This window comes from Verrucosispora sp. WMMD703 (genome assembly GCF_049178935.1).
Taxonomy (GTDB): domain Bacteria; phylum Actinomycetota; class Actinomycetes; order Mycobacteriales; family Micromonosporaceae; genus Micromonospora; species Micromonospora sediminimaris.
Genome location: NZ_JBMHMM010000004.1, coordinates 3931511 through 3989181, shown reverse-complemented (window position 1 = coordinate 3989181; position 57671 = coordinate 3931511). Strand labels below are relative to the sequence as shown.

At 70.7% G+C, this 57671-nt stretch carries 44 protein-coding genes (2 of these 44 running past the window's edge); 27 read left to right on the top strand and 17 right to left on the bottom strand.

Annotated elements, in window-relative coordinates:
- The 7 genes from ACN26Z_RS18780 to ACN26Z_RS18750 form a co-directional block, all read left to right on the top strand.
- On the top strand, nucleotides 1–44 hold the 3' portion of the coding sequence (locus tag ACN26Z_RS18780) for a phosphopantetheine-binding protein (protein WP_093406854.1). 211 nt of this gene lie to the left of the window's left edge; 44 of the gene's 255 nt are visible here — the last part of the coding sequence; the start codon falls outside the window, past its left edge; its stop codon occupies nucleotides 42–44.
- 99 nt (nucleotides 45–143) lie between these two features.
- Complete coding sequence (locus tag ACN26Z_RS18775; protein ID WP_139233172.1) at nucleotides 144–614, top strand: 4'-phosphopantetheinyl transferase family protein; 471 nt, start codon at nucleotides 144–146, stop codon at nucleotides 612–614.
- Nucleotides 615–738: 124 nt separating this feature from the next.
- Entirely contained in the window at nucleotides 739–2436 is a 1698-nt protein-coding gene (locus ACN26Z_RS18770) for a fatty acyl-AMP ligase (protein WP_093406849.1), read from the top strand.
- A 119-nt stretch (nucleotides 2437–2555) separates the two neighbouring features.
- On the top strand, nucleotides 2556–2819 hold the full coding sequence (locus ACN26Z_RS18765) for an MbtH family protein (RefSeq protein ID WP_093406846.1): 264 nt from the start codon (nucleotides 2556–2558) through the stop codon (nucleotides 2817–2819).
- Nucleotides 2819–4225, top strand: a complete 1407-nt coding sequence (locus tag ACN26Z_RS18760) for a cation:proton antiporter (RefSeq protein WP_421464677.1) — start codon at nucleotides 2819–2821, stop codon at nucleotides 4223–4225. The genes ACN26Z_RS18765 and ACN26Z_RS18760 overlap by 1 nt, the downstream gene beginning before the upstream one ends.
- A 64-nt stretch (nucleotides 4226–4289) precedes the next feature.
- A complete protein-coding gene (locus ACN26Z_RS18755) occupies nucleotides 4290–4859 on the top strand; it encodes a helix-turn-helix domain-containing protein (RefSeq protein ID WP_170863493.1) in 570 nt (189 codons plus the stop codon).
- 144 nt (nucleotides 4860–5003) lie between these two features.
- A complete protein-coding gene (locus ACN26Z_RS18750) occupies nucleotides 5004–6806 on the top strand; it encodes a non-ribosomal peptide synthetase (RefSeq protein WP_421462600.1) in 1803 nt (600 codons plus the stop codon).
- A 59-nt stretch (nucleotides 6807–6865) separates the two neighbouring features.
- On the opposite strand, the gene ACN26Z_RS18745 is transcribed toward ACN26Z_RS18750, so the two are convergent.
- From ACN26Z_RS18745 to ACN26Z_RS18730, 4 genes are all read right to left on the bottom strand, one after another.
- On the bottom strand, nucleotides 6866–8443 hold the full coding sequence (locus ACN26Z_RS18745) for a flavin-containing monooxygenase (RefSeq protein ID WP_170863492.1): 1578 nt from the start codon (nucleotides 8441–8443) through the stop codon (nucleotides 6866–6868).
- Complete coding sequence (locus ACN26Z_RS18740) at nucleotides 8440–9654, bottom strand: cytochrome P450 (RefSeq protein WP_421462599.1); 1215 nt, start codon at nucleotides 9652–9654, stop codon at nucleotides 8440–8442. Before ACN26Z_RS18740 ends, ACN26Z_RS18745 begins: the two co-directional genes overlap by 4 nt.
- 76 nt (nucleotides 9655–9730) lie before the next feature.
- Entirely contained in the window at nucleotides 9731–10402 is a 672-nt protein-coding gene (locus ACN26Z_RS18735; protein ID WP_198413205.1) for a response regulator, read from the bottom strand.
- 5 nt (nucleotides 10403–10407) lie between these two features.
- Entirely contained in the window at nucleotides 10408–11643 is a 1236-nt protein-coding gene (locus ACN26Z_RS18730; RefSeq protein WP_421462598.1) for a sensor histidine kinase, read from the bottom strand.
- Between the two features lie 152 nt (nucleotides 11644–11795).
- On the opposite strand from ACN26Z_RS18730, the gene ACN26Z_RS18725 reads away from it, so the two are divergent.
- Both ACN26Z_RS18725 and ACN26Z_RS18720 read left to right on the top strand, forming a co-directional pair.
- Nucleotides 11796–12215, top strand: a complete 420-nt coding sequence (locus tag ACN26Z_RS18725) for a DUF6220 domain-containing protein (RefSeq protein WP_093407140.1) — start codon at nucleotides 11796–11798, stop codon at nucleotides 12213–12215.
- Nucleotides 12212–14176 carry a multicopper oxidase family protein gene (locus ACN26Z_RS18720; RefSeq protein ID WP_421462597.1) on the top strand — a complete coding sequence of 655 codons (1965 nt, stop codon included), beginning with the start codon at nucleotides 12212–12214 and terminating at the stop codon, nucleotides 14174–14176. Before ACN26Z_RS18725 ends, ACN26Z_RS18720 begins: the two co-directional genes overlap by 4 nt.
- 11 nt (nucleotides 14177–14187) lie before the next feature.
- Here the strand turns inward: ACN26Z_RS18720 and ACN26Z_RS18715 are convergent, their stop codons facing one another.
- From ACN26Z_RS18715 to ACN26Z_RS18695, 5 genes are all read right to left on the bottom strand, one after another.
- The gene (locus ACN26Z_RS18715) at nucleotides 14188–14721 is read right to left on the bottom strand and encodes a winged helix-turn-helix transcriptional regulator (protein ID WP_093406823.1); all 534 of its coding nucleotides are present in this window, start codon (nucleotides 14719–14721) and stop codon (nucleotides 14188–14190) included.
- A gap of 20 nt (nucleotides 14722–14741) precedes the next feature.
- Nucleotides 14742–15311, bottom strand: a complete 570-nt coding sequence (locus ACN26Z_RS18710) for a flavin reductase family protein (protein WP_093406821.1) — start codon at nucleotides 15309–15311, stop codon at nucleotides 14742–14744.
- A gap of 91 nt (nucleotides 15312–15402) precedes the next feature.
- Nucleotides 15403–16659 carry a pyridoxal phosphate-dependent aminotransferase gene (locus ACN26Z_RS18705; protein ID WP_232511315.1) on the bottom strand — a complete coding sequence of 419 codons (1257 nt, stop codon included), beginning with the start codon at nucleotides 16657–16659 and terminating at the stop codon, nucleotides 15403–15405.
- A 49-nt stretch (nucleotides 16660–16708) separates the two neighbouring features.
- Nucleotides 16709–17455, bottom strand: a complete 747-nt coding sequence (locus ACN26Z_RS18700) for an SDR family NAD(P)-dependent oxidoreductase (protein WP_093406816.1) — start codon at nucleotides 17453–17455, stop codon at nucleotides 16709–16711.
- Complete coding sequence (locus tag ACN26Z_RS18695) at nucleotides 17452–18219, bottom strand: thioesterase II family protein (protein WP_170863491.1); 768 nt, start codon at nucleotides 18217–18219, stop codon at nucleotides 17452–17454. Before ACN26Z_RS18695 ends, ACN26Z_RS18700 begins: the two co-directional genes overlap by 4 nt.
- A 123-nt stretch (nucleotides 18220–18342) precedes the next feature.
- Between ACN26Z_RS18695 and ACN26Z_RS18690 the strand changes: the two genes are divergently transcribed.
- The 11 genes from ACN26Z_RS18690 to asnB all read left to right on the top strand — a co-directional run bounded on the left by ACN26Z_RS18690 (nucleotide 18343) and on the right by asnB (nucleotide 39888).
- Nucleotides 18343–19968, top strand: coding sequence for a (2,3-dihydroxybenzoyl)adenylate synthase (locus tag ACN26Z_RS18690; RefSeq protein ID WP_421462596.1), 1626 nt, complete (start codon nucleotides 18343–18345; stop codon nucleotides 19966–19968).
- Nucleotides 19969–20009: 41 nt separating this feature from the next.
- Nucleotides 20010–20738 carry a tryptophan 2,3-dioxygenase family protein gene (locus tag ACN26Z_RS18685; protein WP_093406808.1) on the top strand — a complete coding sequence of 243 codons (729 nt, stop codon included), beginning with the start codon at nucleotides 20010–20012 and terminating at the stop codon, nucleotides 20736–20738.
- A 56-nt stretch (nucleotides 20739–20794) separates the two neighbouring features.
- A complete protein-coding gene (locus ACN26Z_RS18680) occupies nucleotides 20795–22402 on the top strand; it encodes a tryptophan halogenase family protein (RefSeq protein ID WP_421462595.1) in 1608 nt (535 codons plus the stop codon).
- A 106-nt stretch (nucleotides 22403–22508) separates the two neighbouring features.
- Complete coding sequence (locus ACN26Z_RS18675) at nucleotides 22509–23372, top strand: alpha/beta hydrolase (RefSeq protein ID WP_421462594.1); 864 nt, start codon at nucleotides 22509–22511, stop codon at nucleotides 23370–23372.
- Between the two features lie 220 nt (nucleotides 23373–23592).
- Entirely contained in the window at nucleotides 23593–28146 is a 4554-nt protein-coding gene (locus ACN26Z_RS18670; RefSeq protein ID WP_421462593.1) for an amino acid adenylation domain-containing protein, read from the top strand.
- Nucleotides 28143–32456 (top strand): amino acid adenylation domain-containing protein, encoded by a 4314-nt coding sequence (locus ACN26Z_RS18665; protein ID WP_421462592.1) that lies wholly within the window; start codon nucleotides 28143–28145, stop codon nucleotides 32454–32456. The genes ACN26Z_RS18670 and ACN26Z_RS18665 overlap by 4 nt, the downstream gene beginning before the upstream one ends.
- Nucleotides 32457–32476: 20 nt before the next feature.
- Nucleotides 32477–33580, top strand: coding sequence for a Gfo/Idh/MocA family oxidoreductase (locus ACN26Z_RS18660; RefSeq protein WP_421462591.1), 1104 nt, complete (start codon nucleotides 32477–32479; stop codon nucleotides 33578–33580).
- A gap of 142 nt (nucleotides 33581–33722) precedes the next feature.
- A complete protein-coding gene (locus ACN26Z_RS18655) occupies nucleotides 33723–35489 on the top strand; it encodes an ABC transporter ATP-binding protein (protein WP_282238182.1) in 1767 nt (588 codons plus the stop codon).
- Nucleotides 35486–37201, top strand: coding sequence for an ABC transporter ATP-binding protein (locus ACN26Z_RS18650; RefSeq protein ID WP_282238183.1), 1716 nt, complete (start codon nucleotides 35486–35488; stop codon nucleotides 37199–37201). Before ACN26Z_RS18655 ends, ACN26Z_RS18650 begins: the two co-directional genes overlap by 4 nt.
- 9 nt (nucleotides 37202–37210) lie before the next feature.
- The gene (locus ACN26Z_RS18645; protein ID WP_421462590.1) at nucleotides 37211–37999 is read left to right on the top strand and encodes a thioesterase II family protein; all 789 of its coding nucleotides are present in this window, start codon (nucleotides 37211–37213) and stop codon (nucleotides 37997–37999) included.
- A gap of 47 nt (nucleotides 38000–38046) precedes the next feature.
- Nucleotides 38047–39888, top strand: a complete 1842-nt coding sequence (gene asnB, locus ACN26Z_RS18640; RefSeq protein ID WP_093406786.1) for an asparagine synthase (glutamine-hydrolyzing) — start codon at nucleotides 38047–38049, stop codon at nucleotides 39886–39888.
- Between the two features lie 178 nt (nucleotides 39889–40066).
- On the opposite strand, the gene ACN26Z_RS18635 is transcribed toward asnB, so the two are convergent.
- Together ACN26Z_RS18635 and ACN26Z_RS18630 are read right to left on the bottom strand one after the other, a co-directional pair.
- Nucleotides 40067–40906, bottom strand: coding sequence for a TetR/AcrR family transcriptional regulator (locus ACN26Z_RS18635; protein WP_421462589.1), 840 nt, complete (start codon nucleotides 40904–40906; stop codon nucleotides 40067–40069).
- Nucleotides 40907–41129: 223 nt separating this feature from the next.
- Nucleotides 41130–42533, bottom strand: coding sequence for an MFS transporter (locus ACN26Z_RS18630; RefSeq protein ID WP_198413194.1), 1404 nt, complete (start codon nucleotides 42531–42533; stop codon nucleotides 41130–41132).
- 213 nt (nucleotides 42534–42746) lie between these two features.
- Here ACN26Z_RS18630 and ACN26Z_RS18625 point away from each other — a divergent pair, with 213 nt between their 5' ends.
- Nucleotides 42747–43433: a TetR/AcrR family transcriptional regulator gene (locus ACN26Z_RS18625; protein ID WP_093406783.1), complete on the top strand. Its 687-nt coding sequence runs from the start codon at nucleotides 42747–42749 to the stop codon at nucleotides 43431–43433.
- Nucleotides 43434–43521: 88 nt separating this feature from the next.
- On the opposite strand, the gene ACN26Z_RS18620 is transcribed toward ACN26Z_RS18625, so the two are convergent.
- Nucleotides 43522–44886, bottom strand: coding sequence for a PHB depolymerase family esterase (locus tag ACN26Z_RS18620; RefSeq protein ID WP_421462588.1), 1365 nt, complete (start codon nucleotides 44884–44886; stop codon nucleotides 43522–43524).
- Between the two features lie 283 nt (nucleotides 44887–45169).
- Between ACN26Z_RS18620 and ACN26Z_RS18615 the strand changes: the two genes are divergently transcribed.
- Nucleotides 45170–46258 carry a PaaX family transcriptional regulator C-terminal domain-containing protein gene (locus ACN26Z_RS18615; RefSeq protein WP_282238187.1) on the top strand — a complete coding sequence of 363 codons (1089 nt, stop codon included), beginning with the start codon at nucleotides 45170–45172 and terminating at the stop codon, nucleotides 46256–46258.
- A 54-nt stretch (nucleotides 46259–46312) separates the two neighbouring features.
- Here the strand turns inward: ACN26Z_RS18615 and ACN26Z_RS18610 are convergent, their stop codons facing one another.
- Nucleotides 46313–47446 carry a sensor histidine kinase gene (locus ACN26Z_RS18610; RefSeq protein WP_421462587.1) on the bottom strand — a complete coding sequence of 378 codons (1134 nt, stop codon included), beginning with the start codon at nucleotides 47444–47446 and terminating at the stop codon, nucleotides 46313–46315.
- 197 nt (nucleotides 47447–47643) lie between these two features.
- On the opposite strand from ACN26Z_RS18610, the gene ACN26Z_RS18605 reads away from it, so the two are divergent.
- The 3 genes from ACN26Z_RS18605 (at nucleotide 47644) to ACN26Z_RS18595 (ending at nucleotide 52734) form a co-directional block, all read left to right on the top strand.
- On the top strand, nucleotides 47644–48066 hold the full coding sequence (locus ACN26Z_RS18605) for an OsmC family protein (RefSeq protein ID WP_421462586.1): 423 nt from the start codon (nucleotides 47644–47646) through the stop codon (nucleotides 48064–48066).
- A 133-nt stretch (nucleotides 48067–48199) separates the two neighbouring features.
- Complete coding sequence (locus tag ACN26Z_RS18600) at nucleotides 48200–51037, top strand: helix-turn-helix transcriptional regulator (protein WP_421462585.1); 2838 nt, start codon at nucleotides 48200–48202, stop codon at nucleotides 51035–51037.
- Nucleotides 51038–51126: 89 nt separating this feature from the next.
- Nucleotides 51127–52734 (top strand): SGNH/GDSL hydrolase family protein, encoded by a 1608-nt coding sequence (locus tag ACN26Z_RS18595; RefSeq protein ID WP_421462584.1) that lies wholly within the window; start codon nucleotides 51127–51129, stop codon nucleotides 52732–52734.
- 66 nt (nucleotides 52735–52800) lie between these two features.
- Here the strand turns inward: ACN26Z_RS18595 and ACN26Z_RS18590 are convergent, their stop codons facing one another.
- Genes ACN26Z_RS18590 through ACN26Z_RS18575 form a run of 4 tightly spaced genes read right to left on the bottom strand, consistent with a single transcriptional unit; the run spans nucleotide 52801 to nucleotide 56327 of the window.
- Nucleotides 52801–54027: an ABC transporter permease gene (locus ACN26Z_RS18590; RefSeq protein ID WP_421462583.1), complete on the bottom strand. Its 1227-nt coding sequence runs from the start codon at nucleotides 54025–54027 to the stop codon at nucleotides 52801–52803.
- Between the two features lies 1 nt (nucleotide 54028).
- Nucleotides 54029–54724, bottom strand: a complete 696-nt coding sequence (locus ACN26Z_RS18585) for an ABC transporter ATP-binding protein (protein ID WP_421462582.1) — start codon at nucleotides 54722–54724, stop codon at nucleotides 54029–54031.
- The gene (locus ACN26Z_RS18580) at nucleotides 54721–55797 is read right to left on the bottom strand and encodes a peptidoglycan-binding protein (protein ID WP_421462581.1); all 1077 of its coding nucleotides are present in this window, start codon (nucleotides 55795–55797) and stop codon (nucleotides 54721–54723) included. The genes ACN26Z_RS18585 and ACN26Z_RS18580 overlap by 4 nt, the downstream gene beginning before the upstream one ends.
- Nucleotides 55794–56327: a hypothetical protein gene (locus ACN26Z_RS18575; RefSeq protein WP_282238195.1), complete on the bottom strand. Its 534-nt coding sequence runs from the start codon at nucleotides 56325–56327 to the stop codon at nucleotides 55794–55796. Before ACN26Z_RS18575 ends, ACN26Z_RS18580 begins: the two co-directional genes overlap by 4 nt.
- Before the next feature lie 129 nt (nucleotides 56328–56456).
- On the opposite strand from ACN26Z_RS18575, the gene ACN26Z_RS18570 reads away from it, so the two are divergent.
- Together ACN26Z_RS18570 and ACN26Z_RS18565 are read left to right on the top strand one after the other, a co-directional pair.
- Complete coding sequence (locus ACN26Z_RS18570) at nucleotides 56457–57113, top strand: response regulator transcription factor (RefSeq protein ID WP_282238196.1); 657 nt, start codon at nucleotides 56457–56459, stop codon at nucleotides 57111–57113.
- Nucleotides 57110–57671: the 5' portion of a sensor histidine kinase gene (locus tag ACN26Z_RS18565; RefSeq protein WP_093406757.1), read on the top strand. The gene runs 602 nt beyond the window's last position; 562 of the gene's 1164 nt are visible here — the first part of the coding sequence; it begins with the start codon at nucleotides 57110–57112; its stop codon lies beyond the right edge, outside the window. Before ACN26Z_RS18570 ends, ACN26Z_RS18565 begins: the two co-directional genes overlap by 4 nt.

Genomic DNA, 57671 nt, shown 5'->3' with positions numbered 1-57671 from the left:
CGATCAGCTCGCTGGCCGAGCACGTCGTGGCGCTGCGCGTCTGAGGTGACTCGGTGACCGCTGGACTCGGAGCCCTCGTCACACCGGGCACGTACCTCGAATGGTCTCCGGTAGCGCCGCCGAACGGGCCCGACGAACAGTTCGTGGCCGGCCGTCAGGCCGCCGCGGCGGCGCTGGCCGCGGCGGGCTCGGTCGTCCGGAGCGTGCCGCGCGTCGCCGGCGGCAGGCCGGCTTTTCCGCGCGGCTACCCCGGGTCCATCGCGCACACCGAGCGGGTGGCGGTCGCGGTGGTGGTCCCCGGCGCCGCCGGGGTAGGCGTCGACATCGAGGACGCGGCCGTCACCGAGCGCATGGTCGATTTTGTCCTGTACGAGGGGGAGCGGCGTACCTTGCTCGCGCCCGACGGCCGGTACCGCCCGGTCGAGTTGTTCTCCGCCAAGGAGGCGGCGTTCAAGGCGCTGGACGGGATGGCGGTCGGTGACGGCGTGCTGTTCTGGCGAATCAAGCTGCACCGGGCGGGTGATGGGCTGATTGCCTCCTTTGGTGGCCTGTCGGTACCGGTGTGGGCCCGCTATGCGGACGGCCTCGCGTTTGCCCTGGCGGTGCGGCGGTGAGGCGTTTCGGTGCCGGCGAACGCGGCGGTCCGCCGGGACGACGCGGCGCGCGGGGGAGCGCGATGTGCTGGATGTGGTTGAGGGCTGTCAGTGAGGCCGTCCCAGGTTGTGAGGAGCGGGGTCGATGAGTGAAGTTGTGCCGAGTTATCCGACGGTGATGCATGCCCTGGCGGCCCAGGCGGAGCGCGGCTCGGACGGGGCGGAAATGGCTGTGGTACCCGAGCCGGGGCGGGTGGAGTCGCGCCGCTACGACACGGTGTTCGACGACGCGCTGCGTTGTGCCGCGGTCCTCGCCGAGTACGGCGTGCGGCGTGGCGACCGGGTGCTGTTCTGCCTGCCGACGAGTTGGACGTTCGTGACGGCGTTCCTCGGGTGTCAGCTGCTCGGCGCTGCCCCGACGGCGATCGCGGTGCCGACGAGCTTCGGGCGGGCGGCGGGATTCGACGGCCAGGTGAAGGACCTGGTGGCCTACCTGCGGCCGGCGGCCGTCCTGGCCAGGGCTGCGGTGGTTCAGGCGTCGGAGGCCGTGACGGACACGGTGTTCATCGACGCGGACGTGCTGCAGGAGCGTGCCGCGTCCGCCGAGGCTTCGTTGCAGCGGTTCCGGCTGCCGTCCGAGAACGACCTGGCGTTCATCCAGTGCACGTCCGGATCGACCGGCCGGCCCAAGGGCGTCATGATCTCGCATGCGAACCTGGCCGCGAACCTGGCCCAGAGCGCTGCGGCGACGGGGTGGTCGGCCGAGGACACGTCGGTGAGCTGGCTTCCGCTCTACCACGACATGGGCCTGATCTCAGGGATCATGGTTCCCGTCTACACCGGGGGCAGCAGCGTCCTCATGCCGCCGACGCAGTTCCTGCGCTCACCGGTCGAGTGGCTACGCAACATCACGGCGATGCGGGGCACCCTCGCGGCGGCGCCCAACTTCGCCTACGGCTACACCGCCGACCGGGTTCGCGACAGCGATCTTGAGGGTGTCGACCTGTCGTCCTGGCGGATGGCATTCTGCGGAGCGGAACCCATCCACCCCGGCACCATCCAGCGTTTCGTCGATCGCTTCCGCCCGTGGGGTCTGCGGCAGGACGTCTTCATGCCCTGCTACGGCATGGCAGAGGCGACCCTGACCATCAGCATGTCGCCGCACAACGCGCCGGTCCGGGTCGACACCATCGACCGCACGGCCGCCGTCACCCACGGTCAGGTGATCGACGTCGACCCGGGGGAGGCGAGCGGGATGCAGGTCGTCGCCTGCGGCGCGCCCGTCGTGGGTACCGAGATCCGCGTCGTCGACGGTGACGGCGAGCCGTTGGGCGACAACCAGATCGGCGACATCCAGTTCCGCAGCCCGTCGCGCACGGTCGGATATTTCGACCTGCCGGCGGAGACCGCTGCGGCCATCGCCGAGCCGGACTGGTGGAAGACCGGCGACGTCGGCTACCTGCGAGACGGCGAGATCCGCATCACCGGACGTTCCAAAGATCTGATCATCATCCGCGGCGCCAACTACTTCCCGTCGGATTTCGAGCAGGCGGCCGAGGCGGTCCCGGGCGTCCGCCTCGGCACGGTCGTCGCCGTCGGCCATCGCCCCGAGGGCGGCGACTCGGAGGAGTTGCACCTCATCGTCGAGTCGTACGTGCCCGCAGATCAGCAGGAAGAACTACGCCAGGCGGTGCGCTCCGCGGTCAGCGCACGCAGCGGTGTGCCCGTGGCCCAGGTTCACCTCGTACCGAGACGCAGCCTCCCCAAGACCACAAGCGGGAAGCTGCAACGAGCGAAAGCGCGACAACTGTTCATCGAGAAGGCGGCACCCGCACCGGCCTGACAACCGGACACTCACCCACCTCGCCGGCCACCACCACACCAGCCACGAGGACCGGCGCCTGCCACAACCCTTACCCGTCGCCATCCGGAAACCATTCGAGATCCTGAGGGGTTGTCCGCGTGTCCAATCCGTTCGACGACGACAGTCAAGAATTCCTGGCCCTGTGCAACGACGAGGAGCAGTACTCGCTGTGGCCGACCGGCATCACCGTCCCCGCCGGTTGGCAGGTGGTGTACGGTCCGGCGCCCCGACGGGAGGTCGTGGACCACATCGATCGGTCCTGGACCGACATGCGGCCGAAGAGCCTGCGGGACGCCGTGCCCGAGTACGGCGCTGCCGGCGGTAGAGCGGACTCGGCCCCGTCGACCGGCTCGCGGGCGTGATGAACCTGTCCGCCCGGGCCCGGAACCTGCTCGGCGTGACCGTCGGCCTCGTCGTGCTGGTGAGCACGGTGCCGCTGTGGGACACGGCAGGCCCGCACGACGGGGGCTCGCTCACCCGATTCCTGCTCGCGGTCGCGGTGGTCCTGGTGACCTGCCAGGTGTGCGCCGGGCTGGCCCGCCGGTTCGGTCAGCCCTCCGTGGTCGGCGAGATGGTGGGCGGTCTGGTGCTCGGCCCGTCCCTGCTCGGTGTGGTCTGGCCGGCGGCTACCGGGTTCCTGTTCCCCCCGGCGGTGACGGAAGGGCTGGACAAGGTCGCGCAACTGGGCCTGGTCATCTTCGTCTTCCTGCTCGGCTGTGAACTGCGTACCGACCGGATCGAGCGCAAGGGCGTGGTCGGGGCGGTGGTGGTCGCCGGCATGGGTCTGCCGTGGCTGGCCGGCATGGGCATCGTCGCCGCTGCCGGCGGGCTGTTCGTCGGCTCGCAGGGCTCGCCGGCGGGCACGATGATGTTCGTCGGACTGGCCATGGCGGTGACCGCGTTGCCCGTGCTGGCACGCATCCTCGACGACCTGAAACTGCGGCACACCAGCGTCGGTGTGCTGTCCATCTCGGCAGCGGCCATCGGTGACGGCCTGCTCTGGCTGGTGCTGGCCTTCCTGCTGGCCGGGCAGAGCGCGGGCGGCGGGGGGCTGCGCGTCCTGTTGCTCGGGGCCGCGCTGGTTCTGGTGACCGTCCTGTGCGTCCGCCCGCTGCTGCTGGCGCTGGTCCGACGGCTGGGCTCTGGTCAGTCGCTGACGGTGGTGCTGGTGGCCGGAGCGATCGGCTACTCGGTGCTCACTGAGTCCATCCAGCTTCATCCGGTGGTCGGCGCCTTCCTGTTCGGCGTCGCTGTACCGCGCGATTCGCTGGTCGTCGAACGGATCTGTCAGCAGTTGGAGGGCTTCACCCTGCTCATCCTGTTACCGCTGTTCTTCGCCGGTGTCGGCCTGACGACCTCGGTCGGGCTGATCGGCACTGCGCCGATCACCTGGCTGGTATTCGCCGGGGTGTTCGTGGCGGCCGTCGTGACCAAGATCGTCGGGGCGGGCGGGGTGGCTCGGTTGGCCGGTATGCCGAACGGCGAGGCGCTGCGGTTCGGCATCCTGATGAACTGCCGAGGGGTCACCGAGCTGGTCGTGCTGAGCATCGGCTACCAGGCCGGCTTCCTCAACCAGTTGGGATACAGCGTCCTCGTGCTCGTCGCCGTGCTCACCACGGCGGTGACCGGGCCGCTGGTGCGTTGGTCGCTCAGGCGCGAGGGGAAGCTCGGGTCGCCGGCATCGCCCTCCGGGCCGGACCGACGAGACCACCCGCTGGTGACCGGCGCGCCGGTTCAGCGCTGGGACGCAAAGAAGACAGACCTGTGAGGAGTCTCAAGGGTGGCATTTCTTAATTCCCATCGAGACATGGTGGCTATGGGGGATGCAGGCGATGGTCGATGTCAAGAACCGGGTTAAGTTCGTTCGTTGGCCTGCGGAAAGTGACATCCGCGCGGAGTGCCACGAGCAGCAGCACCTCTGTCTGCTGATCGTGGAACACGGCGCGGCACCGCCGGACCAACTCAGCCTTTACGAGGACTGGGTACGCCCGCCCATCGGACGGGAAGACCTCCAGGTCCGGGTCCGTCAGTTGGCGGCCCGGGCAGTGCTCAACGAGAAGCCGGTGTTGGACCCGGCCGGAATGCTGTACTTCAACAACACATCCGTCACGCTCTCTCTGATGCAGTGCGAGATGCTGGCGCCGCTGCTGACCAGGTACGGCCAGCTGGTCTACCGGACCGAGCTGCGGGAGATCCTGGAAAGCTCCGGGGCCAGCTCGTCGAGCAACGCGCTGGACCTGCACGTCATGCGGCTACGCCGGCGTTTGGAGATCGTCGGTCTCGCGATCCGTACGGTCTGGGGACGTGGTTTCTTCGTCGAGCCCGGATCACGGGCGTCCACACCTCGGGTGGACACGCGGCGGGCCGTCACTGCGGTGTCGAAGAAGGACCGGTCGAGGTGAGTCGGTGCGTACGTGGTGAATTGGACCTCGCGGTCCGTCCACCCGCAAGGAGATTGACAGATCCGAGAAAGCGTACGGCGAAGGGCCGTGCCACCACCGTTATGTTCGGAACCACATCGGCAGGAAAGCTGCGTCGGAGGCGGAGTGGACACTGTTTCGGAGTTCTTTGAGGCGAGCGTGCTGAAGGCCGGTGACGCTCCGTCGGTCATCTTCGGCGACACCACCGTCGGGTACGCGGAACTGAACACACGAGCGAATCGCCTGGCCCGTCGGCTCATCGCGGCCGGTGTCGGTCCGGATTCGTTGGTCGCGGTCGCGGTGCCGCGCTCGGACACCCTGATCACGGCGGTTCTCGCCGTGCTGAAGGCCGGCGGCGCGTACCTGCCGCTCGATCCGACCTACCCGGGCGAGCGGCTGACCCACATGGTCACCGACGCACGGGCCATGCTGTCGATCCGGACCAGCGGCGTCGCGACGCTGGATCTGGGTGTGCCGGAGATGGTGCTCGACGATCCCGCCGTCGTGGCGAAGTGCACGGACGAACGGGGGGACAACGTCACCGCGGCGGAGCGGCGGGCGCCGTTGACCGCCGACAACCTGATGTACGTCATCTACACCTCCGGCTCCACCGGCGTACCCAAGGGAGTCGCGCTCACCCACGCCGGGGTGGCGGACCTGGTCTCCACCCAGACCCGGGTGTACGGCATCCGGTCCGGCGAGCGGGTGCTGCAGTGGGCCTCATTCAGCTTCGACGCCTGGTTCTGGGACTTCACCATGGCCCTCATGCACGGCGCGACGCTGGTGATGGCCGAGCAGGACGATCTGATGCCCGGCGAGGCGCTGCGCGACACGATGGTGAAGTACGAGGTGGACCACGCCACGCTGCCCCCGGTGGCGCTGAGCATCACCGACAGCGCGGGCCTGCTGTCCGGCGGCACGCTCACCTCGACCGGAGATGTCTGCACCAGAGCCCTGGCGACGCAGTGGTCGCAGGGCCGGCGCCTGTTCAACGGCTACGGTCCTACCGAGGTGACAGTGGGCACGTCGATCGGTGGCCCGGTCGAGGGCGTGCAGGAGACGGTGAGCATCGGCTCGCCCTGGGACGGTAGCGCGGTGTACGTGCTCGACGAGCACCTACGCGAGCTGCGCGACGGCGACGAGGGAGAGCTCTACCTGGCCGGCAGTGGCATGGCCCGGGGCTATCTGCACCGTCCGGGCCTGACCGCGGCACGCTTCGTCGCCAACCCGTACGGCCCGCCGGGCAGCCGGATGTACCGGTCCGGCGACCGGGGCAGACGCGCCGCCGACGGGCAGCTCTACTTCACCGGCCGGGTCGACGACCAGGTGAAGGTGCGCGGCTTCCGGGTCGAACTGGGCGAGGTCGAGACGCGGCTGGAAAGCCACCCGGCGGTGGAGTTGGCCGTGGCGGTACTCGGCGGCGCCGACGCCTCGTCGCAGCACATCGTCGCCTACGTGACGGCCTCGGGACAGCAGCCGATGGTGGCGACGCAGGTACGCGAGCACGCCCGGGCCGCACTGCCCGAACACATGGTTCCGTCCGCCGTCGTCGTGCTCGACCGGATGCCCACGCTGCCGAACGGCAAGATCGACCGCAAGGCGCTGGCCGAGCGGGCGGCGACGGCCCCGGCCGAGCAGCGCCCTGCCCCGTCACCGGCGGCCGGTACGCCCGACGGTGAGCCCGCAGTCGACGGCTCGGGTTCCGCGCCGTCACTTGAGGACCGGCTGTGCGGCCTGGTGGCCGAGACGCTGGAGATCACCGAGGTGACGCCGCAGGACAACTTCTTCGAGCTGGGTGGGCACTCGGTGCTCGCCGCCAAGCTGGCCAGCCGGATGCGCAAAGAGCTGGGCGTGACCGTACCGATGCGTTCGGTTTTCGAGGCCGAGAGCCTGGCCGATCTGGCCGAGCTGATGGCGCAGTCCAGGTAGGCAGGTGTCGGGTGCTGCCCGTCGGTTGGTCGCGGGCAGCACCCGAGCTGCGCGGCAGGTCAGTAGACGCCGTCGCGTTTGGCCAGGCCCACCGCGCCCAGCGCGCGGGTGACACCGGTGAGCGCGGTGGCCAGAATGATCTCCGCGGGGTTGAAGGCGACCGGCAGCTCCAGAATCCGACGCTGTGCCGTCGCGCGGTCGCTGTGCGGCCCGTGCAGGCGGAAGACGAGCGGCACCTGCGAACCGCACCACAGGTGGTATGCCAGCCGCGGGTTGCGGAAGACCTCGGGACGCCACGGCGAACACCCGATCACTTTGGCAAAATCAATCATGTACCGGTTGTAGTGCACCAGCGTGCGCAGTTCGGGATTGCCGGTGAAGAACTCGTCCTCGTACGTCGCCTGCTGCTTGATCAGCTGGTTTAGCTGCTCCGGCGGCGGCAGCGTCCGTTTGCCGCTGCACAGCAGCGCGAAGTAGCGGGCCTGCATCTCCGAGCAGGCCGGGACCCCGCCCGCGGCGGGCCGCGCCCATCCGATGAAGACCACGCCCGTACCGAGCTCCGGGTGGATCATGTGCTTGTACATCTGGCGTACGTCGGTGATGTGCACGTCCTTGAGGAGGGTGAAGTCCTCGGTGTACCCGGTGTTCAGCATGATCGTGTCGATCGTCTCCCGCCGGCCGTCCTTGAACAGGACGTAATCCGCACCGAGCCGCTCGATGCCGGAGGCGTTGACCGTCAGGGTGCCATCGACGATCCGATGGATGAACGCATCGTTCTTGGTCAGGAAGTGGTTGAAGAAGCTCTTGTTGTTCGAGTTCCACGCCGCTATCGCCCGGCTTGCGGCGGTCTTGCCGAACCGCTTGCCCATCAGCGTGCCGATGCGGTGGACAGCGGTGGCAGCCGACAGCGGTAGCGCGTTCAGCATCTCCGAGGTGTAGGCGTCGTTCGGATGTGGCCGGTCACCCGGAAACCGTGCGACGACGGACTGCCAACGGCGGATCGACAGCGTGCAGCTCGCCGCCACCTGGGCGATCTCGTTGACGACGTCGGCTGCGGTCTCGCCGATGCCCACGCAGAGGACCCGCTTTCCGCGGAACGGTTCGGCATTGCGGTAGAAGGCCGAGTGGGTGACCACGCCCGCGAAGTCCTCCTGCCCCGGCAGGTTGACCTTGTTGGGAACCCGGTGGGTGCCGCTGGACACGACCACCGCGTCGAACTGGTGACTGACCCGGGCGGTGGGATCGTCCACGGGCGCGGTCTCGACGACGTAGCCCTCGCCGCTGTCGCTCCTCGCGACGCTCAGCACATCGGTGCGGGGGCGGATGAGGGGACGCAGGCCGAAGGCGTCGGCGAAGTCGTGGAGGTACTGCCGGTATTCGACCGCCGTCCAGAACCGTCGCTCCTGCTTCTCCGGCGGCGGGAAGCAGGAGAACGCCATCATGTAGTTGGAGATGGTCAGCAGCGTCGAGTCGTAGGCACCCGGCTCGTCGGTGCCCGCACCGGCGCGGAACACACCGCCGAGTTCGGCGTTGTGATCGAAGCAGGTCACGGTGTGGCCCTCGTCGAGCAGTTCCTTCATCGCGATCAGACCCGACGGGCCCGCGCCGATGACACAGACGGCTTTCTTCACGGTCACCTCGACATCTCGAAACGGACGGGCAGGGTGTCGTAGCCGGATACGAAGTTTGAGTAGATGGGGCGGGGCTTGCCGCACAGCTCCATCCGGGTCACCTGGGCGGTCAGGGCGGTCAGCAGTGCCCGCAGCTCCGCGCGGCCGAGGAAGGCGCCGAGGCAGTAGTGCGGGCCGTGGCCGAACGAAAGGTGCTTGTTTGGCGACCTGGACAGGGTGAACCGTCGCGGCTGGTGGAAGACCGACTCGTCGTTGTTCGCCGAGATGTTCCACAGCGTGACGATGTCGCCGGCCTCGACCCGGTGCCCGTGGATCGCGAAACCGGTACGCGCGGTACGCGCCACGTGCATCCCCGGGGTCGCCCAGCGCAGCACTTCCTCCACGGCCGAGTCGACGTCGACCGCGCCGGTGCGCAGGGCGTCCCACTGGTCCGGGTTCTCGATCAGGGCAAGTACGGCACAGATTGCCGAGATCCGGGACGTCTCGTCGCCGCCGAGGATCAGGCTGTAGCAGTTGACCGCGATCTCCTCGACGGTCAGCGCCACCCCGTCCACCTCGGCGCTCGCCAGCATGCTGATCACGTCGTCGCCCGGCTTGCGCCGCCGCTCCTCGGCCAACTCGACGAAGTAGAGCAGGATCTCGTTGCGAGCGCTGAGCGCGTCCAGGTCACTGCTGTCGGCCCGGTCCGACGACAGCGCCATCTTGTTCCACCGGAGCAGGTCCCTGCGATCGGCGCTCGGCACCGACAGCAGATCGCAGATGGTGTTCATCGGGATCTGCTCGGCCACCTCGGCGGCGAAGTCGAAACAGCCCGCGCCGACGACCGCCGACACGAGTTCGGTGGAGCGGAGCTGAACGTTTGTCACCACCTCGGCGAGCGCCCGCGGCGTGAAGGCGCTGAACATCAGGTTGCGTAGTTTCCGGTGTGACGGTCCGTCGGTGACCGCGAGCATGCTTCCGCCTGCGGAGTCGTTGCCCCGCAGCACGACGTCCAGGACGTTGCCGCGTTCGGAACTGAGCGCCGCGTCGTGGTAGAGCGCTTGGACGTCGGCATACCGGGAGACCACCCAGAACCCCGGATTGTTGTCGGTGGCCGGATGCCAGTAGACCGGATTCTCCGCCCGTACGTCCCGCCAGAACCCGTGCACGTCGTTGTCGACGAAGGTGGCTGGGTCGACCAGGTCCAGGGACCGGAAGCCGAGGGCGGGCTCGCTCATGGCCCGATGGTGGCAGGCACATGACGCTCCCGTGTGGACTCTTGCCTGTTCCTTTCCGGCTCGGTACGGGACCGGATCAGTGCTGCTCGGTGTACTGGCCCAGACCGGTCTGGTACGCGATCGCCACCAGTTGCGCTCGGTCCCGGGCACCCAGCTTGCCCATGATGCGGCCGACGTGGGTGCGCGCGGTGGCCGGGCTGAGGAACAGGGCGGCCCCGATCTCGTCGTTGCTCAGCCCCTGCGCGACAAGTGTGAGCACCTCACGCTCGCGTTCGGTGAGCACGGCAAGCCGGTCCTCGCCCGCCTGCGCTGCCTTGCGTTGCGCGGTGAACTGGCTGATGAGCCTGCGGGTGACCCTTGGGGCGAGCAGCGCGTCGCCGGCGGCGATGACCCGGATGGCGTGCAGCAGCTCGGCAGGACCGGCATCCTTGAGCAGGAAACCACTCGCCCCCGCCTGAAGGGCCTCGAACACATTCTCGTCGGTGTCGTAGGTCGTCAGGATGAGGATGCGGACCTGCTCCATGCCGGGCATCTCGACGATCTGCGCGGCGGCGCGGATGCCGTCGAGTCGCGGCATGCGGATGTCCATCAGGACGACGTCGGGTCGGGTGGCGCGAGCCAGTTCGACGGCCTCGGCGCCGTTGGTGGCCTCACCCACCACTGTGATGTCGTCCTCCAGGTCGAGTAGCAGCCGGAAACCGGAGCGGACCAGCCGCTCGTCGTCGGCGAGCAGCACCTTGATGGACACGCTGGTCACGGGAGGGACGCAACCGGCGCGAGCGGCAGGCGGGCGACGACCTCGAAGCCGCCACCGGTACGTGCGGTGGCGTGCAGTTCCCCACCGAGCAGTTGGCAGCGCTCCCGCATGCCCACGATTCCACGCCCGCCCGACGGTGGACCGCCCGCACCCACCGCGACCAGAACCGGGTCGCGGGCACCCTCGTCGAGCACCCGGATGCGTAGCGCGTCGGAGGTCGCCTCGATCGTCACTGTCACCCGGGTCGGCCCGACATGGCGGATCACATTGGTGAGCGATTCCTGGACGATGCGGTAGGCCGCGCTGTCCACCGCGCTCGGCAGCGGTGCCACGGCCGGGCTCTGTTCGATGGTGACCTCCAAGCCGGCCTCGCGGGCCTTGCCGGCGAGCGCGTCGACCTGGTCGAGACCCGGGTGCGGTTCGCGCCCGTCGTCCTCGCGTAGGACGCCGAGCACGGCGCGCATCTCGTGCAGTGCCCGGGAACTCGTCTGCTCGATGGCCCGCAACGCGTCACGGGCCTGAGCCGGCCGCTTGTCGAGCACGTGCGCCGTGACGCTGGCCTGCACGTTGATGATGGCGATGGCGTGCGCGACGGTGTCGTGGACCTCGCGGGCGATCCGCAACCGTTCGGCGTCGACCCGGGCCCGGGTCTCCTCCTCACGAGATCGCTCAACCAGCTCGGCCCGTCGCTGCGCGTCGGCGGCGATGACCCTGCGGGACCGGACGGACTCGCCGAGCGTGATGCTGATGACCGACGCTCCGATCCGGAAGAGCACCCAGCCCAGGGCTTCACTCGGCTGGACATCCGCACCGGCGACCAACCATCCGACGGCCAGCACCGCGGTGCCGGTGCCCGCGATCAGCAGCGACCGACGCCCGTCGCCGTAGGCGGCGAGGGTGTACAGGGCGACGAACAGGCCGAGACAGGCCATCCGGTCGGGAAACCCGAGACCGAAGTAGACCAGGCTGGCCGCTCCGGTGAGCGCGAACACGGCGACCGGCCACCGGCGTCGGGCGACGATGGCCACACCACTCAACACCACCAGGGCGTATCCGGCGTACCCGAAATCCGAGGCGGGACGGGCGATCGGCTCGGGAAGGACGGCACCGTGCTCGCTGACACTCTGGACCTGGACCACCGTGATGAACAGTGCCAACAGGACGTCCGCGAACCAGGCAGGCCGTCGGGCGAGCCAGGCCCGCAGTCGTTCCGGCAGCACCCGCAGGGTCATGACGCGATCCTACGGCACCTCTCACACTCTCTGGTGCGTGGCCAACTACGCCCTGCGACGTATCCGGACCGTCTCCGGCTACGCGAATTCGCGTAGCCGGAGACACGCCTGGGGGCATGCGCGACGGTGGTCCCGGCACCAGGATCGGTGCCATGAAGAAGCTCTTCGCGGGCCTGGCGTCACTGTTGCTGCTCGCCGAGGTCGCACAGTTCTATCTCGCCGCCAGCGGAGCATTCGACTCCGCGCCGATCGAGGAGGCGTTCTCCCCTCATCGCTTTCTCGGCTACCTGATCCTCTTCTCCGCCGTGGTGCTGGTGGTTGTCTCCGCGATCGCCCGGATGCCCGGCCGGGTGATCGGCAGGACGGCCCTGGTGGCCGGGCTGGTGCTCATCCAGTCGCTGATCCGGGAGGTCGCCAGGTCCTTCGGCGAGGGCTCCGAGACGGGTCACCTCATCTTCGGCGTGCACGCCGTCAACGGGCTGATCATCGTCGGGGCCACCATCTGGGTGGTGCGTGAGGCTCGCCAGATCGCCTGGCCGCGCACCGAGCTCAGCCACGCGACCCGGTCATGACCACGGCGGCGCTGACCGTCTTCGATCACGCCTGGGCGCTGCTCGGCGCCGCCGCCTGGCTCGCCGCCGGTGTGACCGCGGTACGGGGCCGCGCCCGAGCCGGCCTGGTGCTGCTCGGCGCGGCCCTGCTGCTCACCCTGGCCAAGGCTGTGTCGGTGGCGGTGCTGGCCGGACGGGGCTGGTGGTTCGTCCAGGAGAAGGTCCTGCTGGGGATGCCGCTGCTCGGGGTCACCGCCCTGGCCGCCGCGGTGACCGCCGGACCGATGCTGCTCGCGCGGATCGCCGGAATGCCCCGGCGATCCGGTGGCGAGAAGGCGGGTGTCGTCGCGCTGTTCGCCGCCGGGTACGCAGCGGTGGCCAGCTTCGTGACCACCTACCTCGTGGGGTACCCGCTGACCCTGCCGACGGCGCTGATCACGGTCGGTCTCGTGGTGGCGGCCGTACTGCTGACCGCGCGGTCGCTCCCGGCACCCGGCGCGGAGGTCGTGGGGGAGGCGGTCTCGAACGCCGGGATGGGCCTGTCCCGTCGTGGTTTCCTCGGCGTGGCCGGCGGCGTGGTCGCTGTCGGCGCGACCGGTACCGGCGCGGGCCTGTCGGTGCTTACCTCCGGGGCGGCGCACACCCTCGGCGGTGGTCCCGGCCCGAGCAGGGGATCGCTGGTGTCGGTGGCCGACCTGCGTGGGCCGGACACTCCCGCGCCGGGTGGCGTTCGACGCGCGTACGGGGTGACCGCCCGCAAGGCCGCCGTGCGCCTGCCGTCCGGGAAGGACATCGATGCCTGGACCTTCGACGGTGCGGTGCCCGGTCCGCAGCTCAGCGCCACCCAGGGCGACCTGCTCGAAGTGCGCCTGGCCAACCAGGACATCGACGGGGGCGTGACCCTGCACTGGCACGGCTACGACGTGCCGTGCGGGGAGGACGGGGTGCCGGGCCTCAGCCAACCGGCGGTGGCGCCTGGCACCGCCTTCGTCTACCGGTTCCGCGCCGACCAGGTCGGGACGTACTGGTACCACACCCACTACGCGTCCCACGTCGGCGTGCGGCGCGGCCTCTACGGCGTGCTCGTCGTTGCCCCCCGCACGGATCCCGACCCCGCGGATCTCGACGTGGTCGTCCCCGTGCACACCTTCAGCGGCGGCGCGGCGGTCGCGGGCGTCGAGCATGTCGCGGCGGCCGGCGCGACGGTCCGGCTGCGTCTGATCAACACCGACTCCGACCCGCGTCGCTTCGCGCTGGCGGGCACCCCGTTTCGGGTGGTCGCGGTCGACGGCCGGGACCTGCACGGGCCCGGTGAGACGAGCCGGACCGCGCTGCGGGTCGCTGCGGGTGGGCGGCGTGACCTGGTGTTCGCCATGCCGGAGACCCCCGTCGCGCTCTTCGTCGACGGCGTGGCCGCGGTGTGGCTACGGCCCCAGCCGGGCGCGTCGGACGGTGCGGCGGCCGGTGAGGACACCGCCGGATGGCCGGAACTGGACCTGCTCACCTACGGGACCTCGACCCCCGTGCCGTTGCGAACCGCGCCCGCGGACCGGCATTTCACCCTCGTGCTCGACCGTGGGCTGGCCATGGTCGACGGACGACCCGCGTTCGCGCAGACCGTCAACGGGCTCGGCCATCCGTCGATCCCCGACCAGTTGGTCACCGAGGGCGACATCGTCCGGTTCACCGTGGTCAACCGGAGTCTGGAGACCCATCCCTGGCACCTGCACGGCCATCCGGTGCTGATCCTGTCCCGCGACGGCCAGCAGTCCTCGGGCAGCCCGCTCTGGATGGACACGTTCGACGTCCGCCCCGGCGAGGTGTGGGAGGTCGTGTTCCAGGCGACCAACCGGGGCATCTGGATGAACCACTGCCACAATCTGCCGCACGCCGACCAGGGCATGATGCTCCGCCTGCGGTACGACGGCGTCAGCACGCCGTTCCACGGCGCACACGCGGCGGGACACCGCCACCCTTCCTGACGACGACAACCTCAGGCGGTCAGCATGATCTTCGGGTACCGCGCCGTGACCATCTCGCTCGCCTTCGGGCCACAGGCGAACACCACGTTCTCGTCGTCGATCCGCCGGCCCGTCCGCCGGTCCACCACGACCGGCTCCACCTCCACACCGGTCTCCGTGTCGACCAGGATGACGCTGCGTTCCTGGGGGACGAGCCGATGGTTGCCCCACGCCGCGATGACCAGCAGCAGCGGACGAAGCGTCCTACCGAAGGGGGTCAGCCGGTACTCCCGGACCTCCAGGTCCGCAGCATCGGCCACCTGCTCGATCAGGCCCCTGGTCCGCAGGTCACCAAGACGCTCCAGCAGCAGCTCGTCGGGGGTCCCGAGGTTGTGGCGGATGGTCCCGAACCGCGTGTGGCCGTTGAACATCTCGTGCAGGATCTCCAACGTCCACCAGGCGCCCACGGCCTCCACCGTGCGTCCCAGCGGGCAGTCGGGGATCCGGGCCCTCGGGCCGGTCGGACGGGGTGCGCCGGGCGGGGCGCCGGTGTGGACACTGCTCATCTCAACTCCAGAGGACTCGTTCACCGTCGGCCGTCGAGGTCGGGCCCGCCACGTTCGGGGTCCGGGGTGACGGCCAGCGACCAGTACCGCCGCATGCCGTACAGCAGCGGGCTGACCGGGGCGACCGCGTGGGTGCGTACCCGCAGTACCGTCCCGAAGACCACGACGTGGTCCCCGACGGGCAGGGCATTGCTGACCCGGCAGTCCGCGGCCGTGTGGGCGTCGTCGATCAGGTGGGGCATCCCGGACTCCGGATCCGGGATCCACGAGACTTTCTCGAACCGGTCCGGGGCGCCGGAGGCGAACAGCTGCGCGACCGGCTCGGCGTGGTCGCGCAGCAGATTGACCGCGAAGGCTGACACGTCGAGCAGTGCCGCCAGCGTCGGGCTCGCGGCGCGTAGACACACCAGCAGGGTCGGCGGCTGGAGCGCGACACTGCACACCGACGAACAGGTCATACCCCATGGCGCACCGTCCGTCGCCGTGGTCGTCACGACGGCGACCCCGGCGGGGTGCGTGGCCATGAGGGAACGGAACTGCGCCGGGTCGACCAGTGGCTGCGCGACGGTGCCTGTCACGGGCTCCGGCATGGCGTGCCCACCTCCTCGCTCGAACGCACAGGGAGTCTTCCGGACTGCCGTACCTGCCGGCCAGGTGCTGGCCCGACGGCAGGGCACCGGCTCATTCGGCGGAGTGGTGACCGTCGTCGCCGCACTCGTCGACAAACTCCAGGATCTTGCGTACCCCGGTCTCCAGCCACCCGGGATCGACGCAGAACGCCACGCGGACCAGGTGCCGTGCCCAGGGGGCGTAGTCGTGGGCGCGGATGTGGCCCTGGTCGTCGAGCTGGGGACGCATGGCGAACCCGTTGCCGGCGACCACGGCGACGCCCTTGCGCTCCAGCAGTCGCAGGGCGAACGTCTCGGCGTCCAGTCCGGTCCGGGCCACGTCCAGCATCGCGTACCAGCCGCCGGCCGGCAGCTCGTTGAGCAGTCCGGCCTTGACCAGCGGTGGCAGGGCCACGTCGCGGTTACGCTGCACCAGCTTGCGGTTGGTGGCGGCGGCGTCGGACCGGCTGGCCAGCGCGGCCACCCCGGCGTGCTGCACCGGGGTGTTGGTGCCGATGATGTTCGCCTCCTGGACCACCCGCATGACGTCGGCGGCACGATCGTTGGCCAACGCGACGTACCCCAGCCGGTAGCCGGTCATCGCGAAGCTCTTGGAGAAGCTGAAGACGCTGTGCACGATGCGCTCCTCGACCGGGACGTCGCGTTCCAGCGAGGCGACGGAGAGGTGCTCGCGCTCGTAGCAGAAGTGCTCGTACGCTTCGTCGCTGACCACGTGCCAGCCCCGCGCGCGGGCCAGGTCGAGCAGGGCGGTGATCTCACCGGGGTCCAGCACCACACCTGTGGGGTTGGCGGGCGAGTTGATCAGCAACACCTTGGTCCGGGGGCTGGCGGCGGCCGCGATCCGCTCGACCTCGGGTCGGAAACCCGGCCCCAGCGGGTAGAGCACCGGCCGGAGTCCGGCGAGCAGGCTCTGCTGCAGGTGGACCGGCCAGTGCAGCTCTGGCAGGAGAATCTCGGCCCCGGGCTCGGTGAGGGTCTGGAACAGGGCGGCGAGCCCCTCGCAGGAGCCCGGTGTGACGAGTACCCGGTCGACCACGGTGTCCACACAGTTGTCCGTACGCAATTTCTCGACCACCGCCTCGCGCAGCTCGGGCAGCCCATCGGGGCCGGTGTACTTGGTGTCGCCGCGCCGCACCGCGTCGACGAACGCGTCGGCGACATTCCCCGCAGGATGGAAGTACGGGTCCCCGACGTGCAGCTTCACCACCTCGGCGCCGGTTCGCCGCTCGGACTCCTGCGCGGCGCGGAAGATGGTGTGCAGACACGAGGAGGGGATGAAGCTGGCAGCGGACGAGATCTCGGGGCTCACGCTCTGACCACCTCTGTTCAGTGAAGGGTTGGTGCTGACTGGGCGGGTCTCATGCGGTGCGACCGCCGTCGACGGGTATCAGCGCGCCGGTCACCCAGCCCGACAGCGCCGGGTCGAGCAGCGTGCAGACCCATTGGCCGATCTCCGCGCGGTCGCCGAAACGTCCCATCGGGGTCGATGCGACCAGGTCGGTCCGCAGCCGTTCGATGCCGGTGTCGTCCAGCCCCGTGTCGGTCCACATCGGGGTGTCCACCGGCCCGGGAAGGATGGCGTTGACGCGTACGTCCGGTGCGAGTTCGCGGGCCAGGGACCGGGTGAGGCTGTTGAGGGCCGCCTTGGTCGCGCCGTAGTAGGCACGTCCCGGCATCGACAGGACGCCGCCGACCGAGGAGACGTTTACCACGCTGCCTCTGCTGACCCGCAACAGCGGCAGCGCGCACCGGATCAGGTCGGCTGGCGCGCGGACGTTCACCGCGAACATCTCGTCGAGGTACGCCGTATCGAGTGCGTCGATCGGGCCGAACCGGGCCAGTCCGGCGTTGTTGACCACCGCGTCGAGCCCACCGTAGGTCTCCGCGGCGACGGTGACGACCCGGTCGGCGGTGCCCGGCGCGCACACGTCCGCCGCCACCACAGTCACGGCGGCGGGGTACCGCTCCGCCAGGTCCCGCAACGGCTGCTCGCGACGGCCGACGATCGTCACGTGCGCGCCCGACTTCACGAGGCACTCGGTGATGCCCAGACCGATACCGGTGGCGGCGCCGGTGACGACGACCGACCTGCCGTCGAGGGTCACCGCCGCACACCGCTTCCCAGCAGGGTCGCCACCACGTCGGCGACCAGCTCCTCCGGATGGGTGTGCAACCGGAAGTGGCCGCCGGGCCAGGCGCGCATGCTGAACTCGCGCTCGTTGACCGCGGCCCACGCGGCGACCTGGTCGGCGTCGACCAGCGGGTCCTCCGTGTTGTAGTAGCTGCGGACCGGGCAGTCCAGTGGGTCGGCGTCCGGCGCGGGCCGGTAGGTCTCGTGCAGGGTGATGTCCGATCGGAGCACTGGCAGCAGCAGGTCGCGTAGTTCGGGTTGGTCGGCGAGCTCCGGCTCGATCCCGCCGAGCTTTACGATCGCCGACCACAGCTCCTCGTCACCGAGTTGGTGAATGGTGCCGCCGCCCGCCAGCCGCGGCCCGGCCGCGCCGGAGACGAACAAGTGGTGCACGGGGCTGCCGTTGTCCCGCAGCACCCGCGCTGTCTCGTAGGCGACCAGCGCGCCCAGGCTGTGTCCGATCAGCGCACATCGGGCGGGCGGCATCCGCAGCAGCTCCGCGGCCACCTGCGTGGCCATCTCGGCGATGCTGCCGGCGGGTTCCTCGGCAAGCCGATCGGCGTGGCCCGGGTACTGCACGGCGTGCAGGGTCACGCCGGCTGGCACCAGCGGGGACCAGGGGCGGTAGACGGCAGCCGTGCCTCCGGAGTGCGGGAAGCAGACCAGCCGCGTGGTGGGCTCGTCGACGCCGGTGAGCGTCCGTACCCACCGACGGTCGGATCTCCGTGTTCGGCTCACGACATCGAGCGTCACCGAGTCGGCCCGTCCATCCCGACAATCTGTCAAGGCTCTGTCGGGTGCGACGCGGGCTCTGGGCTGCTACCGGAATCTGTTAGCGCCGCACCAAAGGAGGACAGACAGATGCTGGACGGGTTCGTGCCCTGGCCGCCTGACGTCGCCGAACGCTATCGACAGGCGGGTTACTGGCGGGGTTTCTCCCTTCGGCAGCTCTTCGACGACAGCGTCCGCCGCCATCCGGACAAGGTGGCCGCGGTGGACGTCACCCGTCGCGTCACCTACGCGGAGCTGGCGGACGAGGCCGACCGGATCGCCGCGGGGCTGCTCGACCTTGGCATCGGCAGTCGTGACCGCCTGGTCCTGCACCTGCCCAACGTCAACGAATTCCTGTCGGTCCTGCTGGCGGTGTTCAGCATCGGCGCGATACCGGTGCTGGCCCTGCCCGGCCATCGCCGCGACGAGATCACTCACCTGGCTCGTGCCGCGAATGCTGTGGCATACCTGGGCCCGGACCGGTTCCAGGGGTTCGACCACCGTGAGCTGGCCCGCGAGGTCCGCGCCGAGGTGCCGAGCGTGCGGCACGTCGTGATCGCCGGCGACAGCGCCGAGTTCACCTCGCTGGCCGAACTGGCCAGCGCCGAGCCGAGGCAACTGCCACCTGTCGACGCTGCCGAGGTCGCCCTGTTGCTGCTCTCCGGCGGGACCACGGGCGTGCCGAAGTTGATTCCCCGTACCCACGACGACTACGCCTACAACATCTTCGCGTGCGCCGAGGTCACCGGTTTCGGCGCGGACAGCGTCTACCTGGCGGCCAACCCGGTGCCGCACAACGCCGCGCTCGGCTGTCCCGGCGTACTGGGCGCGTTGCTCGTCGGCGGCAAGGCCGTCCTGGCTGCCAACCCCAGCCCGGACCATGTCTTTCCGTTGATCGCTCGGGAGGGCGTCACCCACACCGCGTTGGTGCCCGCACTCGCCCTGCTGTGGACCGAGGCGGCACAGACCATGCCGGTGGACATGAGCGGCATGACCCTTCAGGTGGGCAGTTCGAAGTTCAGCCCAGCAGCGGTCGAACGCGTCAGGTCGGGCCTGCGGTGCCGCATCATGAACGTCTACGGCATCGGCGAGGGGCTGATCACCCACACCCGCCTCGACGATCCGCTGGAGGTGGTCTACACCACCGAGGGCACGCCCATCTGTCCGGACGACGAGGTCAAGATCGTCGACCCTGAGGATCGCGAGCTTCCGGCCGGGGTGACCGGTGAGTTGCTCACCCGCGGCCCGTACACGATCCGTGGCTACTTCGCCGCGCCGGAGCACAACCGCCGGGCGTTCACCACCGACGGCTTCTACCGGACCGGTGACCTGGCCAAGCTCACCGAGGACGGGCGCATCGTCATCGAGGGCCGGCTCAAGGACATCATCCACCACGTTGGCGAGAAGGTCTCCGCCGAGGAGGTGGAGGGCCATGTGCTGACGTACCCGTCGGTGCGGGACGCTGCGGTCGTCGGCATCCCCGACGACGCCATCGATGAACGAATCTGCGTGTTCGTGGTGCTCACCGCCGAGGCGGAGGCGGCGGCGACGACGCTGTCGCTGCGCACGATCCGGGAGCACATCCGCGACCGTGGGTTGGCGCCGTACAAGCTGCCCGACGAACTGGTCGTGGTGCCGGAACTGCCCCGTACGCCCGTCGGCAAGATCGACAAGGGTGCCCTGCGCGCGGGGCGGCGGGAGCTTCAGCACCGCTGAGCCACCGTCCCGGCACCTTGCTGAGGAGGGCCTGCACACCGATGACCAATCCGACGGACACCCGGCGCGACCGCGCGTACGGGGAGATCCTCAGACTGGACGAGCTGCTCGACATCGCCTGCGTACGCGACGAGCCGGACCGCACCCTCTTCTTCGCCGCCCACCAGGCATGCGAGTTGTGGTTCGCGGTCATCCTGCGACACGTCGAGTCCGCCCGGGACGCGCTGACCCGCGACCGGGCGGACGTCGCCGCCGCGCACATCGACCGACTGCCGGCGGCGATGCGGGTGCTCAGCGGACACTTCGACGTGCTGAGCACGTTGACACCCGAGTCGTTCGACGAGATCCGAGCGACCCTCGGCTCGTCGAGCGGCTTCCAGTCCGCACAGTATCGGGAGATCGAGTTCCTCTGCGGGGCCCGGGATCCGCGATTTCTCAACACACCCGGGTTCACCCCGGGGGAGCGGGCCCGGCTCGTCGCCCGGTCCGAGGAACAGTCCCTGTCGCGCGCCTTCGTCGAGTACCGCGACCGCGTCCGGACCGACGGTGGCCTGAGGGCGGCCGAGCGGGTCCGCGCCGCGCTGGCGGACTTCGACGACGCGGTGCGGTCATGGCGTGCGCGGCACGCCCAGCTGGCCGAGCAGTTTCTCGGCGCGGCCCGAGGTACGGCCGGATCAGCGGGTGCCGCCTACCTGTGGCGGTCGACCGAGCGGACGTTGTTCCCGGAGGTCTTCGCGCCGGGGCTCAACGGCGGAGTCGTGAAGAACTGAGCCGAAGCAGACACATTCGTCGAGTCCCGGGTTATCGGGTACAAGGAGGAACCGCAATGACTGTCAGTGGTGCCGCCGCCAAGAGCACGCGCGACCCCGGCAGGACACAGCGAGTCGTCATCGTCGGTGGCGGTACGGCCGGCTGGATGACGGCGTCGTACCTGGCGGCAGCCTTCGGTGACCGGATCGACGTGACGGTGGTCGAGTCGGCCACCGTCGGCACGATCGGGGTCGGCGAGGCCACCTTCAGCGACATCCGGCACTTCTTCGAGTTCCTGCGGTTGGAGGAGTCCGAGTGGATGCCCGCCTGTAACGCCACGTACAAGCTGGCCGTCCGGTTCGAGAACTGGCGCGAGCCGGGCCATCACTTCTACCACCCGTTCGAGCAGATGGCCTCGGTCGACGGGTTCCCCCTCAGTGACTGGTGGCTGCGCTACCCGACGACCTCGCGGTTCGACAAGGACTGCTTCGTCATGGCGTCGCTGTGTGATGCCGAGCGTTCGCCCCGGTATCTCGACGGCAGCCTGGTGGACCAGGGCTTCGTCGAGCAGACCCGCGACGAGACGTCGGCCCGGTCGACGATCGCGGAGTACCAGGGCGCGCAGATCCCCTACGCGTACCACTTCGAGGCGCACCTGTTGGCGAAGTTCCTGACCGGCTACTCCACCCAGCGGGGGGTCAAGCACGTCGTCGACAACGTCGTCGACGTGGCGCTCGACGATCAGGGGTTCATCTCGCACGTGCGTACCGCCGAGCACGGCGAGATCGCCGGCGACCTGTTCGTCGACTGCACCGGCTTCCGGGCGCTGCTGCTGAACAAGGCCCTCGGCGAACCGTTCGTGTCCTACCAGGACACCCTGCCCAACGACAGCGCTGTCGCTCTCCAGGTGCCGCTGGACATGGAGAGCAAGCCGCTGCGGCCGTGCACGACCGCGACCGCGCAGGACGCCGGATGGATCTGGACGATCCCGCTGATCAGCCGGATCGGCACCGGGTACGTCTACGCCAGCGACTACGCGACCCCGGAGGAGGCCGAGCGGGTACTGCGCGAGTTCGTCGGCCCCGAGGCGGCCGACGTGCCCGCGAACCACATCCGGATGCGTATCGGACGCAGCCAGCGGTCGTGGGTGAAGAACTGCGTCGCGGTCGGCCTGTCCAGCGGCTTCGTCGAGCCGCTGGAGTCGACCGGCATCTTCTTCATCCACCACGCCATCGAACAGATGGTCAAGTACTTCCCGTCCGGGCTCGGCGACGACCTGCTGCGCGAGCAGTACAACAGGTCCATCACCCACGTCATGGACGGCGTGCGGGAGTTCCTCTGCCTGCACTACCGGGGGGCGAAGCGGGTGGACAACCAGTACTGGAAGGACACCAAGACCCGGGTGATCCCCGACGCGCTCGCGGAGCGGATCGAGATCTGGCAGCACAAGGTGCCGGACTCGGAGTCGATCTACCCGTACTACCACGGTCTGCCGCCCTACTCGTACAACTGCATCCTGCTGGGCACGGGCGGAATCGACGTGCGGCACTCGCCGGCCGTCGAGCTGGCCGACGAGCGGGCGGCCCTGGCGGAGTTCGAGCGCATCCGGGTGAAGGCCGAGAAACTGGTCCAGGAGTTGCCCACCCAGAACGAGTACTTCGCCGCCATGCGCGCCAGCCAGTGAACCTTCCGACCGCGTCGTACGCACACCTTCCCCTGCGGTCGGTCGACCGCGGGGGAAGGTGGTGAAGGTTCAGCAGCGACCGTTTCGGCCCGGAAGCGAAGAAGACGTGTATCTGACCTACGACCAACGAACCCTGGACATTCAGTACTCGCCGAGTTCCTGTGTCGCGGACATCAATGTCTTCCTGCGTGAGTACGCCGAACGCAGCGCGTTGGCCCGGAACCGACTCGAAGTGCGTTCCGGTGTGCGTTACGGGCCGCGACAAGAGCAATTGTTCGACTATTTCCCGGCGGCCGGACCGGGCGGTCCGCTGCTGGTGTTCATCCATGGTGGTTACTGGCAGGAGCTGAGCCGACTCGAATCGGCCTTCATGGCGCTGGACCTGGTGCCGCGAGGAATCTCCGTCGCGGCGTTGGGCTACGGCCTGGCGCCCGCGTACCGGCTTCCGGAGATCGTCGACATGGTCGCCGAGGGAGTCCGCTGGATCTGCCGAAACGCCGACCAGTTGCCGTCGAGCCCCGGATCGATCTACCTGAGCGGGTGCTCCGCCGGGGCGCACCTGGCCGCCATGTCGCTGCTCGACGGGCCCGGCTGGCTACGGTACGAAGACCGTCCCGATCGGACGGTGGCGGGTGCGGTCCTGCTCAGCGGCGTCTACGACCTGGAGCCGGTCCGTCGGACATACGTGAACGAGGCGTTGGGGCTGGACCCGGAGACGGCCCACGCCTACAGCCCGATCCATCGACTGCCGGCGCCGCTGCCGCCGCTGGTCGTCGCGAGGGGGGAGAACGAGACCGACGAGTTCGGCAGGCAGCAGGCGGAGTTCGTCGACGCCGTCCGGGCCGGCGGCGGTCAGGTGGTCGACCTCGTCGTGGCGTCGCGGAACCACTTCGACCTGGCTTTCGATCTCGGCGTCCGCGGCACAATGCTGGGTGACTCGCTTACCGAGCTGATCGGCGCGGACCGGTAGTCGATCCGGTGTGCATTTCTCATGACGGAGACCACGATATTCACGGCCACCCGCCGGGTGGCAACAGATTGCTCGGTGCTGCGGGCTGCTGTTAGGGTCGGGGCCGGGTGTCGGCGCTGATGTCGCCGGTTCGCCTGACATCAATCTCACATCCCGTCCGTCGACACTTTCGAACCGAACATTCCGCAGCGGAGTCGATAGCGCGCAAGGGAGCTTGAGAATGGTGGCGGAAAACACCGACTGCGGCACCGGGACGGATCGGGACGCCCTGCGCGCTGCGGTGTCCGAACTGCTCGGCATGGAACTGACCACGGCGGACGATGACAGCAACCTGTTCGAACTGGGCCTGCAGTCGCTGCACCTGATGCGACTGACCAGCCGACTCAACGGCGCCGGTGCCGAGGTCACGTTCACCCAGCTGGCCACGGACCCGCGGCTGTCGGCCTGGGTCGGCCTGGTCGGTCCCACCGTGACCGCGACCGAGTCGGCAGCGCCCCCGCGACCCGCCGACGTCACCCGCCACGACCCGGACCGGGCCTTCCCGCTGACCCCGGTGCAGCAGGCGTACCTGTTCGGCCGCTCGGGTGACCATGCGCTCGGCGGCGTCGGTTGCCACAACTACCTCGAGTTCGAGTCGACCGGAGTGGACGCGCGGCGCCTCGAACGGGCGGTCCGGGCGTTGCTGGCCCGCCATCCGATGCTGCGGGCACGGTTCGCCGACGATGCGACCCAGCAGATCCTGCCCGAGCCGGTGTGGCCCGGCCTGACCGTGCACGACTTCCGCGACCGTCCCGCCGGTGACGCGGCGGCCGCGGCGCTGGATCTGCGCGACCGTCTCTCGCACCGCATCCTGGAGGTCGGCCGCGGTGAGGTGATCGACGTGCAGCTCACCCGGCTACCCGACGGGGTGGACCGGCTGCACTTCAACGTGGATCTGCTGGCCGTGGACCTGGCCAGTTTCCGGGTGATCCTGTCGGAGCTGGTCGTCCTCTACGACGACCCGGAGGCCCTCGGCGAGGTCGGCTACACCTTCGGCCGGTACCTCGCCGAGCAGGCCGGCAACCGGTCCACCGAACGGGATCGCGCCCGCCCGTACTGGCAGCGGCGGCTGCCGGCGCTGCCCGGCGGGCCGAAGCTGCCCCTCGCGGTCGATCCGGACGCGGTCACCGTGCAGCGCTTCGCCCGTCGGTTCTTCGACCTCACCGTGGACCAGTGGCAGGAGTTCGAGCGCCGGGCCGGCGAGGCGGGACTGACCCCCGCGGCGGTGCTGGCCACCGCGTACGCCACGGTCCTGAGCCGCTGGAGTGGGGACGAGCACTTCCTGCTCAGTCTTCCGCTGTTCGACCGTGACCTCGACGTGCATCCCGAGATGCCCCGGCTGGTGGGCGACTTCTCCGGCCTGGTGCTGCTGGAGGTCGACCTCTCCGGCGACAGTTTCGCCGACCGCGCGCGCACCCTCCAGAAGCAGATGCACGAGGACATCGGGCACGCCGCGTACACCGGCGTCGATGTGCTGCGCGAGTTCACCCGCGCTGACCCGGAGTCGCCCCGCACGGCGCCCGTGGTGTTCTCCGTGGACCTGTCCGCGCCGCTGATCCCCGAGGAGTTCGCCGCCCGGTTCGGCGAACCGACATGGATGATCTCCCAGACTCCGCAGATCTGGCTCGACCACCAGATCTACCGCACCAGCGACGGCACCGTACGCCTGGTGTGGGACGCCGTCGAGTCGCTCTTTCCCGAGGGCATGCTGGACGAGATGATGTCGGCGTACGAGACGCTGGTCCGTGCGCTGGCCGCAGGTGCCTGGACGGGCGCGCTGCCGGAGATCGCTCTGCCGGCGGCATCGCGGCGCACGCGCGCGGCGGTCAACTCGTCGACCCGGGCGATGACCGAGAACCTCCTGCACACGCGGTTCTTCGCCGAGGCGGGTGACCGGGCCGGGCGGCCCGCGCTGCTGTGGGGGGAGCAGGGGGCGCTGGCGCACGACGAACTCGCCGCGCGTGCCCTGCGCGTCGCCGGGGCGTTGGCCCGGCGCGGAGTGGGCCGCGGGTCGTACGTGGCCGTCCTGGCGCCCAAGGGCGTACCGCAGATCGTGGCCGTGCTCGGCGTGCTCGCCGCCGGCGCGGCGTACGTCCCGATCGGCGTGGACCAGCCCGCCGAGCGACGGGCCCGCATCCTCGAACTCAGCGGTGCCCGGATCGTCCTCGACGGCAGCGGGCTGCTGGGCCCGGCCGACGTGGCTGCCGAGATCCTCACCATCGACGCCGCCGAGCGGGCCGACCCGCTGGACGCTCCGGTGCCCGCCGACCCCGAAGACCCCGCGTACGTGATCTTCACGTCGGGCTCGACCGGCCTGCCCAAGGGAGTCGAGCTCACCCACCGCGCGGCGGTCAACACCGTCGAGGACATCAACGAGCGGTTCGACCTTGGCCCGGCAGACCGGGTCCTGGCGGTGTCCGCGCTGGACTTCGACCTCTCGGTGTGGGACATCTTCGGGCTGCTCGCGGTGGGCGGCGCCGCGGTGCTGGTACCCGAGTCGGGCCGGCGCGACGCCACCGAGTGGCTGGGGTTGTGTCGCCGGCACGGCGTGACCATCTGGAACACGGTCCCCGCCCTGCTGGACATGTTGCTCACCGCCGCTGACGACGCCCACCTTCCGGACACGCTGCGCCTCGCTCTGCTCTCCGGTGACTGGATCGGGCTCGACCTGCCCGGCAGACTGGCCGGCGCGACCGACGGACGGTGCCGCTTCATCTCGCTCGGTGGTGCCACGGAGGCGGCGATCTGGTCGAACTCCTTCGAGGTCGTCGAGGTGCCGGCCGGCTGGCGCTCGATCCCCTACGGCACGCCGCTGCGGAACCAGAAGTTCCGCGTGGTGGACAGCCGCGGACGGGACTGCCCCGACTGGGTGCCCGGCGAGTTGTGGATCGGCGGCGCCGGGGTGGCGCTTGGCTACCGGGGCGACACCGAGTTGAGCGCGGCCCGCTTCCCGGTGGTGGATGGCGAGCGCTGGTACCGCACCGGTGACCTGGGCCGGTACTGGCCCGACGGCAACCTGGAGTTCCTGGGCCGCCTCGACCACCAGGTGAAGATCAACGGCTTCCGGGTGGAGCTGGGCGAGATCGAGTCCTGCCTTCAGGCGCACCCCGAGGTCGCTCAGGCCGTCGCCGTCGTGGTCACCGAAGGCCGACGCGAGGTGGTCGCCGCCGTGGTCGAGCGCGGGCCCGCGCCGGATTCCGGTCTCCCGGTCGTCGAGCGCGGCAGCGGGCGACCGGGCGACGAATTCCTGCCACCTGTCATCGGCGCGGCCGAGGAAGACCCGCTGCTGCTCGAACATCAGCTGGTCGAGGTCCTGCTGGCCGAGGTCGTCGCGCCGCTGATCGAGCCGGCGGACCCACCGTCCACGGTCTGCGCCGTGCAACGGCCGGTGGTGGACGTCTGGCTCGACTATCTGGCGCACCGTGACGTCCTGTCCGACACACCCGACGGGTACGCGCCTGGGCCGAGGTGGGCCGAGGTCACGGACGCGCGGTGGGTCAAGCGGATCCGGGACAACACGATCGGCACCCGTCTCGCACCGGTCACGACCGCCCTGGAGTGGGCCGCGCCGCTCTACTCGGCCATCCTGTCCGGTGCCGCCGAGGCCACCGCGTTGCTGGACGACCCGGTACTGGCCCCGGAGGCGCTCAACGACCTGATGCCCGCCACCGCCGAGTGTCTCGCCGCCATCGCGCACGACCTGACGGGACGTGGCGGCACGGCGCCGCGCGTGGTGGCCGAGTGGCAGCCCGACAGCGGCCGCGGCACGGCTCGGCTGCTGGCGGCACTGCCCGGAGACGCGGCCGAGTACACGCTGCTCGGGGCCGCCCGGCCGACCCTGGCCAAGGCGGAGGCGTCGCTGCGTGAGCGCGGGCACCGCGTCCGGGTCGCGGTGCAGGGTACAGACGCCATCGCCGCACCACACGTACACACCTTCGACGCCGTCGTGGCGAACAACGTCCTGCACCGGATGTCCGACCCGGAGACGGCGGCGGTGACCATGGGTCTCCTGCTCGCCGCCGGCGGCCGGCTGTACCTGCTCGAACGCGCCCACCCGACGCCGCTGGCCCTGGTGACCGCGCTGCCGCTCGAGGCGCGGGCCGGCCGGTTCGACGGTGACGGGCCGGCCGGCTGGCTCCACGGCCCAGAGCGTTGGACGCGCGCCCTGAGCGCGGCGGGGCTGAGTGACGTACGGGTACTGCGCACCGAGGCCACCGGCGAGATCCTGCTGACCGCGGACCGGCCCGCCGCCACCACCGGCGGCGTGGACCCGGACCGGTTGCGCCGGTGGGCCGAGGAGCGGCTGCCCGAGCACATGGTGCCCGCCCACGTCGCCGTGCTGCCCGCGCTGCCGCTCAGCGCCAACGGCAAGGTCGACCGGCGACGGATCCAGGTGGTCCTCGAACAGGCGGTCGACCGTCCACGCGACGTGGGCGCCCCGCCGAGGGGCGGCACCGAGGCGTTCGTCGCCGACCGTTGGGCCAAGCTGCTCGGTCTGGACGCCGTGGGTCGCGACGAGAACTTCTTCCGGCTCGGCGGCGACAGCCTGCTCGCCACCCGCTTCGTCGCCGAGGTACGGGGGGCGTGGGGCGTCGAGCTGCCCATGCGCGACGTCATGCGGGCCGCGACGGTCGCCGGCCTGAGCGCGCTCATCGACGAGCTGCGCGAGGCGACGGGTGGCACGAGCCCCGCCGGCTGGGACACCACCGAGGACTTCGAAGAGGGTGCGGTGTGAACGCCAGCGACCTGCTCGACGAGTTCGCCAGCGCCGGCATCCGGGTCTGGCGGGAGGGCCAGCAGCTGCGGTTCCGTGCTCCCCGCGGCAGCATGACCGACGAACTGCTCACCCGGCTGCGGCAGAGCAAGGCCGAGCTGCTGGCCAGCATGTCCGACACCACCGGCAACGCCGCCGAGCAGCTCGACCCGGTGTGGCGGGACCAACCGGAGGCGCGGGACGAGCCCTTTCCGCTGACCGACATCCAGTCGGCCTATCTCTTCGGACGCAACCCGGCCTTCGCCTACGGCGGCGTCTCCTGCCATCTCTACCAGGAGTTCGAGTACCCGGCGGACATCGACCCGGAGCGGATGCGGCAGGCGTGGGACGGCCTGGTACGCCGCCACGACGCCCTGCGGACGGTCATCCAGGAGGACGGCTCCCAGCGGGTGCTGCCCGCGCCACCGCGCACCGGCCTCACGGTGACCGACCTGCGCGGGGTGCCGGCCGACGCCGTACGACAGACGATCGTCGGGGTGCGCGACGAGCTGTCGCACCGGGTGCACCCCACCGGCGAGCGGCCGATGTACGAGCTGCGCCTCACCCTGGCCGCCGACCGTAGCGTGCTGCACGTTTCCGTGGACTTCATGGCGTTGGACTGGCTCAGCCTGCAACGTGTGCTGGCCGAACTCGACCGCCGTTACCGGCAGCCGGACTGCGTCCTGCCTCCGCTGGAGGCCACCTTCCGGGACTACGTCCTCGCCGAACGTCGGCTGCGGGACACCTCCCGGTACAGCCGGGACCGCGCGTACTGGCTGGCGCGCGTCGACGAACTGCCCGGTGCCCCGGCGCTCCCGCTGCGCGACGACCATGACCCGGTCACCGCACCGGCGCGGTTCCGCCGCCTGGCGGCCACCGTCGACGACCGGGTGTGGCGGTCACTGAAGGCGCGCGCCGCCGGACACGGCATCACCCCCGCAAACGCCGTGCTGGCCGCCTACACGGAGACGATCGGTCGCTGGAGCGGCAACGACCGCTTCTGTGTGGGGCTGCCGGTACTCAACCGGATGCCGCTGCATCCGCACGTCGACCACCTGCTCGGCGACTTCACCTCGCTGAGCGTGCTCGCCGTGGACCGCCCGGGGCGTACGAGCTTCGCAGACCGGGCGCGTGCCCTCGGCGAGCGGGTCTTCGACGACCTCGACCACCGGCTGTTCAGCGGCGTGGAGGTGCTGCGCGAGCTCGCCCGGCGTCGCGGCCGCGACGCCGCGGCGGTGCTGCCGGTGGTGTTCACCGGCGCGATCGGGGTCGGCGGCGGCGAACCGTCGGTGGCCGGCCGCAAGCCGAGGCCGGTGTACGGGGTCAGCCAGACCCCGCAGGTGTGGATCGACTGCCAGGTGGGCGACCAGTTCGGTGGCCTCGACATGAACTGGGATGTCCGGGAGGGAGTCTTCCCCGAACACGTGGTGGACGAGATGTTCGCCGCGTTCGTGCACCTGCTGCACCAGTTGGCCGCCGACGACACCACGTGGGCTGCGGTCGATCCGCAGCCGCTGCCGAGCCCGCAACGAGCCCGCCGGACCGCCGCGAACGCGACCGACGCGCCCGTGCCGGCTGGCCTGCTGCACGAGCCGCTGGTCGCCTACGCGCGCGAGCATCCGGACCGGGTGGCGGTCATCGACGCCGCCGGGTCGATGACCTACGGTGACTGGCTGGCCCGCGCGGCCGGGGTCGCCGAACGGTTGCGCGTCGCGGGATGCCGGCCCGGCGACCTCGTCGGCGTCCTGATCGACAAGTCGTGCGAGCAGGTCGTGGGTGTGCTCGGCGTGCTCCTCGCCGGCGGCGTCTACGTACCCGTGGACATCGGTCAGCCCGCTGTGCGCCGGGACCGCATCCTCGTCGACAGCGGCGCCCGGTTCGCGGTCGTCGCGGGCGCGTCGGTCGGTACGCTGCCGGCCGAGGTCGCCGGCGTCGATGTGACCGGCGCGCCGCCGGTGCCGCTGTCGGAGATCCCGACCGACTCCGGGCCGGAGCAGACCGGACTGGCCTACGTCATGCACACCTCGGGTTCGACCGGGACGCCCAAGGGTGTGATGATCAGCCACCGGGCCGCCACCAACACGGTGCACGACATCAACGAGCGCTTCGACGTCACCGGTTCCGACCGGGTTCTCGGGCTCGCCGCGTTGAGTTTCGACCTGTCCGTCTACGACCTGTTCGGCCCGCCCGCCCGTGGCGCCGCGCTGGTGCTGCCCGACCCGGCGCGGCGTGGCGACCCGTCACACTGGGCGGCGATGGTGGCCGCCCACGGTGTCACGCTGTGGAACTCGGTTCCCGCGCAGTTGCAGATGCTGATGCACTACCTGGACGTGGAACCCACGGCCCTGTCCAGCCTGCGTCTGGCGCTGTTGTCCGGAGACTGGATCCCGCTGTCGCTGCCGGGACACGCCGCACGGCACGTGCCCGACGCCGAACTGGTCAGCCTGGGCGGGGCCACGGAGGCGGCGATCTGGTCGAACTACCACCGCATCCGGACGGTCGATCCACACTGGCGCAGCATCCCGTACGGACTGCCGTTGGCGAACCAACGCTTCCACGTGCTCGACTCCGCGCTGCGCGACCGCCCCGATCTGGTCGCCGGTGAACTGTTCATCGCGGGTGTCGGCCTGGCGGACGGCTACCTCAACGACCCGGCGCGGACCGCCGAGCGCTTCATCCGCCACCCGGAGACGGGGGAGCGGCTGTACCGCACCGGTGACCTGGGTCGGTACCTTCCCGACGGAGAGATCGAGTTCCTCGGCCGGGCCGACCAGCAGGTCAAGATCCGTGGCCACCGGATAGAGCTGGGCGAGATCGAGGCGGTGCTCGGCGAGCACCCCTCGGTCAGCACCTGCGTGGTCCTGGCGTCCGGCGACGACACGCTCGAACGCGCGCTTGTCGCGTTCGTGGTGCCGCAGCGACCGCCCGGCACGGTCGAGCCCGCCGAGGTCGTCGCGTGGGTGGCCGAGCGGCTGCCCGCGTACATGGTTCCCGCGCGGGTACGTGTCGTCGAGGCGTTGCCGTTGACCGCGAACGGGAAGGTCGACCGCAAGCGGCTGCTGGAGTCGACGCCCACGCCGACCGCCGTGCCCGCCGGGCGGACCGAACCGCCACGTCCGGGCGTCGAGCAGCACCTCGCCCAGTTGTGGGGTGAGGTGCTCGGCGGTCCGCCGCCGAGCCGGGAGCTGGGGTTCTTCGACGCGGGCGGCAACTCGTTGCTGGCGGCGCGGTTCGTCGGGCAACTGCGGGAACAGCTGCCCGAGGCCGCCCGGTTGCCGTTCGACGTACTGCTGCGCGCCCTGCTCGACGAGCCGACGGTCGCGGGCCTGGCGGCGCGGTTGGCGTCGGAGCCGGTGGCGGCTGCCACGGCGCGACGGTCGTCACTGGTCCCGCTCGGCGGCGCGGCCCAGGGGCCGGTGCGGCTGCTCGTGCACGATGGCACGGGCACCCTCACGGCGCTGCGGGCGGTGGCCGGCGGGCTCGGCGCGGGCGGGCCGGTGTTCGGCCTCGTCGCGCCGGACAGCGGCGCGACCGGCGAGATCGACGACGCCACCCTGGTCGAGGACCTGGCGGTACGCTACGCGGGTGAGATCCGGGCCGCCGGATTCGACGACGTCGAGCTGATCGGCTACTGCCTCGGTGCCTCGATCGCCCTGGAACTGGCCAGGGCGCTGAGCGAGGCCGGGACGACGGTGCGACTGACGGTCCTGTCCGGACACCGCGTTCCGTACCGGGTGGACGACGAACTCGTACAGGACTACGCCTTCGCGCGGGCGGCCGGCGTCGACCCGGCGACCCTCGGCTGGGCCGTCGACGAGGCGGTCGTCGACCGGGCGATCATGACCGTGCTGGCGGACTCGCCGGGAGTGGTGCCGGCGGGTGCGCTCGGACGACTGACCGGTGACGAGCAGTTGACCGCGGTCGCCGAGCGGTTCTGCGCCCTCGGGCGGCGCCCAACCGCCGAAAGGCAGGCCCAGCTGCATCAGGCTGTCGCCGACCGGGACCCGGCGTGGGGCGGCCCGGAGCGGGTGGCGGCGGCCCACATCCTTTTCGTGCGGACCCTCCGGGCGGTGGCGCGGCACGAACCCGAGCCCTACGCCGCAGACGTCACTCTCCTGCGGCCCACGGTGGTCGGGGATCTGCTGCCGGGGGCCGGCGCCGAGGCGACCCGCTTCTGGCCGGAGGTCTGTCTCGGCGAACTGGCGGTCGTCGACGTCCCTGGTGACCATTTCAGTTGTCTCCAGCCGTCGCAGGTGGCGACGGTGCTCGCGGCGTTGGAGGCTCGCCGGTGAGCGGCCCTGCGTTGGGCCCGATGCGCGTCGTCGTGTGCGGTACGCGGTTCGGCCAGGTCTACCTGTCGGCAATTGCCCGCGCCCCGGAGCGGTTCGAACTCGCCGGCATCCTGGCTCGGGGCAGCACCCGGTCGGTGGCGTTGGCGAAGGAGTACGGCGTCCCGCTGTACTCCTCGGTCGCCCACCTGCCCCGCGACATCGACGCCGCCTGCGTCGTGGTGTCGACCGCGGTCGGGGGTGGGCCGGGTGTCGAGCTGGCCAAGGCACTGCTCGACCGGGGCATCCACGTTCTTCAGGAACATCCGGTGCACCCGGCGGAGCTGGCGGACTGCCTGCGGGCGGCGCGCCGCGCCGGAGCCCAGTACGTGGTCAACACCTTCTACCCGCATGTGCAGCCGGTCCGGCAGTTCATCACCGCTGCCCGCACGCTGGTCCGGCTGCGCAAGCCGGTCTTCGTCGACGCGGTGTGTGCGGTGCAGGTCTGCTTCGACCTGCTGGACATCCTCGCCGAGGTCTTCGACGGGCTGCGGCCGTGGTCGTTGGCGGCTGTCGGCAGCCGGACCGGCCGGCCGCTGACCAGCGTGGACGGGCAGGTCGCCGGGGTACCGCTGACGCTGCGGGTGGAGAATCGGTTGCAGGCGGGCGACGACAGCACGAGTCTGCTGCTGCACCGGGTCACCGTCGGCACCGACGCCGGCAACCTGATGCTGGCCAACACCCATGGTCCGGTGCTGTGGAATCCGGTGCTGCGTACCCCGGCGGATCCGGCGGGCGTTTTCCTCACGGGCGCGGTGGCCACCGACACGCGGTGGTCGGACGTGCTCGGACCCACCGCGGACTACGTGGGCCCGGCAGAGACACCCACCTGGTCGGGCGTGGTGCGTGAGCTGTGGGGGGACGGTGTGCTGACCGCCCTCGACGACCTGCGCGAGCGGATCGACGCGGGCGTGGACCCGTTGCGGGGCGGCCAGCGACACCTGGCCGTCGCGACCGCCTGGAAGGAGCTGACCGAGGCACTCGGCTATCCCGAGGTGGCTGCCCCGGATCCGGGTGACCCGCTGGTGGTCACCGATCTCCGCGGTGCGCCACAACCTGTTCATTCGCGGCATGCCGGTTCACGGTAGCTCGGTGGATGGGTTCGGGGTAGAGTAATTCTCGAACGTGTTTGAAAATAGGGACGGGAGAGCGATGAGTGCGACCCACTCCGTTGAGGCAGGAGAGCAGTCCACGCCGTCATCGGGAGGCACTCCCACGGGACGGCAGCCGGTGAACACGGGGCCGTTGCTGCGCGCCCATGCCCCGAGCTTCGCGGTCGTCGTGGTCCTGCAGGTCATCGGCGCCGTCGCCGGTCTGGCACCGCTGTTCGCGGTGATCGAGCTGGGGCGCGCCCTGCTGTCGCCCGGTCCGGTTGACTCCGACCGGGTATGGACCTTCGTGATCCTCGGCGCGATCGGTCTGTTCGTCCGACTGGTCTTCACCGGCGCGTCGTCGGGGCTCGGTCACGTCCTCGACGGCAAGGTGCAGCTGTCGCTGCGCCGGGCGCTGGCCCGCAGCCTCGGTCAGGCGCCCATCGGTTGGCTCTCCCGCCGTCGCAGCGGCGAGCTGGCGAAGGTGGTCGGTGACGACGTCGCCGCCGTGCACCCGTTCATCGCCCACGCTCCCGGCGAACTGGTCTCCGCCTTCGTCGTGCCGTTGGTGTCGCTGGTCTACCTGCTGACCGTCGACTGGCGGCTCACCCTTATCACCCTGATCCCCGTGGTGCTGGCCATCGCGCACGTTCCGTTGCTGATGACTCCGGCGCGTACCCGCGAGCAGCAGAACTTCGACGCGGCGATGGGCCGCATCGCCACCTCCGTCGTCGAGTTCGTGCAGGGCATCGCCGTGGTCAAGGCGTTCGGCGGCTCCGAGCGTGCGCACCGCAAGTTCCTCACCGCCGCCGACGAGTTCGTCGACATCTTCACCCGCTGGGTACGCGGCGTCTCCGCTGTCGCCGCCGGCATGCAGTTGGCGCTGTCGCCGCCCTTCGTGCTGCTGGTGGTGCTGATCGGCGGCACGGTGCGGATCACCGCCGGCGACATGGCCCCGGTGGACCTGCTCCCCTTCCTGCTGCTCGGGCTGGGGCTGACCGCTCCGGTCGCGGCCCTCGGCCACGGCTTCGACGACATGCAGGCAGCCGGCCGTGCGGTGAGCCGCATCCGCGAGGTCCTCGGGGTGGGGGCGCTGCCGCAGCCCGCGCGTCCGGCCACCCCACAGGACAATCGGGTGGAGCTGCGGGACGTCCGGTTCAGCTACGACGACGACGGCCCCGAGGTGCTGCGCGGGATCGACCTGACACTGGAACCGGGCACCCTCACCGCGGTGGTCGGGCCGTCCGGCAGCGGAAAGTCCACGCTTGTGCAACTGCTGCCCCGGTTCTTCGACCCGACGGACGGCTCGGTGCGCCTCGGTGGCGTCGACCTGCGCGACATCGACAGCCGAGAGCTCTACCGTCGAGTTTCCTTCGTCCTCCAGGACGTCCGGCTGCTACGTGCGTCGGTCGCGGACAACATCGCGCTGGCGGTTCCGCACGCGACCACCGAGGACGTGATGCGCGCCGCCCAGCTGGCGCACATCCACGACCGCGTACTCGCGTTGCCCCGCGGCTACGAGACCGTGATCGGCGAGGAGGTCAAGCTCTCCGGCGGCGAGGCGCAACGCATCGCCATCGCGCGTGCCCTGGCCGCCGACACGCCCGTGCTGGTACTGGACGAGGCGACCGCCTTCGCGGACCCGCAGACAGACCAGGCGGTACGACAGACCCTGGCGACGCTGCGCGACCGGACCGTCCTGGTCATCGCCCACCGTCTGGAGACCATCGCCGACGCCGACCTCGTCGTGATGCTGGAGGACGGAGCGGTCGTCGAGCAGGGCAGACCGACCGACCTGCTCGCCCGGGACGGAAAGTTCGCCGCCTTCTGGCGGACCCAGCAGTCGGCCGTCGCCGACGACAGCGAAGCCCGCGCTGGTGCACTGCAAGGAGACCTTTCCCGATGATCAGAATGTTGTTGCGGGTGCTCGGCGACGAGTACGCCAAGCCGATGCGTCGTACGGTCGCCCTGATGACGGTGACCGCCGTGCTGGAGGGTCTGCTCTACGCGTTGCTGGTGCCCGTGCTGCGGGCCCTGTTCGGGGACACCCCGTCGGACGCCTGGCCGTGGCTGATCGCGTTCGGAGTCTCCGTCGCGGTCTACGCGGTGCTGCGGTACGTCAGCGATCTGTCCGGCATGCGCGTCGGGACCACGATGCTGCGGGGCATGTACCACGGCCTGGGCGAACACCTGGCCCGGTTGCCCATCGGCTGGTACAACGCCGCCCGGGTGGGCGAGGTGTCGGTCATGGCCAGCCGTGGCCTGCTCGCGGCGATGGGCGTGTCGGCGCACCTGCTCGGGCCGTTCATCTCCGCCTGCGTGACGCCGCTGACGATCGTTGCCGTGATCACGGTGTTCAACTGGCAGCTCGGGCTGGCCGCGCTGGTGGCCGCGCCGCTCGTGGTGCTGACCCAGCGATGGACCGCGCGGTTGATGGCCGCCAACGACGCCGACAACGCCGCGCGCAACAACGAGGCCAGCGCCCGGGTCATCGAGTACCTCCAGGCCCAGCCGGTGCTGCGGGCCGGTGGCCGCAGTGGCGAGCGGTTCGGCTTGCTCGACGACGCGTTGCAGGGCGTGGAGCGGGCCTCCCGCCGGCAGACGATGTCGGTGCTGCCCGGCGCGGTGGGTCTGACGGTCATCGTGCAGGCCGTCTTCACCACCGTGCTGGTCCTGGGGACCTATCTCGCGCTCGACGGCGACCTCGGCGCTGCGGAGGTGCTGTCCATTCTGGTGCTCGCGGCCCGAAGCGCCGACCCGCTGCTGTCCCTGTCCGACATCGGAGGCAAGCTGCGTACCGCCCGTGCCGAGCTGGACCGGCTCGACAAGGTGCTGCGCACCGAGCCGCTGCCCGAAGCGGACCAGCCGGTCCGGCCACAGCGGTTCGACCTGGAGTTCGACGCGGTCACGTTCCGCCACGGCGATCGCACCGTGTTCGACGAGGTGTCGCTGTCGGTGCCGCAGGGGCAGCGGTTGGCCGTCGTCGGTCCGTCCGGCGCGGGCAAGAGCACGCTGCTCCAGCTGATCGCCCGGTTCTACGACGCGGAGTCGGGGGCGGTGCGGGTGGGCGGTGTCGACGTCCGACAGATCGACCCGGCCGTGTTGATGGCACAGATCGCCATCGTCTTCCAGGACGTTTACCTCTTCGACGGCACGATCGAGGAGAACGTACGACTCGGTCGGCCCGACGCCAGCGACGCCGAGGTGCGGGCGGCGGCGACCGCCGCGCGGCTCGACGAGGTCGTCGAGCGGCTGCCTGGTGGATGGGCCGCGAATGTCGGCGAAGGCGGCGCGTCGCTCTCCGGCGGAGAGCGTCAGCGGGTCTCGATCGCGCGGGCACTGTTGAAGGACGCACCGATCGTGCTGCTCGACGAGGTGACCTCGGCTCTCGATCCGGTGAACGAGGCGGCCGTTCACGATGGCATTGAACGTCTGATGGCGGGTCGGACGGTGGTCATGGTCGCGCATCGGATGCGGACCGTCCAACGCGCCGATCGCGTTGTCTTCATCGATGACGGACAGTTCGTCGAGGAGGGCAGCCACGATGAGTTGCTGCGTCGCGGCGGGCGGTACGCCGACTTCTGGAGTCTTTCCATGGTCTCCGGCGCGAGCGAATGAGTTGCCCTGATGTCGGCCGGTGAGCTGGTCGTGGGGGCCTTCCGCAGGCTCGCTCCCCGGCCCTACGCCCGTGCCCGCGTGGTGCTGTTTCCGCACGGTGGGGGCAGCGCGAGCTACTACCGCCCGTGGCTCACAGCAGCGCCCTGGGACGTCGAGTTCCTCGCCGTGCAGTACCCAGGTCGGGAGGACCGGTTCGCCGAACCGGTCCCTGCGGACATGCGTGGTCTGGTCGACACCCTCGCGGCGGACCTGCCGTTGGCAGGGCCGCCGACACCGACCGTTCTGTTCGGGCACAGCATGGGCGCGGTCGTCGCGTACGAAGTGGCCCGCCGTCTCACGGCGGCGGGTGACCCGCCGGCGGCGCTTGTGGTGTCCGGGCATCCCGCGCCGCACCTGGCCAGACCGGGTCAGGTGCATCTCGGCAGCGACGACGAGCTGATCGAGGAGTTGCGCCGCACCGAGGCGACCCATCTGGACATCCTCGACGACCCGGTGCTCATTCAGGCGTTTCTTCCGGTCATCCGGTCCGACTATCGCCTGAGCGAGACCTACCGGCCGCTGCCCGGTGTGCGGCTGCGGGCACCGGTCACCGTGCTCTACGGCGACCGGGATCCGGAGGTCACCGTCGCCGAGGCCACCGGCTGGCACGACGCCACCGACGGCGCGTGTGAGCTCCACGTCTTCCCTGGCGGTCACTTCTACCTGGACGAGCACCGTGACGCGGTGGTCGAGCTTCTCACGGCGCGCGCCCGCGCGGTCTCCGCCACGTCGGCGGTGCCGTGGCCGTCCACCCCCTGACCCGGACCGACGAGCATCGCGCACGACACGAGTGGAATGAGGACGATATGTGTGGTATTGCCGGCTGGGTATCGTTCGACGCCGACCTGACGCGCCAGCGGGAAACGCTCGACGCGATGACCGAGACCATGGCCTGCCGGGGGCCGGACGACCGAGGGACGTTCGTGCGTACGCACGCCGCGCTGGGACACCGGCGCCTCGCGGTCATCGATCTGCCTGGCGGCGTGCAGCCGATGAGCGTGGGTACGCCCGCCGGTGAGGTGGCTCTGGTCTACTCGGGAGAGGTCTACAACTTCCGGGAGCTACGCGAACGGCTCACGGCGCTCGGGCACACCTTCCGGACCGAGAGCGACACCGAGGTCGTGCTTCACGGGTACCTGCAGTGGGCGGAGAGCGTCGTGGACCACCTGGAGGGCATGTACGCCTTCGCGGTCTGGGACGAGCGTGACCAGAAGCTGCTCCTCGTACGTGACCGGATGGGGATCAAGCCACTGTTCTACTACCCGACGCCGGACGGGGTCCTGTTCGGTTCCGAGCCCAAGGCGATTCTGGCGAACCCGCTGGCGCCCAAGGTGGTGGACACCGATGGGCTGCGTGAGCTGTTCGCCCAGACGAAGGCACCCGGGTGGGCGCTGTGGAAGGGCATGCACGAGGTATTGCCCGGGGCGTTGGTCACGGTGGACCGCGCCGGGATCAGGCAGCGCGTCTACTGGCGCCTGCGCGCGGTCGAGCACACCGACAGCCTCGACGACACCGTGGCCCGGATACGTGACCTGCTCACCGACGTGATCGACCACCAGCTGATCTCCGACGTGCCGCAGTGCGTCCTGCTCTCCGGCGGCCTGGACTCCAGCGCGATCACCTCCATCGCCGCGCAGCGGCTCGGTTTGCGGGGCGAGCAGGTGCGCAGCTTCTCGGTGGACTTCGTCGGCCAGGAGGACAACTTCGTACCCGACGAGATGCGCGACACCCCGGACTCGCCGTTCGTGCGCGACGTGGTGGCCCACGTCGGGTCGGCACACCGGGACGTGGTGCTCGACCCGGCCGAGCTGTCCGACCCCGCGGTGCGGCGCGCTGCCGTGGCCGCCCGCGACATCCCGAACGGCTTCGGCGATCTCGACCTGTCGTTGTACCTGCTGTTCAAGGCGATCCGGCAGCACTCCACTGTGGCGTTGTCCGGGGAGGCGGCGGACGAGGTGTTCGCCGGGTACCCGTGGTTCCATCACGAGGCGGCCCTGAACGCCGGCACGTTCCCGTGGATGACCGTGATCCCGCCGCTGACCCTGCCGGGCCGTACTGATCACATCGAGGCGGGACTGCGCGAGCGGCTCGACGTCGGCACCTACACGGCGGATCAGTACGCTGCGGCGCTCGCCGAGGTGGAGCACCTGGACGGGGAGTCCGCGGCGGAGCGACGCATGCGGATCGCCTGTCACCTGCACCTGACGCGGTTCGTGCGTGCCCTTCTCGACCGCAAGGACCGGCTGTCGATGGCGGTGGGGCTCGAGGTGCGGGTGCCGTTCTGCGACCACCGTCTCGTCGAGTACGTCTACAACACGCCCTGGTCGATGAAGGTCTCCGACGGCCGGGAGAAGAGCCTGCTGCGTCAGGCCGCCGCCCATGTACTGCCCCGGTCGGTGGTGGAGCGGGTCAAGAGCCCGTACCCGTCGACACAGAACCCGGCGTACGCGGGAATCCTCCAACAGCAGGTGAAAGAGCTGGTGGCCGACCGGGAAGCGAAGGTGTTCGCGTTGATCGACCGGAACTGGGCCCAACAGGCCGTGGCGCAGGACCCGACGGGGATGCCGGTGGCGATGCGTGGTGCCCTGGAGCGGGTGCTCGACCTGCACACCTGGTTGGATCTGCACTCGCCTCAGCTGCGGCTCTAGGCGCTCGCCAGAGGCCGACCGGGCGAGCTGTCCGCGGCGCGGCGGCTGGGCCGGGCACGCATTTCGGTGTGCGCGGTATGTCAGTAAGACATGATCATGTCTCACTGACATATCTGTGTCGCCGGCAGCCAGTTGACGGCCGACATTCCTGGGCGACCGCGCCGCCCGGGCCGCGCTATCAGGTTCGCAGGGCCGGGTACCAGCTGACGCTGAACTCCGCCGGCGAACCGTAGGGCGGGATGCACAGCGAGATGAACAGCTCCAACTGGCTCGGATCGACGGTGTCCTGCCGGTCCGGCCTCTTCGTGGCGGCCATGGGGGCGGTGTGCACTCCGGTGCGCTGCGGTTTGACTGAGCTGCGTGCCGGTAGCAGGCCGTCGATCATCGCTGCCAGTGCCCGTTGGTGGGTCTCCCGCGCGTTGAGTTCGGCCCATCGGTCGGCGATCGTCGCCAACCGTGGGTGTGTGTCGGCGGTCAGTTGGGCGATGACCTCGTCCTGGTGGGCGGTGCCGGGGTGAGCGCGGCGGCGGGAGTTGGCCACCCGGATGATCAGGTTCCCGACGATGTAGTACCAGATCGTGCGGTAGACGTGGTGTGCCTCGTCGGCGGAATGGCCGTAGTCGATCGCGGCGTCCAGCATCTCCTCCACGATCCACAGCGCCGAGGGGCCGATCAGGTTGTCGCTGGTCAACACCTCGACGATCCAGGGACGTTCGGCGAGGAGGTCGTAGAGCAGGACCGAAGCGGCGATCAGCCGTTCCCGGGGATCGGCGGGCAGGGCCGGCCGGGAGATGTCCCGGGCCTGCGACTCCATCACCTGGACCAGCAGTTCGTCCTTGTCGCGGATGTGGTGGTAGAGCGCCATCGGGGCGCTGCCCAGTTCGTTCGCCAGGCGGCGCATCGACAGCCGCTCTAGTCCTTCGTCCTGCAGGATCCGGGTCGCCGCGTCGACGATCGCTTCCAGAGACAGGCGTGGTGGTCGACCGACGCGCCGGCTGCGGGGTACATTTGCGGGCATTTTCCCATCCTTCAGCTGCGGCACCCTCCACGTTGCAGGGCGGCCGCCGGGTCGCGGGACCGGGCCCGGGCCGGACTTCCGGGGCCGGTGGGACGACCGTGTGCGGGCACGCGAGTCCGGCGACGGTGTGTTGTCCGGCCAGGGGCGGCACCCGACACGTGTGTTGTCGCGTACCGCCCCTGGCCGTCACCGAGTGGGCCGCTCATGACGTACCGGCCGTCGGTCAGACCGCCTTTTCCGGCACGTCGACCAGCTCGCGGTCGTCCTGCTCGGCCTGGGTCGCCGGGCTGACGCGGGGAAGCACGACGAGCGCGATGACGGCGGCGACGATCCAGAGCCCGGCGCCGAGGGTCAGGGCGAAGGCGTACCCGTCGCTGAGCGCGCTGGGCGTGCCCTCCTTGCCGGAGTACTCGAAGGCGGCGGTGCTGAGCGCGGCGAGCCCGAGCGCGGCACCGATCTGACGGGAGCTGTTCAACAGGCTGGACGCCGTGCCGGTCTCGTGCTGAGCGACCCCGTGCGTGGCGGTGGAGACCATCGGCCCGAGGCAGAGCCCGAAGCCGACACTGGCGATCACCGACGGGACGAGGACGTCAGCGAGGAACGAGCCGTCGGAGTCGATCATGCCGAACCCGGCGAATCCGACCGCGCTGACCAGTGCGCCGGCGATCATCAGGGTGCGGGCGGGCACCTTGTAGCCGAGCTTGATGGCGATGACGGAGCCGACGACCACGCCGATCGCCAGTGGCAGGAACTTCAGCCCGGTCTCCGCCGGGCTGGTGCCGAGCACCCGCTGTAGATAGAGCGAGACGAAGTAGAAGGCCGAGGCCATGGTGGCGCCGAAGATGAGGTTGTAGGTGTTGGCGCCCGCGACCGAGCGGTTGGCCAACAGCCCGACCCGGACCAGGGGATCACGGGTGGTGGTCCGCTCGACGTAGACGAACGCGACGAGCAGCACGATGGCCGCCGCCAGGGTGCTGAGGGTGACCATCGAACTCCACGCGTACCGGTCCGTACGGACGATGCCGAGCACCAGCAGCGTCATGCCGCCGGTGGCCAGGAGAGCGCCAAGCACGTCCGGCCGGCCTTCGGGCGCGACCGGCAGATCCCTGGCGATGCCACGCCAGGTCAGGACCATGGCGAGCGCGGCCATCGGAGCGCTGACCCACATCACCCACTCCCAGCCGGCGTACTCGGTGAGCACGCCGCCGATCAGAACGCCGAGGGCGCCGCCCGCGGCATTCATCGCTGCCCACACGCCGAACGCCTTCACCCGGGCCTTGCCGCTCGGGAAGGTCGCGGTCAGCAACGCCAGCGCGGCGGGCGCCAGCATGGCGGCCCCGACACCCTGTGCGACGCGGGCAGCCACCAGGTGGCCCGGTACGTCGGCGAAACCGCCCGCGAGGGAGGCGATGCCGAAGACGACAAGCCCGATGAGCAGGATCCGCTTGTGGCCGTACCGGTCGGCGATCTTGCCGCCGAGCAGGAGCAGCCCACCGAAGGCCAGGGCGTAGGCGTGGATCACCCAGGTCAGGCCCAGTTCGCTGAAGCCGAGGCTCTCGGCGATCTCCGGGAGACCGAGGTTCACGACTGACAGGTCCAGCGAAACCATGAACTGCACGACGGCCACCGCGGCCAGGGTGAGCCCTGGCCGGGCACCCCGGTCGAGTGCTGATTGTCCGTTGACTAATGCCTTGTTCGTCACCGCAAAACCGGTCCTCTGTCGTAGTGACGGGTAGCGTCCGACTTTTCGAACGCGTTCTGAAATTAACATCGGCCGTGGGCCGCTGTCTAGCGCGTCACGTGGAAGCAACCCGGTTGGTGGAGGGGGCATGATGGGGCGGTGCCCCAAGTCAATGCGCCGCGACTCAAAGCAGGCAGACCGCCGACGACATCTCGCGCCCAGATCCTGGCCGCCGCGCGTGGCCTCATCGATCGCAACGGGTGGGAGAGACTGACCATCCGCAAGCTGGCCGCCGAGATCGGCGTGGGGGCGACGACCCTCTACCATCACGTACAGGACAAAGAGGACCTTCTGTTCCTCTTGATCAATGAGTACGGAGAGCAGGTCTCCCACCCCGGTCTGCCGGAGGAACCGCAGGAACGCGTCATCGCCGCGGCCGCCACGATCCACGACGCGCTGGCGGCCTGGCCGTGGGCCGCCGAGGTCCTCACCACCGACGGATTCATCGCCCGGCTGGGCGACTCGCCCCTGGGGCTGGTCGAGGCGGTCGTGGCCGGCGCCATCGACTACGGCTGCACCCCCGACCACGCCGTCTACGTCTTCCGCAGCATCTGGTACTACACGGTCGGGGAGATTCTCGTCCGATCACACACCGCGCGTCGGGGTGGCGGCGACGGGGGGAACCACCGAGGCGCGTTCTTCGGCAACATCGACCCCGAGAAACTGCCGCATCTCGCGGCGCTCGGTGACCGCTGGGCGGTGCTGGCGCCGCGCGACACCTATGTCGACGGCCTCCGCGCCCTCGTCGACGGGCTGCTCGCCCAAGGGGTCCAGGCCGAGTCGTAGGCGCGTCGGGTTGGGCGTCACGGCCCGCCGATCCGGCGGGCACCCCGGGGAGGTACGCGAACGTGCCCTCCCCGGAGTGCCGGCGGTGTCAGGCGACCGTGCAGGACGCCCCGTTGAGGGTGAACGAGCTGGGTCTTGCGGCGTTACCGGTGTGGGTGGCCTGGAAGCCGATCGTCAACGATCCGTTGGCGGGGATGCTGGCGTTGTACGAGACGTTCCTCGCCGTCACCTGTCCCGAGGTGGGGGAGTAGGTGGCGTTCCAGCCGCCGGTGATGTTCTGACCACCGGGCAGGGTGAACTCCAGTGACCAGCCGTTGATCGCGCTGGTGCCGGTGTTGGTGATGGTGATGTTCTCGGTGAGCCCGTTGTTCCACGCGTTGACGGCGACGGCAACCCGGCAGGCGGCGGGGCCCGGCGGCGGGGTGGTCGGGTTCGGCGGCGGCGTGGTCGGGTTCGGCGGCGGGGTGGTGGGGTTCGGCGGTGGCGTGGTCGGGTTCGGCGGCGGGGTGGTCGGGTTCGGGTTGGTCAGGCCGAAGAACTGGACGGCTGCCGCGGCCATGCCGCCGGAGGGCAGGCTGTGGCCGGCGCCCTGGATGCTGTACGCCTCGACCTGGACGGTGCCGCTGGTGTCGGCGAATCGGCGGCGGTTCCAGTTGGCCTGCGGCGTGTCGGTGGAGGTGGGCGTCTGGCTGAGCCCGAACACGTTGGTCCACTGCTCGACGGCTTCCTGCAGCAGTGAGAACGGCACGAGCGTGTCGTTGGTGCCGTGCCACAGCTGCACCCGGGGACGCGGACCGGAGTAACCCGGGTATGCCTGGCGCACCGCGTCACCCCACTGCTGTGGGGTCCGGTTCATGTTGCCGCCGGTGCACTGGCTGCTCCCGGGTGGGTAGTCCGCAGCGTTGGCGAAGCAGTTGAACGGCACCCCCATGAACGCGGCACCGGCCTTGAACACGTCGGGGTAGAGGGCCAACATGTGGTTGGTCATCATCCCGCCGGACGAACTGCCCGTCGCGTAGACCCGGTCGGGGTCGGCGTTGTGCTGCTGTTGCGCGTACCGGATCATCGACATGATGGAGACCGGGTCGCTGCCGCCGCCGCGGCGCTTGGCGGCATCCGACCAGACGTCGAAGCAGTTGCCGAAGCCGGCCTGCTGGGTGGCGGACGGGTAGATCACGATGAAGCCGTACCGGTCGGCCTGGCTGGCGAACTCGCTACCGGAGTAGAAGCCGGGGCCTGAGCCGCCGCAGCCGTGCATTGCCACCACCGTCGCCGGCCTGGCCGGGCGGTTGTCCGGCACGTAGATGTGCATGCGCATCCGGCCGGGGTTGTCGCCGAAGCTGGTCACCTCGGTCAGCGAGGCCGCGTACGCCGGACTGAACGTGGGGGCCACCAGGCCGGCCGCGACCAGCGACACGGCCATGCCGAGCAGTAATTTCCTTCTGATTTTCACGGACGACTCCTTCGAACGCCTGCTCGCAGGCTGGGATCGATCTGCACGTTTGTGCTCGCGGGTGCGCCCAACTCCCCGCAGTGATCACGGCGTGTCCACCTCTGGCTTGCCCTGCCCGGCTCCGTGTGGCGTCGTGTAGCAGATATTGTTCTCCTGGGCCCAGGAAGTGTCAATCGACGCGCCTCGATCAACTGTGGCCCGCTTCTCGGCCGGGCCGCCGGACTGACGCATCGGCGTCCATCTACAGTCGATACCCCGTACCCGAGTCGAGTCCGGAGCGCCTGTGACTAGCCCGTTCCACATCGAGGAGATCTATTCCGACGACGGGAGCAACTCGCTCCGGATGCCGCGGCGACAGGTGGGCAACTCGCCCCAGGGTTTCGCGATGACGCTGCTGGCGGACTACACCCTGCGGACCCGCGCCGCGCTGCCCTCCGCCGCCATCGTCGCGCTGCTCACCGAGTCCGGGGTGACCACCGCCGGTGCCCGTACCGCGATCAGCCGGCTGGCCCGCCGTGGGGTGCTCGAAGGCAGTCGGCACGGACGCCGCAGCTCGTACCGGCTCAGCCGGGCGGCCGCCGCCAACCTCTCCAGCGGAGGCAACTGGATCCTCACCTCCACCACCGTCGCGGCGCCCTGGGACGGGTGCTGGACGATCGTTGCCTTCTCGCTGCCACAGGATCGCAACGCCCAGCGGCGGGCGCTGCGCAGCCAACTCCGCTGGCTCGGATACGCGCCGCTCTACGACGGCCTGTGGATCTCGCCGTACGAACTGACGACGCGGGCGCGGGCACAGCTCGAACAGCTGACCCTCGGCACCGTCACGGTGTTTCGGGGCCGCCAGAACGTGCTGGGTTCGATAAGTGATCGTGCCCCCATCGAGGCATGGGACATCGACGCCATCACCCGGCACTACGCGGAGTTCCTGGACCGTTGGACATCGCTGCTGCCACTGGTCAGCTCCGGGCAGGTCGACGGCGCCGCGGCGGTCCGAGCGCGTACCGAGGTGATGGACACCTTCCGCCGCTTTCCCACCCTCGACCCGCAGCTACCGGTGGAACTGCTGCCGCCCGGCTGGCTCAGGCAGCCGGCGCGGGAGCTGTTCGCGGCCGTGTACGACGGTCTCGCGCGCCCCGCCGAGCAGCACGTCCGAGCGGTCGTCGGGCGATTCACCGACAGCGCGCCGCTCGGCATCCGCGCCCACACCACCGCCGACCTGATCGCCGGAGTGCGCGACGACGCCGGTGCCAGCCCGACTGAAGCCGGGCAGGACGGCGAGTGGCAGAGTCCGGACCCGGCCGCCCACTGCGACGAGTTGACCGCCCGGGCCCCGGCTGAGCTGACCGCGCGGGCCCCGGCAGAGCTGACCTGACGAGCCGGTGGCCAGGACCCGACCGTCAGGCCGGCGGGCGTCGCGCGCTGTGGCTCATGCCGCCGCGACGCGCGGCAGCGTCGCGGTGACCGTCCAGCCTCGATCGAGGTTCGGCCCGGCGTCGACCGAGCCGCCGAGCAGTTGGGCCCGTTCGCGCATTCCGATCAGCCCGAAGCCGGTGGGCCCGAAGGCCCGTGGACCAGGAACCTCTCCGTCGTCGCTGACCCGTAGCTGCACCACCTCGTCGTCGCAGGCGACGCGCACCACGATGCGTGTCGCGTGTCGGGCGTGCCGGCGGGCGTTGGTGACCGATTCCTGGGCCAGCCGGTAGATCGCGGTGGCCACCGGCGTGGGCAACCCGTCGAGGTCACCGGAGAACTCCACCTCGACCGCCGGGCCCTGAGCGGAGCGGCCGGCCAGGTGTTCGAGGTCGGCGATGCGTGGGGCTGGCGTCCGGTCGGCCGGCTCGTCGCGGCGTAACACCCGCACCATCGCGCGCATCTCGACAAGCGCCCGGGTCGCCTCGGCCTCGATGATCCGCAACGCGTCGGCGGCAGCGGCCGGTTGCGTGTCGAGTACGGCCAGCCCGGCCTGGGCCCGGATCGCCATCGCGGACACGTGATGGGCGACGGTGTCGTGCAGATCGCGGGCCAGTCGCTCCCGCTCCAGCAGCTTCACCTGCTCGAACTCGCGTTGGCGGGCACGGGCCCGGTAACGCAGCGCGGCGCCGAGCGCGAGCGCGGCCGAGACCACCCCGGCCCCGGCCAGCGCGTCGCCCGGACCGAGGTGACCGGCCGCCGCCGACAGCGCGATCTTCGCGGCGACGATTGCCGCTCCGAGGGCCGCCGCACGCCCCGAGCCCCACCGCGACAGCGAGTACACCAGGATCAGCAGGTAGGCCAGCGTGTGCAGGCTGAGATCGCCGCCGACCACGGCCTCGCCGACGGCGCACACCGGGAAGGCGACCGCGGCCATGAGCAACGGCCTGGTCCGTCGCCAGAGCAGCACCGGGGCGAGGCCGACGCCGATCAGGACCGGCACGAACGCCGGCGCCGGCAGATTCGAGCGTACGAGCCCCTCCAGCAGGGCCGTCGCCACGAACACGCCGACCAGCAGCCAGTCCCGCCATCCGCGCGGCGGACCCGCCGGGCGCGGCTCGTGCCACCACGCTCGCAGCAGCTCCCGCACCACCCGATCGTACGGGCGGCCGAACCTCGACCACCAGTGGCGACAGCGCCGCCGTCGCCGCGCCGCCGGCACGGTCATCCACCGTGGCCAGTGGGGCAACGCCTGACCGAGTTGTCCCGGCTCCGGCAGGCCGAACGGCCCTGCCGCGCAGCCTCTCCCGGGGATCAGATGAGAGCGGACGTACCCGAGGAGGGGCTATGACACCTACGGACACCAGAGTCGACCTGGACCCGATCGACGTACGGTTTCGTGCCGGAGAGGCGTACGAGATCCGGGTACGCGATCACCGGCTGCTCGCCGACCAACCGGTCGACGCGGGTGGTGCGGACACCGCGCCCAGCCCCACGGAGCTCTTCGCCGCCTCGCTCGCCGCCTGCGTCGCGTTCTACGCCGGGCGTTACCTGACCCGGCACGGGCACGGCCGTGCCGGCCTGACGGTGAGCGCGTCGTTCGAGATGGCCACCGACCGGCCGGCCCGCGTCGCGGCCATCCGGATCACCGTACGACCGCCGACCGACCTGCCGCCGGAGAAGTGGCCCGCGTTGCGTGCCGTGGCGAGCCACTGCACGGTGCACAACACACTGCTCAACGCGCCCGAGATCGAGGTCGACATCGGGTGAGCCGGCGACGGTCCGGCACCGGCGACGCCGATGAGTCGACGGCGGCACGGCACTGACGCCGCCGACAACGATCGGGCCGATAGTTGATGGTCACCGATGGCTGTCGCTGTGACACTCCCCGTGGGGAGGCGAGATGACAGCCAGCCGAGAGGTGGGATTCGGGCCCGATCCGGTGCTGGTGGGCCGGGCAGCCGAGCTGGAGTCGCTGGACAGCGCGGTGGCCACCGTGCGCGCCGGGCGATCCGTGGCGGTCGAGGTGTGCGGCGAGGCGGGCCTGGGCAAGACCAGCATCCTCCGCGAGTTGGCACGGCGGGCCACCGACGCCGGGCTGCTGGTCCGCCTCGGCCGGGCCACCCAGTACGAGCAGGGGGTGCCGTTCGGGCTCTACGCCGAGATGGTGGAGGCGGCCGGCAGCGGGCCGGACGACGCGGCGCAGCCGTCGGTGCCGGCGGCGGTGCGGCGGATGCTCACCCGGGTGCCGGAGCCGGGTGCCGCACTGCTGCTCGACGACGTGCACTGGGCCGACTCGGCGTCGCTGGAGCTGACCGAGCATCTGATCGGCAACCCCCCGCCCGTGCCGATGCTGCTCGCCGTGACGTTTCGCAGCGCCTGCCCGCCGGCACGGCTGGTCAACGCCATCGCGCGGCTCGGTCCGGCGGCCACCCTCATCGACCTTCCGCCGTTGGACGTGGCAAGCCTGGACATTTTGCTGGCCGGCGTGCCACGTCGCCGCCGGGAGCTGATCCTGCGGGCCAGTCTCGGCAACCCGCTGTACATCCAGGCGCTGTCCCGGCTCGACGACACCGAACTGGACGGTCTGGTGTCCCTGGCTCGGCGGCACGACCCGGTCGACGCCGACTGCCTCGCCGGATCGCGACGGTCCGTGCTGGCCGGGCTCGCCGCCGAGATCACCGCCCAGCAGCTGTCGGTGCAGCGGGTCGCCCACATCGCCGCGGTGGTCGGCGACCACACCACGATCGACCTCGTCGGGCACGTCGCCGGCCTGCCGATGCCCGTGGTCACCGCTGCGGTCGACCAGCTCGGGCGGCTCGGGTTGCTCGACGCGGACGGCGGTCGGCTGCGCTACCGGCATCCGTTGATGCGGGCCTCGGCGTACGCCTTGACCGGTGCGGCCTGGCGGTTTGAGGCGCACACCCGCACCGCCGGCTATCTGCGCGGCCGGCGGGCGTCCCGGCAGTTGGTGGCCCACCACACGGAACGGTCCGCCCGCCATGGCGACGAGACCGCCGTGGCCACGCTTGTCGACGCGGGTGTCGCGTTCGCGCACGAGGCCCCCGCCCAGGCGGCCCGCTGGCTCGGTACCGCGCTGCGCATCATGCCGGACATGGGTGCGCACGACGAGCGGCGTGCCGAGGTGGCGATGTGGTACGCCCGGGCCCTCGGCCGCAGCGGCGAGTTGGCCCACAGTCGCGAGGTGCTCCAGCGGCTGCGTCGCGCCGAGGGGCCGGTGCAGCGGCGGGCCGAGACGTTCAGCGTGGCGGTGGCCCGGCAGCTCGGCGACTTCGCCGAGGCGGCCGCGACGCTCGGCACGCAGCTCGGGCGGGGCGGGCTCGACCCGGTCGAGGAGGCGAAGCTGCACGTGGAACTGGCGGCCGTGGACGCGTTCCGGGAGGAGCCGACCTCGGCGGTGCACCACGCGCAGCGGGCCCTTGAGCTGCTGGACGAGCGCCGGTCGGTGCTCGTGGCGGCGGCGCTGACGTTGCGGGCGCTGGCCACCCTGTACCTCGGCTGCGCCAGGTCGGCGCGCGAGCAGCTCGCTGCCGCCGTCGTCGCCGTGGACGCCACCGGCGACGCGGACCTGCGCCCGTACGTCGAGATCGTCTCACCGCTGGCGCTGGTGGAGATCCAGTTGGGCAACTTCGCCGACGCCGACCGACATCTCGCGCGGGCGAGACGGATCCTGGACGGCCTCGGGCCGAGCAGTGCCTCGCCGTACCTGCTCGTCATGGAGTCGCTTGTGCACACCCGCGCTGGCCGGCTCGCCCGTGCGGTGCGGGCCGCGGAGGAGGCGCGGGCCGCTGCCGAGCGGGTGGGCAGCACGGAGATGGCCGCGATGGCGGCGGTGGTCCGGCTACGCCCGGTGTTGTGGACCGCCGGCCCGGCTGCGGCCCTCGACACCGCCGGCCCCGCCTCGGCTCACCTCGACGCCGACCTGAGCGGTGCAGGGCCCGAGGTGGCGGTCGGGCAGCCACGGTCCCGGGCGTGGTGGCGGATAAACCGGGTGGAGCTGGCGCTGGCCAGGGCGGTCGCGGGCGACTGGGGTGGCGGCGCCGACCTGCTCATCGAGCCGGCGGCACCGCCGTCGAGACATCCACCGGTGCTGGTGGCGCGGGACCTGGTCGCGGCCGTCGCCGCCGTCGGGCGAGGTGACCACACCACCGCCAGGCAGGTCGGTGAGCGGGCGGAACGCCGGGCGACGGCCGCCGGTCTGCCGTACGAGATCGGACTGGCCCGGTTCGCCCGGGCCTTCACCGCGTACCGGATGGCGGACCCGGAACGGGCGACGATGCTGGCGGAGAGCGCGGCGGCCTGCTTCGCGGCGGCCGGAACGCCGATGGAGGCAGCGTTGTCCTGCCACCTCGCCGGTGCCGCGTACCTCGTCGCGGGCCGGCCCGGCCCCGGCGCCGCGGCACTCGACCGCGCCGAGACCGGTTACCGGGCCTGCGGCGCCGGCTGGGCCGCATCCGTGCTCGCCGGACATCGTGCCGCCGGCCCGGCCCGTGCCGGACGACCGGGCGGTGATGCCGTCCTCACCGCCCGGGAGCGGGAGATCGCCGGCCTGGCGACGACCGGCCTGAGCAACAAGGAGATCGCCGCGCGGCTCTACCTCAGCCCACGGACCATCGAGTCCCACCTGAACCGGGTCTTCGCCAAGCTCCAGGTCCACTCCCGCACCGCGATGGCCCGCCGGCTCACCGAGGTTCCCGGCGACCACGGGCCAGCTGCGTAGCCGCTTGCGTAGTTTCACGGATCCGCTCCACTGGCGCGCTTTGCCACCCTGCCGGTACCCGATTCTGCGAGACGTGAGGGGTGATGATCGTGGACGGAAAGCGCCGGTTCCGGCACCGGACCGCCATCGCGTGGTGGTCGCTACGGCGACGTTCCTGGGCGGCGGCCGTGCCGATGCTGATGGTGGTCGGTCTGCTGACCACGGTTCAACCGGCGATGGCCGCCCCGACCGGCTCGACGATCGCGCCGGCCCAGCCGGAGAACGCGTCGACCGAGGCCTGGGAGCCACGACCCACGCTGCCCGGACCGGTGGTGGTGCCGCGTAAGGGCACCCGGCCGGCGCCGTTCACCAGCCGGACCGCACCGGTCAGTCCCAAGGCCCTGCCGGGGCAGGAGAAGGCGACCGGGAACGGGCTGCGGGCCGACGCCGGGTCCGCGGTCCGCAGCCGGACCGCCGGCGCCGGTCAGGACGCGGACTGGTACTGCCAGGAGCAGGTGGCGCGCCGGACGTCGGTCAACGCCGACGCCGACAACTACTCCGCGACCGTCGAGTATCTCGCCGAGCTGAGCTGCAACTTCTACCTCGACTACGCGTACGGTGTCGCCGGTGTCGTCGACCGCACTCCCGGCTACGACGGCACGTTGCTGTACGTGGGCTCGCCGTTCGCCTTCAACCGGTACTACTACGGGGCCACCAGCGGCGGCGTCCGGATCCCCGGTGACTTCTACGACGGTGGCCGCCAGGTGGAGATCCTCTTCGAGCTCTACCTGCTGGCGCCGGTCGGTTCCGCCTGGGGCGCCTGCGGCCCGCTGCCGGGCCTGCGCTACCTGCTCTGCGAGGGGCTCGGCACGGATCTGCTGCACATCGTGTTGGGCACCGGAACGTTCGACAGTGGACTGGCGGCGCCGGTGATTCGCTTTACCGCGCTGGGTGACTCCTACTCCGCCGGCACGGGGGCGCCGCCGTACCTGGGCCCGCCGAACCCCGGGATCTGCCGTCGCGCCAACGCCACCTACTCGATGCAGGTCCAGGGCGACCGCTTCCGCGGTCTGCCGATCGACCGGACGAACCTCAAGGCGTGTCACGGCGCGCGGATCAACGACCTGACCAACCGGCAGAGCCTGGAGGAGTTCGCCCAGGTCGACTACGTGAAGCCGTACACGAGGCTGGTGACGGTCACGATCGGTGGCAACGACCTCGGCTTCGCCGCGAAGCTGCGCGACTGCGCGCTGTCGGACTGCGGCGGTGCCCCACTGGTCACCCCGGCGGAGCTACAGGCCACCCAGACCCGGCTGGTCTCGCTCTACCAGAACATCCTTTCCCGGATGCGGTCCGACGCCGTGCTGGCGGTGCTGAGCTACCCGGCTTTCCTGCCGGTGCCGGGGGTGGACCCACTGCCCACGAGTAGCGGATGCTTCGGTACGAACGCCACCATCGACACCGCCGAACTCACCCGCATCGCCGAGGCCACGGCCCAGGCCCGTGACATGATCGCCGCAGCCGTCCGGGCGACCGGTGACGGGCGGATCGTCTTCGTGGACGCCTACGACGTGTTCCAGGGCCACCGCGTGTGCAGCGGTGATCCGTGGTCGAACGGGTTCGTGGTCGCCGACCCGGAGGATTCCTTCCACCCCAACGCCCGCGGCTACCGGGCCATGGCCGACCGGCTGCGCCAGGTGCTGGGCATCACCCTGTGACGTGACGCCGGCAGGGGCACCCGGTGCCCCTGCCGGCATCACCGTGGCGGCCGGTTGCCGGCCGCCTCACGTGGTCGCCAGGGCCTCGGTGGGGGAGAGGCGGGAGGCACGGATCGCCGGATACAGGCCGGCCAAGCCGCCGATGAGCAGCGTCGCGAGCACACCCCCGATCGTCGCCCACGCCGGGACCACTGTCGGCCAGCCCTGGGAGAGCGCGTACCCGGAGGTCACCAGGATGCCCAGCAGCACCCCGCCGGCTCCGCCGAGGGCTGACAGCAGCAGCGATTCGGCGAGGAACTGGGTGCGGATCTGCCCCCGGGTGGCACCCAGCGAGCGGCGCAGCCCGATCTCCGAGCGCCGCTCCAGCACCGAAATGACCATGGTGTTGGCCACTCCGACGCCACCGACGAGCAGGGCCACCGCGCCCAGCCCCAGCAGCAGCGCGGTGAACGTCTCGTCAGTGGCCTGGGCGGCGGCCAACGCGTCCGAGGGGCGGGAGACGTCGACCTCGTTGGGTGCCTCCGGATTGGCGGTCGCCCCGAGCACCGCGCGGACCGCCTCGACCTGGTCGGCTTCGGTCCGGGTGTAGACGGTGGTCGGGTGACCGTCGAAGCCCAGGTGGTTCGCGGCGACGGCCCAGCCGACCAGGGCCGAGTTGTCCAGCTCCGGTGCCAGCGGTGCCGGAGCGAGGATGCCCACCACGGTGAACCAGCGACCACCGAGCCACACCTGCACGTCCGGGCCGGCGGCACCCAGCCCGAGCCGCTCGGCGGTGGTCGCGCCGAGCACCACCGCCGGGTACCGGGCGGTGGCCTCGTTCAGCCAGGTGCCGCTGGCCACCTCGCCGCCGACGGTGTCCAGGAGCCCGAGCCGGGTCGCCCGTACCGCGATGCCGCCGGTCTCCGCCTGCGGGATCCGGTCGGTGCGGTAGACCTTGGCGTCGGCGATCTGACCGGTGGCCGCCACCTGCGTCACCGGACCGATCCGGCCGATCATCGCCACCGAGTCCGCAGGTAGTTGGGCGTCCGCACCGAAGAGGGTCCGGCCCGGTGACACGGTGAGCAGGTTGGTGCCGAGCGCGGCCAGGGTACGGTCCAGCTCGGCGCGCGAGGACGACGAGATGCCGACCACGGAGATCATCGCGGCGATACCGATGGCGATGCCCAGCGCGGAGAGGAAGGCCCGCAGCGGACGGGTCCGGAGCCCGACGCCGCCTACCCGCACCACGTCGGCGGCGGGCATCCGGGCCGGCGTGAGCTGCGCGCCCGGCCGGTTCTGCAAGGTCACCGACATGTCAGCTCACCCCGCTCGACACGAGCCGCGAGTCCGCGCAGATCCGCCCGTCGCGCATCCGCACCTGCCGCGGCAGGGCGGCGGCGATCTCCCGGTCGTGGGTGATCACGACAACTGTGGTCCCGGCCCGGTGCAGCTCGTGCAGCAGGTCGAGCACGGCCGCGCCGGAGCCGGTGTCGAGGTTGCCGGTCGGCTCGTCGGCGAGCAGCACGGCGGGCTCACCGACGACCGCACGGGCCACCGCGACCCGTTGCCGTTCGCCGCCGGAGAGTTCGTGCGGCCGGTGCCCGAGCCGGTGCCCGAGACCGACCCGATCCAGCGCGGCCTCCGCCCGCCGCCGCCGCTCCCGGCGGGGTACGCCGGCATAGAGCAGTCCGTCCGCCACGTTGTCCACCACCGGTACGCCCGGGGCCAGGTGGAACTGCTGGAACACGAAGCCGATCCGGGTGGCGCGCAACGCGGAGAGTTGCCGGTCGGACAGCTGCGCCACCTCGTGACCGTCGATCACCACCGTGCCCGAGGTCGGCTCGTCCAGCGTGCCGATCACGTTGAGCATCGTCGACTTGCCGGAACCGGACGGGCCGACGATGGCCACCAACTCGCCGTACCCGATGCGCAGCGACACCTCGGCGAGCGCGACCACATCGTCGCCGTACCGCTTGCCGACCTGGCCGAGCACGACCACGTCCCCGCTCACCGGGGCATCCCGACGGTGGTGCCCTCGACGATTCCGTCGCCGGTGATCTCGACCCGACCGTCGGCGAACAGTCCGGTGGTGACCGCGACGATCCGGCTGGTTCCGTCTTCGAGAACCTCCAGGCCGTAACCGCCCTCGGCGAGCGCCAGCAGCGCGGCCACCGGCACGGTCAGCACGTCCACACGCTCGCTGACCGTGAAGGTGACCTCGGCGGACGCCCGGTCGAATTCGGCCAGTGCCGACTGATCCTCGACCGCGATCGTCACCTCGATCTTCGTCTCGGCGCTGGTGTCGCCACCGGCGTCCGCAGAACCGTTGCGGATCACCGTCTCGACGGTGTCGATCTTCCCGGCCACCTGCCGGCCGTCGGGCAGGGTGACCTGCACCGTCGTGCCACGTTCGGCGAGACGCTGGTCGTCGACGTCGAGTTCGGCGGTGACCAGCCGGCTGGTGCCGGTGTAGGTGAGCACCGCCTGCCCCGGCTGGATGGCCGCGCCCACGTCCAGTTGGTGACCCTCCACCCGGACGGCACCGTCGGCGAAGACGATGCGACCCAGCTCGACGCGGCCGTTCTCCGGCACGCCGAGGTCGTCCTGCCAGGCACGGACCGCCTCGGCGGTGGCCCAGGTGTACGCGTCGTCGACGGTGAAGCCGGAGTAACCGAGGGTTTCCAGGTTTCGCTCCAACTGCTTGACGTCCGCACCCTCGACGCCGGGTCGCAGCGTCCGGTAGGCGGGCAGCCGTCCGTACAACAGGACCACCGGGTCGTTGTCGACGGCGTAGAGGGCCTTGCCGCGCGCCACGGTGGCGCCGGTGTCGGGCAGTGCGGTGAGCGTGCCGGGCAGCCGGCTGGTAGCGGTCCGGCTGGGCCCGTATCCCAGCTCCCCGTCGATGGTCTCGGCGTCGGCGAGGGTGTGTCGGGTGACGGCGGCGCTGCCGGGCGTGGCGGTGCGGGCCTCGACCGAGCCGTCGCCGGAGCCACCACCGAAGCCGACCGCCGCGGCCACCCCGGCTCCGGCGACGAGGATCAGCGCCGCGCCACCGGCGGCGGGCAGGCGGGTGCGACGGGTCACCGGCCGCCCCCGAACTGCGGGGCGTGCTGACGGCACGCCTCCAAGGCGGAGCGGAACGCCGGGTCGTCCGGGTCGATTCCCAGGGCGTCCCGCTGGATCTGGATGCGGCCGTCCGCTGCCGGGTCCGGGAAGTCGGGCACACCGTTCTCGCGCATGCACCGGGCCATCACTCGCATCTGTTCGAGCTGTTCGGCGTCGAGCTGCGCCGCCTGCCCACCGTTGGGCAACAGGTGGCGGCACTTCTCCATGGCGGCCTCGACCTGCTTCGGGTCGACACTGCCGTCGAACCGGAACATCGGTCCGTTGCCGGCCTCCGGGTCGGGCATCTCCACCCCGTTCTCCCGCATGCAGCGGGCGAATTCCAGCCTTCGTTCGGCGTCGCTGCCGGCGGCATCGTCTCCGGCGGTGGAGGCGGTGGGCGCGGCGGCGCCGCCGGCGGTGGCCACCCCGGTACGGTCGCCGTCCTGGCCGGCGCACCCGGCGAGCGCCAGGATCAGCAGTACGGGAAGCGTGAGTGTGCTCCGTCGCATCGTCGGTGTCCTCTCCGGTGTCCGACGACGGTCGCCGGACACCGGACCAGTGCATCCGCGGTGACGTATCGCGGGCGTAACCGATCACGTTTACGGCGGCGTTATCTGCGGTCGCGGCACCATGGACCGGTGCGAGTGCTGGTGGTCGAGGATGAGGACGTGTTGGCCGACGCCATCGCGGAGTGGCTGCGCCGGGAGGCGTTCGCGGTCGACGTCGCGTACGACGGCGATGCCGCGTTGGAACGGCTCGGGGTGAACGAGTACGCGGTGGTGGTGCTCGACCGGGACCTGCCGGTGGTGCACGGCGACGACGTGTGCCGGGCGATCGTGGACTCCGGGGGTGACACCCGGGTGCTGATGCTCACCGCGGCCGCGGCGGTACGTGACCGGGTGGCCGGCCTCGCCCTGGGCGCCGATGACTACCTGGTGAAGCCGTTCGCGCTTGTGGAGTTGGCCGCCCGGGTGCACGCGCTGACCCGGCGGGCCCGGCCCGCCGCGCCACCGACGTTGCGCCGGGCGGGCCTCGCGGTGGACCCGGGCCGCCGCGAGGTGTACCGCGACGGTCGGTACGTGTCGCTGTCGCGCAAGGAGTTCGCGGTGCTGGCCGAGTTGCTGCGTGCCGACGGTGCGGTGGTCTCCGCCGAGGAACTGCTGGAGCGGGCGTGGGACGAGCACATCGATCCGTTCACCAACGTGGTCCGGGTCACCGTGATGAAGCTGCGGCGCAAGCTCGGCGATCCTCCGGTGATCGAGACCGTGCCCGGCACGGGGTACACGATCCGGTGAAGCGACTGACTCTGCGGGCCCGCCTCACCCTGGTCTACGGCGGTCTTCTCCTGCTCGCCGGCATCGTTCTGCTCGGCGTCACGTACGTGCTGGTGGACCAGCGGATGCCGCAGCCGATGCGCGCCGAGTTGCCGGACAGCGCCACCGTGGTGACCCGGATGCCGACGTCGATGGAGGACCTCGACAAGATCCGCATGTTGATCCAGGACGTGCAGAGCGAGGCCAAGCGCTCCGCCCTGGAGTCGCTGCTCACCCAGGGCGGCCTCGCGCTGGTGGTGGTCTCGGCGGCGGCCGTGGTGATCGGTTGGCTGGTCGCCGGCCGGGCGCTGCAACCACTGCACCAGATCACCGGGACGGCCCGCCGGATCGCCGGGGCCGACTCCGCCGGACGTGGTCTGCACGAACGGATCGCGTTGACCGGCCCCCGCGACGAGGTGCGGGAGTTGGCCGACACGTTCGACCAGATGCTGGAGCGGCTGGACCGGTCCTTCGACGGCCAACGCCGGTTCGTGGCGAACGCCTCCCACGAGTTGCGTACGCCGCTGGCGTTGAACCGGG

Coding starts and splice junctions, on each gene's coding strand:
- ACN26Z_RS18720 (WP_421462597.1), top strand. CDS start 12,212: ATGACCACGGCGGCGCTGACCGTCTTCGATCACGCCTGGGCGCTGCTC.
- ACN26Z_RS18670 (WP_421462593.1), top strand. CDS start 23,593: ATGGTGGCGGAAAACACCGACTGCGGCACCGGGACGGATCGGGACGCC.
- ACN26Z_RS18660 (WP_421462591.1), top strand. CDS start 32,477: ATGCGCGTCGTCGTGTGCGGTACGCGGTTCGGCCAGGTCTACCTGTCG.
- ACN26Z_RS18690 (WP_421462596.1), top strand. CDS start 18,343: ATGCTGGACGGGTTCGTGCCCTGGCCGCCTGACGTCGCCGAACGCTAT.
- ACN26Z_RS18600 (WP_421462585.1), top strand. CDS start 48,200: ATGACAGCCAGCCGAGAGGTGGGATTCGGGCCCGATCCGGTGCTGGTG.
- ACN26Z_RS18755 (WP_170863493.1), top strand. CDS start 4,290: ATGGTCGATGTCAAGAACCGGGTTAAGTTCGTTCGTTGGCCTGCGGAA.
- ACN26Z_RS18590 (WP_421462583.1), bottom strand. CDS start 54,027: ATGTCGGTGACCTTGCAGAACCGGCCGGGCGCGCAGCTCACGCCGGCC.
- ACN26Z_RS18725 (WP_093407140.1), top strand. CDS start 11,796: ATGAAGAAGCTCTTCGCGGGCCTGGCGTCACTGTTGCTGCTCGCCGAG.
- ACN26Z_RS18770 (WP_093406849.1), top strand. CDS start 739: ATGAGTGAAGTTGTGCCGAGTTATCCGACGGTGATGCATGCCCTGGCG.
- ACN26Z_RS18715 (WP_093406823.1), bottom strand. CDS start 14,721: ATGAGCAGTGTCCACACCGGCGCCCCGCCCGGCGCACCCCGTCCGACC.
- asnB (WP_093406786.1), top strand. CDS start 38,047: ATGTGTGGTATTGCCGGCTGGGTATCGTTCGACGCCGACCTGACGCGC.
- ACN26Z_RS18710 (WP_093406821.1), bottom strand. CDS start 15,311: ATGCCGGAGCCCGTGACAGGCACCGTCGCGCAGCCACTGGTCGACCCG.
- ACN26Z_RS18650 (WP_282238183.1), top strand. CDS start 35,486: ATGATCAGAATGTTGTTGCGGGTGCTCGGCGACGAGTACGCCAAGCCG.
- ACN26Z_RS18740 (WP_421462599.1), bottom strand. CDS start 9,654: ATGAGCGAGCCCGCCCTCGGCTTCCGGTCCCTGGACCTGGTCGACCCA.
- ACN26Z_RS18680 (WP_421462595.1), top strand. CDS start 20,795: ATGACTGTCAGTGGTGCCGCCGCCAAGAGCACGCGCGACCCCGGCAGG.
- ACN26Z_RS18730 (WP_421462598.1), bottom strand. CDS start 11,643: ATGACCCTGCGGGTGCTGCCGGAACGACTGCGGGCCTGGCTCGCCCGA.
- ACN26Z_RS18605 (WP_421462586.1), top strand. CDS start 47,644: ATGACACCTACGGACACCAGAGTCGACCTGGACCCGATCGACGTACGG.
- ACN26Z_RS18635 (WP_421462589.1), bottom strand. CDS start 40,906: ATGCCCGCAAATGTACCCCGCAGCCGGCGCGTCGGTCGACCACCACGC.
- ACN26Z_RS18760 (WP_421464677.1), top strand. CDS start 2,819: ATGAACCTGTCCGCCCGGGCCCGGAACCTGCTCGGCGTGACCGTCGGC.
- ACN26Z_RS18645 (WP_421462590.1), top strand. CDS start 37,211: ATGTCGGCCGGTGAGCTGGTCGTGGGGGCCTTCCGCAGGCTCGCTCCC.
- ACN26Z_RS18685 (WP_093406808.1), top strand. CDS start 20,010: ATGACCAATCCGACGGACACCCGGCGCGACCGCGCGTACGGGGAGATC.
- ACN26Z_RS18575 (WP_282238195.1), bottom strand. CDS start 56,327: ATGCGACGGAGCACACTCACGCTTCCCGTACTGCTGATCCTGGCGCTC.